Raw genomic sequence first — 55157 nt, forward strand, 5'->3', positions numbered from 1 at the left:
GATCGGGACAACACAACACGAGAGCGGAACGACCGGACGGAATAAGACCGGTCGTTCACAGCGTCCTCGCTGTGTAATTGCCTACCGGGTCAGTGACCCTGCAGGACTTTCAAAGGAACCACCAACCTGCCGAAGCAGGCCGGGGTATCAACATATCTGGCGTTGACTTTTGGCACGCTGTTGAGTTCTCAAGGAACGGACGCTTCCTTTGTACTCACCCGCAGAACACTCTCTGGGGCTTTCCTCCGGGCTTTTCCCTTCGGTCTTGCGTTTCCGACTCTATCAGACTCTTTCGTGTCCGATTCCCGGCCGAAGCGGGATCCTGCATTTTCGCTTTCCAGTTCTTCGCTTTCGCGCTTCCCTTTCCGGCGGTTCCAACCTTACCAGACTCTTTTTCGTTCCGTTTCCGGTCCGAATTTGAATTCCGGTGGCCTTTGGAGTGGCCTTGCCTTTCGGCGTGTCCACTACTTTAGCCGATTTCCTTGGTGACTCATAATCGAGTCGAAGGGATTGAATTACGGCATGCCGAATTCGCACCCGCCAGGGTGATTCGTAGGTAGTGGTTGGCCGCTCCGGGTTGCTCGGGTGCGGTCCGATGGACCGTACCGACAGCAGTACCCGTTTCAAGCGGCTCGGGCTACATTAGGCGGCCCTCCGGGGCGAGTCAAGTTGCGCGGCGGCGTGGCACATGGGCCCGGTACGGGCTCACTGTGGGGTCCCCGTCGATCCAGAAGCGCCAGGGGTGGGTGGCTCCGTCGCCGCCCACTCCGGTACGCGGGCCGTTGCGTACCTGGTGGCGCGGGGGTGGGGTGCCGCGCAGTACGGACAGGTCGGCACCCGGGTGGGCGATGGCGTCGGTGCCGTTCAGGGCCCGGTCGACGTCGAGGGCGGTGGCCAGGCGGGCCGGTCCTTTGGCCAGTTCCTTGTCGTTGCGGGCCGAGTTTCGACGTTCGCGGGTCAGTTCGGCGCCGGCCTGGATCTCACCGGCGCGGAGCAGCACCCCGCTGGCGTGGCCCTCGGGGCCGCACACCAGGTTGAGGCAGTGCCACATGCCGTAGGTGAAATAGACGTACGCGTGGCCGGGCGGCCCGAACATGACGCTGTTGCGTGCGGTGAGGCCCCTGAAGGCGTGCGATCCGGGATCGATCTCGCCGGCGTACGCCTCCACCTCGGTGAGGCGGAGCTCGATGGGCCCGTCGGGCGTGGTGCGCACCAGGGTCCGGCCCAGGAGATCGGGGGCCACCTCCAGCACGGGGCGGTCGAAGAAATCGCGTGTCAGCGGCGTACGGTCCAGGCCCTCGGTCATGGCGGTCGAGGGTACCGGGAACCGACTACGGTCATGGCGCGTATGTAGGGGTCAGGACCAAGGAGGAGTAAACATGGGCTTCAAGCGGCTGCTCGCGAGTCTGGGTGCCGGTGGCGCCTCGGTGGAGACCGAGCTCTCCGAGCTCAATGTCGTACCGGGCGGGGTCGTCCAGGGCGAGGTGCGGATCCAGGGCGGGTCCGTGGATCAGCAGATCGAGGGACTCTCCGTGGGTCTGCAGGCCCGGGTCGAGGTCGAGGGCAACGACACGGAGACCAAGCAGGACATCGAGTTCACCAAGCTGCGTCTCGGCGGCGCGTTCGAGGTGCGGGCCGGTGCCGTGCACGTCGTTCCCTTCGGGCTCGAAATCCCGTGGGAGACGCCGATCACCATGTTCGCCGGTCACCACCTGCACGGCATGAACATAGGAGTGACCACGGAGCTGGAGATCGCGCGGGCGCTGGATTCGGGCGACCTGGACCCGATCAACGTGCACCCGCTGCCCGCGCAGCAGGCCATCCTCGACGCCTTCGGGCAGCTCGGCTTCGGCTTCCGCAGCGCGGACATGGAGCGTGGTCACATCCGCGGTACGCGTCAGCGGCTGCCGTTCTACCAGGAGATCGAGTTCTTCCCGCCGCAGCAGTACCGCGGGCTGAACCAGGTGGAGCTCACGTTCGTCGCGGACGACCGCGAGATGGATGTCGTCCTGGAGATGGACAAGAAGTCGGGGCTCTTCAGCGAGGGCAGCGACTCGTACCGCTCCTTCAAGGTAGGGCTGCACGACTTCCAGGGGACCGACTGGGCGGCGTACCTCAACCAATGGCTGGCCGAGGTCGGCGGTCGGCGCAACTGGCTCTGAGCCGCGTATCGAAAGTGGCGTCGTCCGCCCGAAGGGCGTACCGGGCTCCGCCGGGCGGACGGGACCTTCTATACACGCACTAGGGTCGGCGGAGACCCGCCGACTGCAGTACAGCGATCAGGAGAGGTGCTGACGTGACCGAGCCGAAGAGGGCGCCGCTGCCGCACGACTTCCATCCGGAGGTCCCGTCGTTCACGGTGGTGAGCGAGGATCTCGCCCCCGGTGCCGTGCTGGCGGACGCCCAGGTGTTCGCGGCCGGGAACACCTCGCCGCAGCTGCGGTGGGAAGGTTTTCCGGCGGAGACCAAGAGTTTCGCGGTGACCTGCTTCGACCCCGATGCCCCCACCGGCAGCGGATTCTGGCACTGGGTGGTCTTCGACATTCCCGCGTCGGTCACGGAGCTGCCGTCCGGTGCGGGCAGCGGGACGTTCGGCGGTCTGCCCGCCGGCGCCGTGCAGGCCCGTAACGACTACGGGTCGAAGGAGTTCGGCGGTGCCGCGCCGCCGGCCGGCGAGAACCACCGCTATGTGTTCACCGTGTACGCGGTGGACACCGAGAAGCTGGGCGTCGACAGCGACGCGTCGCCCGCGGTCGTCGGGTTCAATCTGCGGTTCCACACGCTGGGCCGTGCTCAGCTGATCGGTGAGTACACGGGGCCCGCCTAGGATTCCGCCCGCGCCGAGAGTTCGCCCGCTGTTTGCCCTGCCCTGGTCCTGGAGAGACCAGGGCAGGGCATTTTTTATTGCGTTGTCCATCACGGTTCGCCCGGCCAGAGTTGATCCGGGCCTGCCAGGGGGCGGGCGGCACACGGGAGGTGGGCGAGATGCGGGACACGCTGGTACTGAACGCGAGCTTCGAGCCGCTGTCGACGGTGACGCTGAACCGTGCGGTGGTGCTGGTTCTGCAGGACAAGGCCGTCGTCGAGCAGTCGCATCCCGATCTCCGCATGCGTGGTGCCGCCGTGGACATTCCGGTGCCCCGGGTGATCAGGCTCTGCCGGTACGTACGGGTGCCGTTCCGAAGACATGCCCCGTGGTCCCGGAGGGGGGTGCTGATACGGGACCAGCACCGGTGCGCGTACTGCGGGCGGCGGGCGAGCACCGTCGACCATGTCGTACCGCGCGCCCAGGGGGGTCAGGACACCTGGCTCAACACGGTGGCGTCCTGCGCCGAGGACAATCACCGCAAGGCGGCCCGGACGCCGGAGCAGGCGGGGATGCCGCTGCTGCGGCAGCCGTTCGTGCCGTCTCCGGCGCAGGCGATGCTGCTGGCCATGGGGGCCGGTGAGCGGTCGGAGCTGCCGGAGTGGCTGGACCGCGCCGCGGCGTAGGCGGCGTACGCCCGTCGTCGTGGTGGGGCCCGCCTTCGGGGGGAGGCGGGCCTCCTTCCGTCAGCGGAGCAGCAGCTGGACGATGGCGGCCGTGCCGACCACGACGATGAGGGCGCGCAGGACCGTGGGGCTGAGGCGGCGGCCGATCCGGGCGCCGATCTGGCCGCCCAGCGCGGAGCCGACCGCGATGAGCACGACGGCCGTCCAGTCGAAGTCCGCGACGAAGAGAAAGAAGAGCGCGGCGACGCTGTTGACGACGGCGGCCAGGACGTTCTTGACGGCGTTGAGGCGCTGCATGGTGTCGTCGAGCAGCATGCCCATCAGGGAGAGGTAGATGATCCCCTGGGCCGCGGTGAAGTAGCCGCCGTAGACGCTGGCGAGCATCAGTCCGGCGAACAGGAGCGGTCCGCCGTCGGTGCGGGCGTGGGTGCCGCTGTGTTCGCGTCGGCGCTGAACCGCTTTGCTGATGCGTGGTTGCAGGATGACCAGGACGAGGGCCAGCGCCACCAGGACCGGCACAATGGTTTCGAAGGCCGTGGGCGGCAGCGACATCAGGAGGGTGGCGCCGGTGAGGCCGCCGATGAGGGCGCCGGCGGCGAATTTGAGTACGCGGCGGCCCTGTCCTCGGAGTTCCTCGCGGTAGCCGATGGCGCCGCTGACCGAGCCGGGGATCAGGCCCAGGCCGTTGGAGACGGTGGCGGTGACCGGCGGCAGGCCGACCGCGAGCAGCACGGGGAAGGTGATCAGCGTTCCCGAGCCGACAATCGTGTTGATGGCGCCCGCGCTGATGCCCGCGGTGAAGACGGCGAGCATCTCCCAGGTGTTCATGGCGAATCCCCCGTACATGATCGGTGCTTGGTGCACTGATCATGCACGGGGCGTGTACGCGTCATTCGACCGGGGGTTGCTCCCGGCGCTCCTTGCCGGTGTCGAAGCCCGGGGCGCCGTTGCCGAGGTTGCCGAAGGCGCCGCTGAGGCCCTTGAGGGCGTCGCCGATCTCGCTGGGCACGATCCAGAGCTTGTTGGCATCGCCCTCGGCGATCTTCGGGAGCATCTGGAGGTACTGGTACGAGAGGAGCTTCTGGTCGGGGTCACCGGCGTGGATGGACTCGAAGACCGTACGGATGGCCTGGGCCTCGCCCTCGGCGCGCAGCGCGGATGCCTTGGCCTCACCCTCGGCCCGCAGGATCGCGGACTGCTTCTCGCCCTCCGCGGTGAGGATCGCGGACTGGCGCGTTCCTTCGGCCTGGAGGATCGCGGCGCGCTTGTCACGGTCGGCGCGCATCTGCTTCTCCATCGAGTCCTGGATGGAGGTGGGCGGCTCGATCGCCTTGAGCTCGACGCGGTTGACGCGGATGCCCCACTTGCCGGTGGCCTCGTCGAGGACTCCGCGCAGGGCCGCGTTGATCTCCTCGCGGGAGGTCAGGGTCCGCTCCAGGTCCATGCCACCGATGATGTTGCGGAGAGTGGTGACGGTGAGCTGCTCGATCGCCTGGATATAGCTGGCGACCTCGTAGGTCGCGGCCCTCGCGTCGGTCACCTGGTAGTAGATGACGGTGTCGATGTTGACGACCAGGTTGTCCTGGGTGATCACCGGCTGGGGCGGGAACGGCACGACCTGTTCGCGGAGGTCGATGCGGTTGCGGATGGAGTCGATGAATGGAACGACGATGTTCAGGCCTGCGTTGAGCGTGCGGGTGTAGCGGCCGAAACGCTCCACGATGGCGGCGCTGGCCTGCGGGATGACCTGGATCGTCTTGATCAGGGCGATGAAGACGAGCACCACCAGAATGATCAGAACGATGATGATCGGTTGCATCGTGTTCCTCGTTGCCCTTCGGTTGCCGACGGATCGCGATGATCGAGGTCGAAATCGCGGGAGGGACCGGATGTGGTGCCCGGCCCCGATCTCATGATGATCGACATCGAGTCTGACAGAACGTGCGCTGCCTTGTGGGTGGTTCGGTCACATGACGACTGCCGTGGCCCCGTCGATGTCGACGACATCGACCTGTTGGCCGGGTGCGAAGCTCTGGCCCTCGTCGAGCGCGCGGGCGGACCAGATCTCCCCGGCCAGCTTGATCCGGCCGCCGCTGCCGTCGACCTGTTCCAGGACGACGGCCTGACGGCCTTTCAGGGCGTCGATGCCGGTGGTCAGTCGAGGCCGGTCGGAGCGGTGTCTCGCGGCGATCGGACGGACCACGGCGACGAGCGCCACGGAGACCACGGCGAAGACCAGCACCTGGGCCACGATGCCGCCGCCGAGTGCCGCGACCACCGCCGCGGCGATCGCTCCGACGGCGAACATGCCGAATTCGGGCATCGCGGTCAGGACGAGGGGGATGCCCAGTCCCACCGCGCCGATCAGCCACCACACCCACGCGTCGATGTCCACGTGGTCATCGTAGAACCGCGAACGCCCTCGCGGACAGGGCGCAAGCGGTCGACTGCGCCCGCCGGGCCGTCGTGTCCGTCATGTCCGCCGTGCCGTCGTGCGCCTCGCGCCCGTCGCGCCCGTCGTGTCCGTTACGGGGACCGCGCGGGGGCGGGGGCGGGCGCGGGCGCTTCCTACGAGAGCGGCAGTCCGTGGGCCGTGTAGCGGTCGCCGGTGTGCTCGACGACGAGCGGCAGTCCGAAGCAGAGGGAGAGGTTGCGGGAGCTGAGTTCGGTCTCCATGGGGCCCGCGGCGAGCACCTTGCCCTGGCGGATCATCAGGACGTGGGTGAATCCCGGGGCGATCTCCTCGACATGGTGGGTCACCATGATCATGGAGGGGGCGTAGGGGTCGCGGGCCAGCCGGCCGAGGCGGCGGACCAGGTCCTCGCGGCCGCCGAGGTCGAGTCCCGCCGCCGGCTCGTCGAGGAGCAGCAGCTCGGGGTCGGTCATCATGGCGCGCGCGATCAGGGTGCGCTTGCGCTCGCCCTCGGACAGGGTGCCGAACTTGCGGTCGAGGTACTCGGTCATGCCGAGCCGGTCGAGGAAGGCGCGGGCGCGCTCCTCGTCGACGGCCTCGTAGTTCTCGTGCCAGGTGGCGGTCATGCCGTACGCGGCGGTGAGGACCGTCTGCAGCACGGTCTGGCGCCTGGGCAGCTTCTCGGCCATGGCGACGCCCGCGATGCCGATGCGGGGGCGGAGCTCGAAGACGTCGGTGCCGACGCCGCCGAGCTGCTCGCCGAGGACCCGGGCGGTGCCGGTGCTCGGGAAGAGGTAGCTGGACGCGAGGTTGAGGAGGGTGGTCTTGCCGGCGCCGTTCGGGCCGAGGATGACCCAGCGCTCCCCCTCCTTGACCGACCAGGAGACGTCGTCCACCAGAGCGCGTCCGTCGCGGACCACGGATACGTCCACCAGCTCCAGTACATCGCTCATGGCGCGTTGTCTCCCCATGCAGTGTCGAGATCGTCGGTGCCTGTGGGCACAGCCTCCAGGGAAATCTACGCCACCGTACGAGTGCTCCCGGCGCTGGGCCCGCGTGACGACAGGCCCCGGGCGCGTTCCCTAGGCTGTTCCCATGCTTTCGGAACCACGCTCAGGGCTGTTGGCCGCTTGGGGAAACGCGCTTCTGGCGGGACTGGTGTCGCCGGACGAGGCGGCGCTCGCCATTGTCGGGGAGGACGCGGTGCACCGCGTCGAGGGACTGCCGGGCGAGGCGGGGCCGGTCGGGCTCACGCTGGCGCTCGGACGGCTGCGGGGGCTGGGGGTGACGGGTTTCCGGGTGGCGTTGCCCGCTCCGGGGCATCCGCTGGGGCTGAGCGGTCCGCCGGACTTCAACGCGCGGGCGCTGGAGGCCGAGGAGGCGGTGGTGGGCTTCGGCGCCCCGTACGGACTGGTTCCCGAGGTGCGCGAGGTGGGCCCGGACAGGGATCTGCACGTCGAGGTGGTGTGGCGGTGTCTGCCGGTACGGGAGGCTCCGCCGGCCGATGTGCCCTCGCTGAGCGAGGCGGAGCGGGAGCTGGCCGAGGGGTTGCGGGACGCGACGGCGGTGCTGTCGCGGTTGGACGTGGCCGGTTCGGGGCCGGTGGCCGAGGCGGCGGTGGACGCGTACCGGGCGCGGGCGGAGCGGGGGCGCGAGGTGCTGGCCCCGGGGTATCCGCCGCGGGCCGTGCGGGTGCTGGAGCTTGCGCAGCGGGTGGGGCTGCTGATCTCGGTGGCGTACGAGAACGGGCACGGCGGGGCGGTGAGCGCTTCGGAGATCGCGGCCCGGGGCGAGGCGCTGCGGCCGGTGGAGCGGGTGGCCCGGCGGGCTCAGGTGGCCGCGTACAACGCGTATGTGGAGGAGCGCGAGCGGGAACGGTAGGCCGTGGGGCCGCAGGCTCCCAGCAGGTCCGAAGACGGACGGACGGGCGTGGAGCGGTGGCCCAGGTAGTCCAGGTGGCGGGCGGGCTCCCGGCGCCGTCGGAAGGCGGGCACAGGGTGCTGCGGGCTGCGGGCTGCGGGCTGCGGGCTGCGGGCTGCGGGCTGCGGGCTGCGGGCTGCGGGCTGCGGGCTGCGGGCTGCGGGCTGCGGGCTGCGGAGCATCGTGGCCCACGCTGCGACTGGGCACTCGGCGCTGTTCGAAAGCGGACGGACGGGCGGGAAGCGGTGGCCCAGGTGGTCCAGGTGGCGGGCGGGCTCCCGGCGCCGTCGCGGGGTGGACGGGCGTGGTTCGGGCGGACGGCGGGTCGCCGGACGCCCCGGGGGCCGACGGGCGGCTCCACGTCACCGGACGGCGGGTCGCCGGACGCCCCGGCGTCGTCGCGGGTGGACGGGCGTGGTTCGGGGCGGACGGCGGGTCGCCGGACGCCTCGGGGCCAGGCCGCTCCGCGTCGCCGGACGGGGCTCGATGCGCCCGTCCGGCGCGCTGTGACCGTGGAGCCGTCAGCGGGCTACGGGGCCGGTCAGCCGTTCAGGCCGAAGTTGCCGAAGGCCGGGTTGAGCAGGCCGATCACGTTGACCGTGTTGCCGACCACGTTCACCGGGACGTGCACCGGCACCTGGATGGTGTTGCCGCTGACCACACCCGGGGAGTGGGCCGCGGCGCCGTGGGCACCGGCGCCGGCGGCGGAGGCCGCGCCCGCACCGGCGGCGATGATGCCACCGGCGATCATGGTGACGGCAGCGGCCTTCTTCAGGTTCTTCACTTCAGGATCCTCCTAGCGTGGCTGCGGCGAATCCGCCGCAGCACCCTGGAGAACGGCCGCCTCTCGGACAGGTTGCGCCGTCCGGGTGACATACACCCGACAGTATGAATCTCAGTTATGAATTCCGGCCCGGGAGGGCCGGAAGGAGAAGGGGGCGGCGGCGGGGAGAGGCGGGGGCGGCGGAAGGAGAGGGGGACGGGGACGGCGCGAGAAGACGGGGCGGCGGGAGAGAGTTTCCCGCTCGGCCCGCCGTCAGTCCGCCGCCCCGTGCCGGACGGCCCAGAGGGCCGCCTGGGTCCGGTCCGAGAGGTCCAGCTTCATCAGGATGTTCGAGACATGGGTCTTGACGGTCTTCTCGGAGAGGACCAGCGCCCGCGCGATCTCGCGGTTGGAGCGGCCGTCGGCGATCAGGCCCAACACCTCCCGTTCCCGTTCGGTGAGCGTGCTCCCCCGCCCCGTACCGCTGCCGGGGTCCTCCTGGGCGAGCAGGGCCCCCGCGACCTCCGGCTGGAGCAGGACGTGGCCCGCGTACACCGAGCGGATGGCGCCGGCCAGGGCGTCCGGGTCGACGTCCTTGTACACGTAGCCGGAAGCCCCGGCGCGCAGGGCGGGGACCACGGTGCGCTGCTCGGTGAAGCTGGTGACGATGAGGACCTTGGCCGGATTCTCCAGCTCGCGGAGTCTGCGCAGGGCCTCGATGCCGTCGGTGCCGGGCATCTTGATGTCCATCAGCACGACATCGGGGCGGAGCTCCTCGGTCCTGGCCACGCCCTCGGCGCCGTCGGCCGCCTCGCCGACCACTTCTATGTCGTCCTGGATCTCCAGAAACGTACGCAGACCGCGGCGGACCACCTGGTGGTCGTCGACCAGCAGCACCCTGATGGTCTTGTCAGCCACCGGGCACCTCCATCTCGATCGTGGTGCCCTTGCCGGGCGCCGATTCAACGGTGAGCCTGCCGCCCACGCCGCCGGCCCGGTCCCGCATCGACACCAGGCCCAGGTGCCGGCCGGCCTGCCGGGTCGCCGCGGGTTCGAAGCCGCTGCCGTCGTCGGTGATCCGCAGCAGCGTGCCGTTGCCGTGCCGGGCCAGCGTGACGTCGACCCGGTCCGCGCCGGAGTGGCGCAGCGCGTTGTGCAGGGCTTCCTGGGAGACCCGGAGCAGCGCCTCCTCCTGGGCGGCGGGCAGGGCCCGTATGCCCAGGCTCTCGAAGGTGACCCGGGCCGAGTGGGCCCGGTCGAGGACCTGGATCTGGGTACGGAGGGTGGCGACGAGACCGTCCTCGTCGAGCGCCGCGGGGCGCAGCTCGACGACGGCGGCGCGCAGCTCCTCCGCGGCTTCCGCGGCGAGCGCGGCGACCTGCTGGAGCTCGCCCTTGGCGCGGACCGGGTCGCGGTCCACCAGGGCGGTGGCGGCCTGGGCCGTGAGCCGCAGCGAGAAGAGCTTCTGGCTGACCGCGTCGTGCAGCTCGTGGGCGAGCCGGGAGCGCTCCTCGGCGATGGTGAGCTCCCGGCTGCGTTCGTAGAGCCGGGCGTTGGTGAGGGCGATCGCCGCGTGCTGGGCGAGGGTGGACAGCAGTTCCTCGTCCTCGGCGGTGAAGCCGCAGCTGCCCTCGGGCTTGGGGCAGCGCTTGTTGGCGAGGAAGAGCGCGCCGATGATCTCCTCGCCGTCCCTGATGGGCAGGCCCAGGAAGTCGGACATGTCGGGGTGGGCTTCGGGCCAGCCCTCGAAGCGGGGGTCCTTGCGGACGTCGGCGAGGCGCTCGGCCTTCGCCTCGTGGAGCATCGCGGCGAGGATGCCGTGCTGCCGGGGCAGCGGGCCGATGGCCTTCCACTGCTCGTCGCTGACTCCGTCGACGACGAACTGGGCGAAGCCGCCGTGGTCGTCGGGGACACCCAGGGCCGCGTATTCGGCGTCCAGCAGCTCGCGGGCCGAGGCGACGATCGTCTTCAGGACGTCGCGCACTTCGAGGTGCCTGCTCATGGCGAGCAGGGCGGCGCTCACGGCTGCGAGACCCGACGGTGGGCGGTGGCTCATGGCCTCACCGTACCGGCGGGGCTCGAACGCCGTATCGGCCTGTGGACGGCCGCGGATTAGGGCGCGGGGACTAGGACCTGTCTTCGGACTGCCCTAGGACTTCCGGGCCCCGTTCCCCCCGCCCCCCCGGTCCGTACGCCGGAAAGCCGGTCCGGCGGCCGGGGCGCGGGCCGCGAAAGCACCGGAGCCTCACCCTCCGAATTGCTGGAGCAACGGTTGGTCAGGTTGTTACCTGGTCGATGTGAGGCCGGGCATAGGACCCACGTCACTTACGAAGTCCGCTAGTGGATACATAAGCGCCGCATCAGTGGTCATGAGCGCGGCCCGACACGTTCGAGCGGGCCCCCGGTCCACTACCGGGGTTCGTACGTCACACCTTTGCCACCGGATTTTGCTGGCGCTAAGAATTGCACTCGTCCCCGACGGAGATGCGAATACGCCGCTTCCCGTCTTCGTCCTCCGTGAGGACTTCCGCGATTCGAAGAGGTACGTCTGCATGTCCCTGTCCAGCACCTCCGGCCGTCGTCGTCGCCTGAACAAGACCCAGAAGCTCTCCGTCGCGGGTATCTCCGCCATGGCCGTCGCCGCACTCTCGTTCTCGCTCGTCCCCGCCAATGCCGACCCCAAGCCCGAGGCAGCGGCTCCCGCGTCCGCGGCCCCCGCGGTCTTCACGTCGGTCGCCGGTACTCCGCAGGCCAAGGCCGTGCAGGCCAGCATCATCGAGCAGCACTCCACCGCCGAGAAGCTGGTGAAGGCCGCCGACCTCGCCAAGGCCAAGAAGGCCGCCGCCGTGAAGGCTGCGAAGGCCGAGAAGGCCGCGAAGGCCGAGGCGAGGGCGAAGGCCGCAGCCCGGGTGAAGAGCGAGGCCACCGCCGCGAAGCGCACCGAGACGCAGGCCGCCAGCCGCTCCGAGGTCCGCACCCCGGTCTACGCCAACAACCTGGACGGCTGGATCAACCAGGCACTGGACATCATGCGGACCCACGGCATCCCGGGTTCGTACGAGGGTCTGCACCGCAACATCATGCGTGAGTCGACCGGCAACCCGAACGCGGTCAACGGCTGGGACGTCAACGCCCAGAACGGCACCCCGTCCTGCGGCCTGCTCCAGGTCATCCAGCCGACGTTCAACGCGTACCACGTCCCGGGCACCTCGTGGAACATCTACGACCCGGTCGCCAACATCACGGCCGCGGCCAACTACGCGGCCGACAAGTACGGCTCGATGGACAACGTCAACAGCGCGTACTGACCGGCGGCGCGACTCTCCGGAGCGCGTCCGCACACGCCGAAGGGCGGCACCCCGCGCGGGGTGCCGCCCTTCGGCGTCCGGTGCCTGGTGGCCGCGCTACTTGCGCATGACCTCCGGCTCGTGGCGGCGCAGCAGTCGCGCGACCACGAAGCCGCAGGCGATGCCGAGCAGCAGCAGTACGGAGATGTTGATCCCCCACTGACCGGCCGTGTGCTCCCACAGCGGGTCCAGGTCGGTCGGGTTCTTGGGGTCCCACGGCGCCATGAGGTGCGAGAGGTCCAGCGTCGTGCCCGCGCCAGCGATGGCCCAGCGGGACGGCATCAGCCAGGCGAACTGCTCCAGGCCGGGCGATCCGTAGACCTGGAAGAGGATGCCGGTGAAGACGACCTGGACGATCGCGAACATGACCAGCAGCGGCATGGTCTTCTCGGCGGTCTTCACCAGCGAGGAGATGACCAGGCCGAACATCATCGAGGTGAAGCCGAGCACGATGATCGTCAGGCAGATCTCGACGGCCGGCGGCATGATCAGGCCCTCGGCCGGCAGCTCGCGGGTGGCGAAGCCGATGCCGCAGATGATGACGCCCTGGATGGCGGTGATCACGCCGAGGACGATCACCTTGGACATCAGATAGGCGGAGCGGGACAGGCCGGTGGCCCGTTCCCGTTCGTAGATGACGCGCTCCTTGATCAGTTCTCGTACGGAGTTGGCCGCGCCGGAGAAGCACATGCCGACCGCGAGGATCAGCATGATCGTTCCGGCGGCGCTGTTGAACCGGGACGGCGGGTCCGGCGGGGCCAGTCCGAACTTGGCCGGGATGACCACGCTGACGATGCCGAGCACGGCGGGCAGGATCACCATCAGGCCCATGAAGCCCTTGTCGGACGCGATCACCGAGACGTACCGGCGCATCAGCGTCCACAGCTGGGCCGACCAGCTCTGCGGCTTGGGCGGGCGCAGCTGCTGCGGGGGCGGCATGTGCACGGACTGCGCGGCGACGGCGTCGATGTCCGCGGCGTACATCTGGTAGTGCTGCGAACCGCGCCAGCGGCCCGCCCAGTCGTAGTCGCGGTAGCTCTCGAAGGCCGAGAAGACATCGGCCCAGGTGGTGTAGCCGAAGAAGTTGAGCGCTTCCTCCGGCGGGCCGAAGTAGGCGACGGAACCGCCCGGCGCCATGACCAGCAGCTTGTCGCAGATCGCCAGCTCGGCGACGGAGTGCGTGACGACCAGGACGGTGCGCCCGTCGTCGGCCAGCCCGCGCAGCAGCTGCATGACATCGCGGTCCATGCCCGGGTCGAGGCCGGAGGTCGGCTCGTCCAGGAAGATCAGCGACGGCTTGGTGAGCAGCTCCAGGGCGACGGAGACGCGCTTGCGCTGGCCGCCGGAGAGCGAGGTGACCTTCTTGTCCTTGTGGATGTCGAGCTTGAGCTCGGCGAGGACCTCGTGGATCCGGGCCTGGCGCTCGGCCTCGGTGGTGTCCGCGGGGAAGCGGAGCTTGGCCGCGTACTTGAGGGCCTTGGTGACGGTGAGTTCCTTGTGCAGGATGTCGTCCTGCGGGACCAGACCGATGCGCTGGCGCAGCTCGGCGAACTGCTTGTACAGGTTCCGGTTGTCGTAGAGGACATCGCCCTGGTTGGCGGGCCGGTAGCCGGTGAGCGCCTTCAGCAGGGTGGACTTTCCGGATCCCGACGGGCCGATGACCGCGATGAGCGACTTCTCCGGGACGCCGAAGGAGACGTCCTTGAGGATCTGCTTCCCGCCGTCGACGGTCACCGTGAGGTGGCGGGCGGAGAAGGAGACCTCGCCGGTGTCGACGAACTCCTCCAGCCGGTCGCCGACCAGGCGGAAGGTCGAGTGGCCGACGCCGACGATGTCGTTGGGGCCGATGAGCGCGGAGCCGGACTTGGCGAGCGGCTGGCCGTTGACGTACGTGCCGTTGTGGGATCCGAGGTCACGTATCTCGAATCGGCCGTCGGGCGTCGCGTGGAACTCGGCGTGGTGGCGCGAGACCTGGAGGTCGGAGACGACCAGTTCGTTCTCCAGCGCACGACCGATCCGCATGACGCGGTCGAGATCCAGCCGGTGGAACGTGGTCGGGCTGCGGTCGCCGTAGGCCGCCGGGGCCCCCGCGGCCCCGCCGGGCGTCCCCGCCATGCCCTGCTGCTGCGGCACATGGGGCTGCACGGGCTGCTGGGGCGGGCCCTGGGGGGCCTGCTGCTGCCAGCCCTGCTGCGGCTGCTGCGGGACGGGAGCCTGCTGGCCGGGCCAGCCGCCCTGCTGGGGCTGCTGCGCCGGAGCCTGCTGGGGCTGCGGCTGCTGCTGGGCGGGAGCCTGCTGGGCATCCGCGCCGTGTCCGCCGTGCACCTCGGCGCCCGCCGCGGCGGCGGTGAGACTCAGCCGCGGCCCGTCGGTGGCGTTGCCCAGATGGACGACGGTGCCGGGGCCGATCTCCAGCTGCTGGATCCGGCTGCCCTGCACATACGTGCCGTTGGTGCTGCCGTGGTCCTCTATGAACCAGCCACGGCCCGCCCAGCTGATCGTGGCATGCCGCCACGACACCCTGGCGTCGTCGATCGTCAGGTCGCCCTGCGGATCGCGCCCGAGGGTGTACGGCCTGGACGGATCGAGCGTCCAGGTCCTTCCATTCAATTCCAGTACGAGTTCCGGCACTCCGCGCCCCACTAGTTGTCCCCCGTGTCGCCCCCGTCGCAGGGGGCCTAGGGATGCTGAACATCGTGGGGAACTATTCCAGGAGCAGTCCCGGATACGAAAGTCGGGCGGGGCGAAGACCCCACCCGGGCCTGCATCGTTACGGTGCCGACACGAAGTAACGAGGCCGGGGGCGGCAAGCGTGCCGAGTGTGTACGAAGCATCGGTCAACGGCGCATTCCCGGCATCACGGCCCGCCGCCGGCCGTCCGGCGGACACCGGGCGGATCCGGACGCGCGCGGTCCGTCACGGGGCGGACGCTCAGGGCGGGGAGACGGGGCCGACCCGCTGTCCGGTCCTCGGGACGGACCTCCGGCAGCCCGGGAAGGACCGATACGGTGGAAGCACCATGAGCGCATCTCAGCCACCTCGGTCCTCCTCGTCTCCTGAGTCCTCTGAGCCCCCCGAGTCCCGTCGGGGCACCGGCACACCCACCCTTCTCGTGAAGATCTTCGGGAAGGACCGCCCCGGCATCACCGCCGGGCTCTTCGACACCCTCGCCGCCTACTCGGTCGATGTCGTCGACATCGAGCAGGTCGTCACCCGTGGCCGCATCGTCCTGTGCGCGCTGGTCACCGCCCCGACCGCCGACGGCACCACCGAGGGCGATCTGCGGGCGACCGTGCACAGCTGGGCCGAGTCGCTGAAGCTCCAGGCCGAGATCATCTCCGGTACGGGCGACAACCGGCCGCGCGGCGACGGACGTTCCCATGTGACGGTGCTCGGGCACCCGCTGACCGCGGAGTCGACCGCCGCCATAGCGGCCACGATCACCTCCACCGGAGGCAATATCGACCGTATCTTCCGGCTCGCGAAGTACCCGGTCACGGCGGTCGAGTTCGCGGTGTCCGGCACCGGGACCGAACAGCTGCGGACCGCGCTGGCGACGGAGGCCGCCGGCATCGGCGTCGACGTCGCCGTGGTGTCGGCCGGGCTGAGCCGCCGGGCGCAGCGACTGGTCGTCATGGACGTCGACTCCACGCTCATCCAGGACGAGGTCATCGAGCTGTTCGCGGCGCACGCGGGCTGCGAGGACAAGGTCGCCGAGGTGACCGAACAGGCGATGCGCGGCGAGCTCGACTTCGAACAGTCGCTGCACGCGCGGGTGGCGCTGCTGGCCGGGCTCGACGCCTCGGTGGTGGACAAGGTGCGCGCCGAGGTACGGCTGACGCCCGGCGCGCGGACCCTGATCCGTACGCTGAAGCGGCTCGGCTACCAAGTAGGGGTGGTCTCGGGCGGGTTCACCCAGGTCACCGACGATCTGAAGGAACGGCTCGGGCTGGACTTCGCCTCTGCCAACACCTTGGAAGTGGTCGACGGAAAGCTCACGGGGCGGGTCGTCGGCGACATCGTCGACCGGGCCGGCAAGGCCCGGCTGCTGCGCAGCTTCGCCGAGCAGGCCGGGGTGCCGCTGGCGCAGACCGTCGCGATCGGTGACGGCGCCAACGACCTGGACATGCTGAACACCGCCGGGCTCGGGGTGGCCTTCAACGCCAAGCCGGTGGTGCGCGAGGCCGCGCACACCGCGGTGAACGTGCCGTTCCTGGACACCGTGCTGTATCTGCTGGGCATCACGCGCGAGGAGGTCGAGGCCGCCGACGGTCTCGTCGACTGACGCGTTCGCGACACTCGTACGCCACGGCCACGCGTACGCGCGCACGGCGTCCACGCACGCGCGCGCACGGCCAGGCGTACGCACATGACCAGCGCGTACACCCGACATACACATACACATACACATACATACGCATGACGCCTTCGCGCGTACGACGCAGGGCCCCGGTGCGGGATGCACCGGGGCCCTGCGTCGTACGGCGGCGGGATCAGTCGTTGGGCGTCCAGTACTCGACCAGCTTGCCCACTCCGTGCTCCACGCCCTTCCAGGAGCCGGTGAACTCGACGACGGCGAAGGCGGCGGTGGGGAAGCCGCCGCGGTTCATCCGGGCCAGGGCGTCGCCCTCGGCCGAATCCGAGAGTGCGTCGGCGACCGCGTGCATGCCGGGGTTGTGGCCGATGACGAGGAGGTCGCGCACATCGTCGGGGGTCTCGTTGATGAGGGCGATGAGGTCGCCGAGGGACGCCTCGTACAGCCGCTCCTCGTACACGGTCCTCGGGCGGTGCGGCATCTCGTGGACGGCGAGCTTCCATGTCTCGCGCGTCCTGGCCGCGGTGGAGCAGAGGGCCAGATCGAGGTCGATCCCGGAGTCGACGAGTTTGCGGCCTGCGACGGGGGCATCCTTGCGGCCGCGCTCCGCGAGCGGCCGTTCGTGGTCGGAGTCCTGCGACCATTCCGCCTTTGCGTGCCTGAGAAGGACGATCCTGCGAGGTGTATCGACGCTCATACACCTCAGCTTCGCACGAAATGTGCCGTCCGGCGCAGGGTGTTGAAGGGCTTCCACGGGGTGCGCGCGCGACGTCAGCGGGTCACCAGGGCCGCGATTCGCTCAAGCAACCGGTTGACCGCCGGGGCGGTGGTCTCGGCGTGCGCCTCCCCCGATCCCATGATCAGCAGCAGCAGTACGGCGAAGGCGAGCGCGGGCAGCGCGACGGCCCACCACGGCAGCCGGACCTCGACCCTGCCCGTGGCGGCGTGGGTGGTCGGGGTGTGCGTTCGGGCCGGCATGTCCGCCTCCGTGGGTCATCGGTGCTGATACCGAAAACCTACGGATCCGGGACCGCCGGCCCCATCCGGCGACCCACCCAGTTCACCCTGACCCTGGCCCCCTAAGGGATGCGGGGGCTGGCACCACCACCGCCTCCCGGGGCCGGGCGGCTCAGGGTGACGCGATCGAGGCGATCACGGCGACGATCACGGTGATCAGGAGCATCGCGCCGAGGACGACGAGGAGCTTCTTCTGACCGTTCTGGGGGTTCGGGTCGAGCACAGGAGACATGGGCTCAGTCTCGCATCTCAGCATTCGTTCTCGATCGTCTGGTCCCGCCCGGCCAGGAATCCGACCGCCATCTGGGGCACCATGAGGCCCGCCATCAGCGCGATCGGCAGCTCCCAGCCGCCGCTGTGCTGGTAGAGCACACCGATCAGCAGCGGTCCCGGGATCGAGATCAGATAGCCGACGGACTGGGCGAACGCGGACAGCCGGACCACTCCCGCGCCGGTGCGCGACCGCATGCCGATCATGGTGAGGGCGAGCGGGAAGGAGCAGTTCGAGATGCCGAGGAGCAGGGCCCAGGCCCAGGCCCCGCCGGCCGGGGCGAGGTAGAGGCCCGCGTAGCCGATGAGTCCGCAGCTGCCGAGGACGAGGACGATCGGGCCCTGGTTCTTCATCCGGCCGGCGACCCTGGGGATGACGAAGGCGAGCGGTACGCCCATCGCCATGGTGACGGCGAGCAGCACACCCGCCGTACCGGCCGAGACCCCGGCGTCACGGAAGATCTGCGGCATCCACCCCATGGTGATGTACGCGGCGGTGGCCTGGAGGCCGAAGAAGCAGGCGAGCGCCCAGGCGGTGCGGCTGCGGGTGATCCTCAGGGCCGGGGCGCCGACGGGCTGGGCGGCGGGCTGCCCGGGGGTGCCGCTGCGGTCCCGTACCACCGGTATCCAGGGCAGGATCGCGACGGCGGCGAGCACGGCCCAGACGCCGAGCCCCAGCCGCCAGCTGCCGCCCAGCGCGCTGGTCATGGGCACGGTCACCGCGGCGGCGAGCGAGGTGCCGAGGGCCAGGGCCATCGAGTAGAGCCCGGTCATGGAGCCGACCCGGTCCGGGAACCAGCGCTTGACGATGACCGGCATCAGGACGTTGCTGACGGCGATGCCCATGAGGGCGAGGCCACTCGCGGCGACGAAACCGGCCGTCCCGCCGACGAGCGGCCGGATCACCAGACCGGCGGTGATCGCGACCATCCCGGCGCAGACAACCGCGCCCGGACCGAAGCGGCGGGCGAGGCGCGGCGCCATGATGCCGAAGACCGCGAAACAGAGCGGCGGTACGGAGGTGAGGACCCCGGCGACGCTGCCGCTCATGTGCAGCCCGTCCCGCACCTCTTCGAGGAGGGCGCCGAGGCTGGTGATCGCGGGGCGGAGGTTCAGCGCGGTGAGGACCAGTCCGACGGCGACCAGCCGGAGCATCCAGGGAGCGGGTCCGTGGGCGGCCTCGGCGGGCCGTGGGGCCGTGGGTTTCGTGGGGGCCTGCGCCGGGGTGGCGGGGCTCAGGGTCCGGGTCTCGTCATCTGGCATGAGGTCATCATAGAATCATGGGATGATTGATTGTCCAATCCGTCCGGAGCACCTCTGAGACCATGCGCTCCAGGCACGGCGACTCCCCCGTCGCCCCCACCGCCTCCAGCAACCCGACCAAGGAGCACCATGGCGCTGACGTCTCCGCGGCGTTCGGCACTCGCCGACCAGGTGATTGCCCAGCTCAGGAATCAGATCACCTCGGGCGAATGGCCCGTGGGTTCCCGCATTCCCACCGAGCCCGAACTGGTGGAGCAGCTGGGGGTGGCCCGCAACACCGTCCGGGAGGCCGTGCGCGCCCTCGCGCACAACGGCCTGCTGGACATCCGGCAGGGGTCGGGCACCTATGTCGTCGCCACCAGCGAACTGGCCGGGGTGATGCACCGCCGTTTCGCCTCGGCCGATCCGGCCCATGTGGCCGAGCTGCGCTCCACCCTGGAGTCGTCGGCGGCGAGGCTGGCCGCCACCCGGCGTACCGAGCGGGATCTGAAGCAGTTGGACGCGCTCATGGCGCGCAGGGAGGAGACCTGGGCCGCGGGTGACGCCGAGGCGTTCGTCGCGGCGGACGCGACGCTGCATCTGGCGGTGGTGGCCGCCTCGCACAACGAGGTGCTGACCGGTCTCTACGCCGACCTGGGCGATCTGCTGCGCCACTACCTCAGGGGCGACATCGGTCATGAGCTGCGGCCGGAGAACCACATGGACCACGCGGGGCTGGTCGAGGCGATCCGCGCCGGTGACGGGGAAACGGCGGCGGCCGAGGCCGCGGGCCATACGCTGCGCTGTCTGATGGACCGGGTCTGACGGACCGGGTCTGACGGACCGGGTCCTGGGGCTGCCGGCAGGCGGCCTCATCCGTCCGGATGCTGGTCCTGGCCCTGGCGTCGTCCGCCCGGGTGCTGATCCGGCCCTGGGATCGCCCATCCGTTCGGGTGCCGATCCGGCCTTGGATCGTCCGTCCGTCCGGATGCTCGGTGCCTTCCGTCCGGATGCTCGGTGCCTTCCGTCCGGGTGCTCGGCCCTGATCAGGCCGGTCGGTCCGGGACGGCGTCGCGTACCCGGTGCGTGACCCAGACGGTGCCGACTTCCTTCCAGCAGCGGTCGTCGAGCCGGACGGTCCGTCCCGGGCCCACGTCGACCGGGGTGGCGTCGGCGTCGATGTCCCACCAGCGGCGGCATTCGGTGTGCAGCTGTACGCGGTCGGTGGAGGGGTAGGGGTTGTGGCAGTAGACGACGACCCGGGAGCCCCGGACCGACGTACGGCATTCGGCTCCGGCGGGTTCCGGGCTGGGAGCCGCGGGGGCTGGTGCCCCTGCTCCCGCCCGGCCCGCCATGGATATCCCCACCGGGGCGGCGAGTCCGGCGAGAGCTATGGCGGCCGCCAGCAGGGCCCCGGTCCGGCGACGTATGGAGCGCATGGCGACCTCCTCCCGAAGCCCGACCGGAAGTCCGGTTCACCACATTCTGCGGTGGATCGACCGTCTTTACGAGTTGAGCGGGGCGAAGGGGCGCACGCGGACGAGCCGCGTACCACCTCCGGGGAGGCGGTACGCGGCTCGTGGGGGCGGAGCCCGTCGTACGGGGTCAGGCGCCCATCATGTGCACGCCGCCGTCGACGTGGATGATCTCGCCCGTCGTCTTCGGGAAGAAGTCCGAGAGCAGCGCCACGATGGCACGGCCGGCCGGCTCCGGGTCGGACATGTCCCACGCCAGCGGGGAGCGGGTGTTCCACACGTCGGCGAGCTCGCCGAAGCCCGGGATGGACTTGGCGGCCATCGAACCGATCGGTCCGGCGGAGACCAGGTTGCAGCGCAGCCCGTCCTTGCCCAGGTCGCGGGCGAGGTAGCGGGAGGTCGCCTCCAGGGCGGCCTTTGCCGGGCCCATCCAGTCGTACTGCGGCCAGGCGAACTGCGCGTCGAAGGTGAGGCCGACGATCGAGCCGCCCTCGCTCATCAGCGGCTTGCAGGCCATGGCGAGCGACTTCAGCGAGAACGCCGAGACATGCATCGCCGTGGCGACGGACTCGAAGGGGGTGTTGAGGAAGTTGCCGCCGAGGGCGTCCTGCGGCGCGAAGCCGATGGAGTGGACGACGCCGTCGAGCGAACCGATCTCGTCCTTCACCAGACCGGCGAGCCGGTCCAGGTGCTCGGCGTTGGTCACGTCCAGCTCGATGACCTTGGCCGGCGCGGGCAGCTTCTTGGCGATGCGCTCCGTCAGCGTGGGCCGCGGGAAGGCGGTCAGGATGATCTCCGCGCCCTGCTCCTGGGCCACCTTGGCGGTGTGGAACGCGATGGACGACTCCATCAGCACCCCGGTGATGAGGATGCGCTTGCCGTCGAGAATTCCGCTCATGGTGATCAGTGACCCATGCCCAATCCGCCGTCAACGGGGATGACGGCTCCAGTGATGTACGACGCGTCGTCGGAGGCGAGGAAGCGCACCGCGGCGGCGATCTCCTCGGGCTGCGCGTAGCGGCCGAGCGGCACCTGGGACACGATGCCCTTGCGCTGCTCCTCGGTGAGCACCTGCGTCATGTCGGTGTCGACGAAACCGGGCGCGACGACGTTGAAGGTGATGTTGCGGGAGCCGAGCTCACGGGCCAGCGAGCGGGCGAAGCCGACCAGACCCGCCTTGGAGGCCGCGTAGTTGGCCTGCCCGGCCGAACCGAGCAGCCCGACCACGGAGGAGATGAGGACGACGCGGCCCTTCTTGGCGCGCAGCATGCCGCGGTTGGCGCGCTTGACGACGCGGAAGGTGCCGGTGAGGTTGGTGTCGAGCACGGACGTGAAGTCGTCCTCGGACATCCGCATCAGCAACTGGTCCTTGGTGATACCGGCGTTGGCGACCAGCACCTCGACGGGACCGTGCTTCTCCTCGATCTCCTTGTAGGCCTGCTCCACCTGCTCGGCGTCGGTGATGTCGCACCGGACCGCGAGAACACCGGCCTCGGTGAGCGCCGCGGGCGGCTCGCCGGAGCGATGGGTGATCGCGACCTTGTCGCCGTTGTCGGCGAAAGCGCGGGCGATGGCGAGGCCGATGCCCCGGTTTCCTCCGGTGACGAGAACCGAGCGGCTCAACGGATCACCCTTTCCCTAGCGGTCTGGTACATCGAAAACCTATCGGTACCAGGTGCTCCACGAGGAATCGGCCCCTGACAGCGCCTCCCTCCGGGCACTGTGGGGTTCCTACAGTCGGGTGCGCGTCGACCGACCGCCGCCCCGCGGCGCGGGCGTCCGAGCGGATCCGCGCCACGCGCCGTCCGCGGAGGACTCGGCCGGGAAACCTGTGGCCGGTCGCCCCCGGCACACGACATGGTTCACTGCGGACACATGTCGAAAAGACGGAGTACTACATGCCTCATGAGGTAGATCAGTCATTCCTGGACCTGCCCCTGCGGTCCCTCGCCGACGCGGCGCTCGCCCGCGCGCGGGCGCTGGGCGCCACGCATGCCGACTTCCGGCTGGAGCGGGTGCGCAGCGCGTCCTGGCGGCTGCGGGACGCCCGGCCCGCCGGGTCCTCGGACACCACCGATCTCGGCTACGCGGTGCGGGTGGTGCACGGCGGGGCGTGGGGCTTCGCGTCCGGGGTGGACCTGACGATGGGCGCCGCGGCGAAGGTGGCCTCGCAGGCCGTCGCCATGGCGAAGCTGTCGGCCAGGGTGATCGCGGCGGCCGGTTCCGACGAGCGGGTCGAGCTGGCCGAGGAGCCGGTGCACGGCGAGCGGACCTGGGTCTCGGCGTACGACATCGATCCGTTCGGCGTACCGGCCGAGGAGAAGGCGGGGCTGCTCGCCGAGTGGAGCGGCCGGCTCCTCGCCGCCGAGGGCGTCGCGCATGTGGACGCCTCGCTGATGACCGTCCACGAGAACAAGTTCTACGCGGACACGGCCGGGACCGTGACCACCCAGCAGCGTGTGCGGCTGCACCCGCAGTTCACCGCGGTCGCCGTGGACGGGAGCACCGGTGAGTTCGACTCGATGCGGACGATCGCCCCGCCGGCGGGCCGTGGCTGGGAGTACCTGACCGGGACCGGCTGGGACTGGGACGCGGAGCTGGAGAGCATCCCCGGGTTGCTGGCCGAGAAGATGCGGGCGCCGAGCGTCGAGGCGGGGACGTACGACCTGGTCGTCGACCCGTCCAATCTCTGGCTGACCATCCACGAGTCGATCGGCCACGCCACCGAGCTGGACCGGGCGCTGGGCTACGAGGCGGCGTACGCCGGGACGTCGTTCGCCACCTTCGACCAGCTGGGGAAGCTGGCGTACGGCTCCCCCGTGATGAACGTGACCGGGGACCGCACCGCCGAGCACGGGCTCGCGACCGTCGGGTACGACGACGAGGGCGTGCAGGCGCAGTCCTGGGACCTGATCAAGGACGGGACGCTGGTCGGGTACCAGCTGGACCGGCGGATCGCGAAGCTGACGGGGCTGGGCCGTTCCAACGGCTGCGCGTACGCCGACTCGCCGGGCCATGTCCCCGTCCAGCGGATGGCCAATGTGTCACTGCGGCCGGATCCGGGCGGGCTGTCCACGGAGGACCTGATCGGCGGGGTCGAGCGCGGGATCTACGTGGTCGGCGACCGGTCCTGGTCGATCGACATGCAGAGGTACAACTTCCAGTTCACCGGTCAGCGGTTCTTCCGGATCGAGAACGGCAGGCTGGCCGGGCAGCTGCGTGACGTCGCGTACCAGGCGACGACGACGGACTTCTGGGGCTCGATGGAGAAGGTCGGCGGCCCGCAGACCTATGTCCTGGGCGGCGCCTTCAACTGCGGCAAGGCCCAGCCCGGCCAGATCGCGGCCGTCTCGCACGGCTGCCCCTCCGCCCTCTTCCGTGGCGTGAACATCCTCAATACGACGCAGGAGGCCGGACGATGAGCCGGGTCAGCAAGCCGCACGAGATCGTCGAGCGGGCGCTCGAACTGTCCACCGCCGACGGCTGCGTGGTCATCGCCGACGAGGAGTCGTCCGCGAATCTGCGCTGGGCCGGCAACGCGCTCACCACGAACGGGGTGACCCGGGGGCGGACCCTGACCGTCATCGCGACCGTCGACGGTGCGCAGGGCACCGCCTCCGGTGTGGTGTCGCGGTCCGCGGTCACCGCCGACGACCTGGAGCCGCTGGTGAGGGCGGCCGAGGCCGCGGCGCGCGGGGCCGGGCCGGCGGAGGACGCGCAGCCGCTGGTCACCGGGGTGCCCGCGTCGCCCGACTTCACGGACGCACCGGCCGAGACCGACTCGGAGGTGTTCGCCGAATTCGCCCCGGCGCTCGGCGACGCCTTCGCCCGCGCCCGCTCCGGCGGCCGCGAGCTGTACGGCTTCGCCCACCACGAGCTGACCTCGACCTACCTCGGTACGTCGACGGGGCTGCGGCTGCGCCACGACCAGCCGACCGGGAAGCTGGAGCTCAACGCCAAGTCCCCCGACCGCACCCGTTCGTGCTGGGCGGGCCGCGCGACGCGCGACTTCAAGGACGTCGACCCGGTCGGGCTGGACGCGGACCTGGCGCGGCGGCTGCGCTGGGCCGAGCGCCGTATCGAGCTGCCCGCCGGACGGTACGAGACGCTGCTGCCGCCGACCGCCGTCGCCGATCTGCTGATCTACCAGCTGTGGTCGTCGGCCGCGCGGGACGCCGCGGAGGGCCGGACGGTGTTCTCGAAGCCGGGTGGCGGGACCAGGGTGGGCGAGCGGCTCTCCGAGCTGCCGCTGACGCTCCGCAGCGACCCGTACGCACCGGGTCTGGAGTCGGCGCCGTTCGTGATCGCGCACTCCTCGGGGGACAGCGCCTCCGTCTTCGACAACGGTCTGCCGCTGGCGCCGACCGACTGGCTGCGGGAGGGCCGTCTGGAGCATCTGACGACCACCCGGCACTCGGCGGGGCTGACCGGGCAGCCGGTCACGCCGACGATCGACAACCTGGTGCTGGAGGGCGGCGGTGAGCGGTCCCTGGAGGAGATGGTGGCCGCGACGACCGGGCGCGCCCTCCTGCTGACCTGCATGTGGTACATCCGCGAGGTCGATCCGGCCACCCTGCTGCTGACCGGGCTCACCCGTGACGGGGTGTACCTCGTCGAGGACGGCGAGGTCGTCGGCGAGGTGAACAACTTCCGGTTCAACGAGTCGCCGGTGGATCTGCTGTCGCGGGCCTCGGAGGCGGGGCGCACCGAAAGGACGCTGCCGCGCGAGTGGGGCGACTGGTTCACCCGGGCCGCGATGCCCGCGCTGCGCATCCCCGACTTCAACATGAGCTCGGTGAGTCCGGGCGTCTGACCCGCCTAGACTGAGCAGGAAGACCCTCACCCCTACCCGTAACGCATCACGAGGAGCACCGGAACCGTGACGGACATCGTCGACGAGCTGAAGTGGCGTGGGCTGTTCGCCCAGTCCACCGATGAGGACGCACTGCGCAAGGCTCTCGCGGACGGTCCGGTCACCTTCTATTGCGGCTACGACCCCACCGCGGCGAGCCTGCACGTCGGCCATCTGGTGCAGGTGCTCACCATGCGCCGGCTCCAGCGGGCCGGTCTGCGGCCGCTCGCCCTGGTGGGCGGTGCGACGGGTCAGATCGGTGACCCCCGGCCGACCGCGGAGCGCACGCTGAACGATCCGGAGACGGTCGCCGCCTGGGTGTCGCGGCTGCGGTCGCAGATCGAGCCGTTCCTCTCCTTCGAGGGCGAGAACGCGGCGGTCATGGTGAACAACCTGGACTGGACCGCGGGCCTGTCCGCGATCGAGTTCCTCCGGGACATCGGCAAGCACTTCCGCGTCAACAAGATGCTGACCAAGGAGTCCATCGCCCGGCGGCTGGAGTCCGACGAGGGCATCAGCTACACCGAGTTCAGCTACCAGCTGCTCCAGAGCATGGACTTCCTGGAGCTGTACCGGCGCTACGGCTGCACCCTCCAGCAGGGCGGCAGCGACCAGTGGGGCAACCTCACCGCCGGTCTCGACCTGATCCACCGCCTGGAGCCGGGCGCCGAGGTGCACGCGCTGGCGACCCCGCTGATGACGAAGGCGGACGGGACCAAGTTCGGCAAGTCCGAGAGCGGTGCCGTCTGGCTCGACCCGGCGATGACCACGCCGTACGCGTTCTACCAGTTCTGGCTGAACGTGGACGACCGGGACATCTCGCGGTACATGCGCATCCTCAGCTTCCTCAGCCCCGCGGAGCTCGAAGAGCTGGAGAAGGTCACCGAGGAGCGTCCGCAGGCCCGGTCGGCGCAGCGCGCGCTGGCCGAGGAGCTGACGACGCTGGTGCACGGTGCCGATCAGTGCGCCGCGGTCATCGCGGCGTCGAAGGCGCTCTTCGGCCAGGGCGAGCTCGGTGAGCTGGACGAGGCGACGCTGGCCGCCGCGCTCTCCGAGGTGCCGCACGCGCGGGTCGCCGAGCTGGGCCCGCTGGTGGATCTCCTGGTGGAGGTCGGCCTGGCGCCGAGCAAGTCGGGTGCCCGTCGCACGGTGAAGGAGGGCGGTGCGTACGTGAACAACGTCAAGGTCACGGACGGCGAGAGCGCGCCGGCCCGCGAGGAACTGCTGCACGGGCGCTGGCTGGTGCTGCGCCGGGGCAAGAAGAACCTCGCCGCCGTCGAGGTCACCGGCTGATACCGGGCCACGACCGCACACCGCGGGCCGGACACGCATGGCGCGTGTCCGGCCCGCGGTGCGTCCGTCCGCCGGTTCAGGTCCGGTGTTTGGACCCGCGGAAGGAGGCCCACAGCATGTCGCCGACGCCGACGACCACCACCGCACCGATCAGCTGGAGCAGATGGCGGATCCAGTCGATGCCCTTGGTGTCGTTGACCCCGATCCAGGTGGCGACGGCATTGCCGAGGACGCTGCCGATCATGCCGAAGATGATCGTCAGCCAGAGTGGGATGTTCTGTTTGCCGGGCAGGATCGCCTTCGCGATCAGACCGAGCACCAGACCCACGATGATTGCCCACAACCAACCCATGCCGCCTCCTCGTGCGACGCGATGTCGCGCAGTGCGCCCAGTCTCGGCTCCCGCGCCGCGCACCGCATGCCGGAGGGGTCCGTACGTGCGGCACGGATGCCGATATGTACGAACAGGGCGTGCCCCGGTCTCGTGGCCGCCGGGGGGCGGGCGTACCGTGGTTCGCGGTCCGGTCCGGGTGTGTCCGGCGCGGAATGAGGTGCCCCCGCCCCGCCAGGCGCCGGGGGAAGGGTGAGGGAGACGTGATGCGGAAGCAGAGCGGCGGCGAGGTCTTCCGGATCACGGGAGCCCGGCAGGGGCTCGCGGACGATGTGCGCGGCAGGCAGCGGCGCTATGTGATCTCGATGTCGGTGCGGACGGTCTCGGTGGTCCTGGCCGCGGTGCTGTGGAACGTCGAGCGGTACGTCGCGATCGTGGCGCTCGCGCTCGGGGTTCTGCTGCCGTACGTGGCGGTGGTCATCGCCAACGCGGGCCGGGAGAACACCCCTTCGCTCCCTTCCACCTTCGTACCGGCACCGATGCGGCCGGCACTCGGCCCGGCGCCCGTGGCCGGTGCGGCGGAATCGGCTCCGAAGAGCGACGAGGGCCACCGCGGCGGAGGGCCCGTCTGAGCCCGTAGGCCGGGCGGGAGAGCCGAAGCTCAAGAAAACCTCAGATCAATCATGAAGTTACGGTGCACCGCACCCCGGTCTGCGTGACATACTTCGTAGGCGCTCCGCATCCCCCGTCGGAGCGACAGACCGACGCCGGGCAGCTCCCCCCGTGGCTGCCCGGCGTCGCTTTTTCTCCGGCTGGCCGTCCGGACAGGCTCTAGGGTTGAGTCCGTGAACTCCCCTGAAACCGCAGCCGAGAGCGGTGCCGCCACCCCCATCTGTTCCGCCAAGGGCTGCCGGGCCGACGCCGTGTGGGTGCTCGCCTGGAACAATCCGAAGCTGCACACCCCGGAGCGCCGCAAGACCTGGCTGGCCTGCGAGGAGCACCGGGAGCACCTCTCGTCGTTCCTCGGCGTGCGGGGTTTCCTCAAGGACGTCGTGACGCTGGCGGAGTGGGAGTCCGGTGGTGCCGACGGCCCCGGCCGCCCGGACATTCCCTAGGGTGCGGTGTTCCGTCCGGATCGCGCGGGGCGCATGGGGTCCGGTCCGATCGGACGGAATGCCCGGGGACTTCGGTCCGGAGCAGGTCGGAGCAGGCACCGGGCACCGCACGGCCCGGTCTCCGCCCGGCAGACGGCACTTCGAAGACCGGCCCTAGCCTCCGATGGCCGACATCGGCCGGTCGGGCTGGAGGAAGGACGGGTCGTCCAGGCCCGATCCGGCCTTCTTGCCCCACATCGCGCGCGTCCAGATCCGGGCGATCTCCTCGTCCGGGGCGTCCGAGCGCAGGGCGCCGCGCAGATCGGTCTCCTCGCGGGCGAAGAGGCAGGTGCGCACCTGGCCGTCGGCGGTGAGCCTGGTCCGGTCGCAGGCCCGGCAGAACGGGCGGGTGACGGAGGCGATGACGCCGACCCGGTGCGGGCCGCCGTCGACGATCCAGCGCTCGGCCGGGGCGGAGCCGCGCTCGCCGTCGCTCTCCTCGGTGAGGGTGAAGCGGGTGCGCAGCGAGGTGAGGATGTCCTCCGCCGTGATCATGCCGTCGCGCTTCCAGCCGTGCTGGGCGTCCAGCGGCATCTGCTCGATGAAGCGGAGCTCGTATCCCCGCTCCACGGCCCAGGCGAGCAGCTCGGGGGCCTCGTCGTCGTTGAGCCCCGGCATCAGGACGGCGTTGACCTTGACCGGGGTGAGCCCGGCGTCGCGGGCGGCTTCGAGTCCGGCCAGCACGTCGTGGTGGCGGTCGCGGCGGGTGAGGGTCTTGAAGACGTCGGGGCGCAGGGTGTCCAGCGAGACGTTGACCCGGTCGAGACCGGCGGCCTTCAGCGCGGCGGCGGTGCGGCCCAGGCCGATGCCGTTGGTGGTGAGGGACGTCCTGGGGCGTGGTTCGAGGGCCGCGCACCGCTCCACGACGGAGACGAGCCCGGGGCGGAGCAGGGGCTCGCCGCCGGTGAAGCGGACCTCGGTGATGCCGAGCCGGGTGACGGCGATGCGGATCAGCCGGACGATCTCGTCGTCGCTGAGCAGGTCGGGCTTGGCGAGCCATTGCAGGCCCTCTTCGGGCATGCAGTAGGTGCATCGCAGATTGCACCGGTCGGTCAGCGAGACGCGCAGGTCGGTGGCGACCCGGTCGTATGTGTCGATGAGCATGTGCACCCCCTCCCCCAACGGCTTCCCGGGGTGCCGGGTCCGCACTTCCGGCCGGCTCCTCCGGCTGACTCCTCCGAGACTACGCGAGAGCGGTGACATCGGCGGGGCCCGTTTGACACGAGGTGCGGCCCGGCCGTGTCGTAGGACCCTACGACACGGCCGGGGAGCGGGCGGGCCCGTGCGGTCAGTGCGCTCCGATGCCGGTGAGGGACTTGACCTCCAGCTCGGCGTACTTGCCCTTGTCGGGCTCCTCCTTGGAGAGCAGGGAGCCGATCCAGCCGAGCAGGAAGCCCAGCGGGATGGAGATCAGGCCGGGGTTCTCCAGCGGGAACCAGGCGAAGTCGACGCCCTTGAACATCGACGTCTTGGGGTTGCCGGAGACGACCGGGGAGAACAGCACGAGGATCACCGAACTGGCCAGGCCCCCGTAGATCGACCAGAGCGCGCCCCGGGTGGTGAACCGCTTCCAGAACAGGCTGTAGAGGATGGTCGGCAGGTTGGCGGAGGCGGCGACGGCGAAGGCGAGCGCCACCAGCCCGGCGACGTTCATGTCGCGGGCGAAGGCGCCCAGGACGATCGCGACCGCGCCGATGAGGACGGTGGCCCAGCGGGCCGCCCGCATCTCCTCCCTCTCGGTGGCCTTCCCCTTGCGGATGACATTGGCGTAGATGTCGTGCGCGAAGGAGGACGAGGAGGCGAGGGTGAGTCCCGCGACGACGGCGAGGATGGTGGCGAAGGCGACGGCCGAGATCACCGCGAGCAGCACGGCGCCGCCGGTGGAGCCGACCCCGCCGAGGTATTCGGCGAGCTGCGGGGCGGCCGCGTTGCCCGCCGGGTTCTTCGCCTTGATCTCGTCGGGTCCGATGAGGGCGGCGGCGCCGAAGCCGAGGGCGATCGTCATCAGGTAGAAGGCGCCGATGATGCCGATGGCCCAGTTGACCGACTTACGGGCGGCCTTGGCGGTGGGGACCGTGTAGAAGCGGATCAGGATGTGCGGCAGGCCGGCAGTGCCGAGGACCAGGGCGATGCCGAGGGAGAGGAAGTCCAGCTTCGAGGTGCCGGTGGCGCCGTACTTGAGGCCGGGCTCCAGGAACGCCGCGCCGTGGCCGCTCTTCTCGGCGGCCGTGCCCAGCAGGTCGGAGATGTTGAAGTCGAACTTGAGCAGCACCAGGAAGGTCATCAGCAGGGCGCCGGCGATCAGCAGTACGGCCTTGACCATCTGCACCCAGGTGGTGCCCTTCATGCCGCCGATGGTGACGTACACGATCATCAGTACGCCGACCAGGGCGACGATGAGGATCTTGCCCGCGTCGCTGGTGATGCCGAGGAGCAGTGAGACCAGGACGCCCGCGCCCGCCATCTGTGCCAGCAGGTAGAAGATCGAGACGACGATGGTGGAGACCCCGGAGGCGGTACGGACCGGGCGCTGGCGCATCCGGTAGGCGAGGACGTCGCCCATCGTGTAGCGGCCGGAGTTGCGCAGGGGTTCGGCGACCAGCAGCAGGGCCACCAGCCAGGCGACGAGGAAGCCGATGGAGTAGAGGAAGCCGTCGTAGCCGAAGAGGGCGATGGCCCCGGCGATGCCGAGGAACGAGGCGGCGGACATGTAGTCGCCGGAGACGGCCAGTCCGTTCTGGAAGGCGGTGAACTGGCGGCCGCCCGCGTAGAAGTCGGAGGCGCTGCGGGTCTGCCGTCCGGCCCAGACGGTGATGGCGAGGGTCGCGGCGACGAACACGGCGAAGAGCGTGATGATCAGCGGCCGGTGCTCGGTGGTCGAGGAGGCGGCCAGCCGGACGGCGGGATGTGCGTGGTACGCGGCGCTCATGCGTCGGCCTCCATACGGGACTTGATGGCCTCGGCCTTCGGGTCGAGCTTCGCGGCCGCGTGCCGCGAGTAGAGCCAGGCGATGAGGAAGGTGGTGACGAACTGGGCGAGGCCGAACACGAAGGCCACGTTGATGTTGCTGTACACCTTGGTGCCCATGAAGCCGCCCGCGTAGTTGGACAGCAGCACGTAGAGCAGGTACCAGAGGACGAACGCGATGGTCAGCGGGAAGGCGAACGAGCGGTGCGAGCGGCGCAGTTCGCCGAACTCCTCGCTCTCCTGCGTCGCGACGAACGCCTCGGTCGTGGGCTGGGCGGGGCGGGCGTCCGTACTGATCTCGGGCGGCGGCGGTGCATCGGTAGCCACGGAATCTCCTCGCGACGCGGGTGCGGTGGTGTCGGTGACGGTGGGTCTCACCGGGAAGGGGTCGGTGTCGGGGGCCATCGGTGCACTTCCCCCGACAACGGCACGGAGAGCGCGCCCGAGCGGTTCACCACGCTTCCGTACTTCTCCCGTGCGCCGTTTGACCCCCGTCCGGCCGAACCCGGGCCGCCGAAGTCATTGATGGGCGGGGATGATCAGCGATAGCTTCACTGGTCATGTACGCGACCGGGTGCGCCCGCGTCCGGTCGCCCGGCACGGATGATGTGGAGACCCCATGGCTCATCTGGGATCCAGACGGACGCGCGCGCTCACGCTGCCCGTCGGATTGGCCCTCACCGCCTCGCTCGGCTTCCTGCCGACGGGCGCCGCCTCCGCCGCCCCCGTGGACGCCCGCCCCGCGGCGGCGGTGTCGACGGACGGCCCCAAGCTCTCGTACGTGGTCAACACGCGGGGCGGTCACGGGACCGTCAAGCAGGTGCGGAAGGCGATAGCCGAGGCCGGCGGCACGGTGGTGATCGCCTACGAGCAGATAGGCGTCATCGTCGTCCACTCGCAGAACCCGGACTTCGCGAAGACGATCCGCCGGGTCAGGGGGGTGGATTCGGCGGGGGCCACCCGCACCAGTCCCATCGTCCCGCAGGCCACCACGGACACCGGGGTCGAGCAGCCGCTCACCGCCGCGCAGGCCGAGGTAGCGGCGGCGAAGGCGACGGCGGGCCAGGACCCGATGGAGCCCCTTCAGTGGGACCTGCCCGCGATCAAGGCGGACCAGGCGCACAAGAAGACGCTGGGCAGCCGCAACGTCACGGTCGCGGTCATCGACACGGGCGTCGACGACACCCACCCGGACCTGGCGCCGAACTTCGACCGCCGGGCGTCGGCGAACTGCGTCACCGGGGCGCCGGACACGACGGACGGCGCGTGGCGTTCCAAGCCGAACGAGAGCAACCACGGCACCCATGTCGCGGGCACCATCGCCGCCGCGAAGAACGGCATCGGCGTGACGGGCGTCGCGCCGGGCGTCAAGGTCGCGGGGATCAAGGTGGCGAACCCGGACGGGTTCTTCTACACGGAGTCGATCGTCTGCGGCTTCGTCTGGGCCGCCGAGCACGGTGTCGACGTCACCAACAACAGCTACTTCACCGACCCGTGGATGTTCAACTGCAAGAACGACCCCGACCAGGGAGCCCTGGTCGACGCCGTCGCGCGTGCCACCCGGTACGCGGAGCGCAAGGGCACGGTCAACATCGCCTCGTCCGGCAACAGCAGCTTCGATCTCGCCTCCGACGCGATCGAGGACGCGCAGAGCCCGAACGACGGCACGACCGTCACCCGGACGATCGACCCGCACAAGTGCCTGGACATCCCGGTGCAGTTGCCGGGCGTCGTGACGGTCTCCGCGACGGGCGCCAAGGGGCTGAAGGCCTCGTACTCGAACTACGGGAACGGTGTCATCGACGTGGCGGCGCCGGGCGGCGACTCCACGGCCTACCAGACGCCCGCCCCGCCGGCCACCAGCGGCCTGATCCTTTCCACGCTGCCGGACGGCCAGTACGGCTACAAGGCCGGTACGTCGATGGCCTCTCCGCATGTCGCGGGGGTCGCGGCCCTGATCAAGTCGGTCCACCCGCACGCCTCGGCGGCCGCGGTGAAGGCGCTGCTGCTCGCCGAGGCCGACGCCACCGCGTGCGGCGCCCCGTACGACATCGACGGTGACGGCACGATCGACGCCGTCTGCGAGGGCGGCAAGCACCGCAACGGCTTCTACGGTGCCGGTGTGGTGAACGCGCTGAACGCGGTCCGCTGGTAGCGGGAGACGCGGCGCGGCGGGAGGGGCGCGGGTTCCGGACGCCCCTCCCGCTTGGTGGCACGCAGTGCCATAGTGTGCGGATGACTGATGCACGCAGGTCCGGAACCGAACAGGCGTGGGCCGCGCTCGGCGGCGATCCCGCGCTTCTCGCGCTCCTCGGGACGGACGGTCCCGGGGAGCTGCTCCCCGCCCGGCTGCCCGTCATGGAGCTGGCCCGCTCGACCGTCGCGGTCTGTTCGCTGGCCGCGGCCGAGCTGGCCGCGCGCCGCACGGGGCGTCCCGTGCCGCGGGTCCGCGTCGACGAAGGCGCGGTGGCCACGGCCTTCACCAGCGAACGCCATCTGCGGATCGACGGGCGGGCGCCGGCCACCTTCGCCCCGCTGTCGCGGTTCTGGCGCACGGCGGACGGCTGGGTCCGTACGCACGCCAACTACCCGCACCACCGGGCCCGGTTGCTCGCCACGCTGGGGCTGCCCGCGGACACCCCGGACGAGGCCGCCGCGGCGGCGGCCGAAGCCTCGTTCGCCGGGCGCCGGGGCGAGGAGATCGAGCGGACGGTGTACGCGGCGGGCGGGCTGGCGGTGACCGCCCGTACGCCCGGGGAGTGGGCGGCCGATCCACGGGGCGCGGCGGTCGCCGGGACGCCGCTGGTGGCCAGGGAGCGCCTCGACGGCGCGCCGGCCCGGCGGACGGCGCCACTCACCGGTGAACCGCTGCTGCCCGCCGCCGGGGTGCGGGTCCTGGACCTCACCCGGGTGATCGCGGGCCCGGTCGCCACCCGGACGCTCGCGCTGCTCGGCGCGGACGTGCTGAGGATCGACGCCCCTCAGCTCCCGGAGAGCCCGGACGCGCACGCCGACACCGGCTTCGGCAAACGGTCGGTGGACCTGGACCTCGGCAGCCGCTCGGGGGCGGCCGTGTTCGACGGGCTGCTGGCCGAGGCGGACGTGGTCGTCCTCGGCTACCGGCCCGGTGCGGTCGAGCGGCTCGGGCTGACCCCGCGGTCCCTGGCCGCGCGCAGGCCGGGGCTGGTGATCGGGCGGCTCTCGGCCTGGGGGCACGGCCCGTGGGCCGGGCGGCGCGGCTTCGACAGCCTGGTCCAGGTGGCCACCGGCATCGCGTCGGTCGAGGCCGGGGGCGGGCCCGGGGGCCCGCCCGGCGCGCTGCCCGCCCAGGCGCTCGACCACGGCACCGGCTATCTGCTGGCCGCCGCCGTGCTGCGGGCGCTGACCGAGCAGCACGAGGAAGGCGGCTCGCGGCTGGCGACGTTCTCGCTCGCCCGTACCGCCGCCTGGCTGCTCGACGAGCTGCCCGCCCGGGGGGAGACCGGTGCGGCGGCCGGGGGTGCGTACGAGCCGGAGCGGTGGCTCATGGAGACGGACAGCCCGCTGGGGCGGCTGCGGCACGCGGTGCCACCGGTCTCCTTCGAGGGTTCCCCGGCCGGCTGGTCGCGCCCGCCCGGCCCGCTGGGGGCGGACGCGGCGGCGTGGCCGGCGGTCTGACGAGACCGCGCACCCGCCCGGCTCACGGCCCGACGAACCACGCGAACGTGCCGCTCACGGCTCACGGCTTGATGAGCACCTTCAGCGCGGTGCGCTCGTCCATGGCCTTGTATCCGGCCGGGACGTCGTCGAGGCCCACGGTCAGGTCGAAGACGGGCGAGGGGTCGATCGTGCCGGACAGGATGTCGGGCAGCAGCTCCGGGATGTAGGTGCGTACGGGGGCGACGCCCCCGCGCAGGGAGATGTTGCGGTCGAACATGACGCCGAGGTCCAGGCCGGTGCCGCTGCCGTGCGGCACGCCGACGTAGCCGATGGAGCCGCCGTCGCGGGTGATCCCGACGGCGGTGCGCATCGACTGTTCGGTGCCGACGGCCTCGATCACCGCGTGCGCGCCCTCGCCGCCGAGCAGTTCCCGTACGGCGTCGACGGCCGCCTCGCCGCGCTCGGCGACGACGTCCGTGGCGCCGAAGGTGCGGGCGATGTCCGTGCGCGCCCGGTGGCGGCCGAGGGCGATGATCCGCTCGGCGCCGAGCCGCTTGGCGGCCATGACGCCGCACAGTCCGACCGCCCCGTCGCCGACGACGGCGACGGTGGATCCGGGCTTCACGCCCGCGCCGACGGCGGCGTGGTGGCCGGTGCCGAGCACGTCGGACAGGGCGAGGAGCGCGGTGAGCAGGCGGTCGTCGGCGGCCGCGGCGGCGGGGAGCTTGATCAGCGTGCCGTCGGCGAACGGGACGCGTACCGCCTCGCCCTGCCCGCCGTCGGAACCGACCGAGCCCCAGAAGCCGCCCTGCGGGCAGGAGGTCGTCAGCCCCTCGGCGCAGTAGGCGCAGGTGCCGTCGGACCAGACGAAGGGGGCGACGACGAGGTCGCCTACGGCGAAACCGGCCACCTCGGCGCCCGCCTCCTCGACGATCCCGAGGAACTCGTGGCCGATGCGCTGCCCCGGCCTACGGGCGGACTCGCCCCGGTACGCCCACAGGTCGCTGCCGCAGACGCAGGCCCGCAGGACCCGCAGCACCACATCGGTGGGCTGCTGGACGGACGGGTCGGGCACCTCCTGCACGCGTATGTCGTGGGGGGCGTGGATGACGGTGGCGCGCATGCGTAGGGGTCCTTGCCGGTCTCAGCTGCTGATACTCCGCTCACGGTACGCCCCGGGGGCGACACCGGCCCATTTCGGACCCGGTGCGAGGATTCCGACGGTCAGCAGGAACTGCGCCGCGAGGTAGGTGAGCATCACCCAGAAGTCGGGAGCGGGCAGCTGCGGCCAGTCGGCGATGCCGGTGGCGATCAGCGCGTCGGAGAGCAGGAAGAGCGCCCCGCCGGTGGCCGCGTACCGGCCGAGGGTGCCCGCGCGGTACGCCATCGCCGTGAGCAGCAGGCTGTAGCCGGTCATGGGAATCCGCAGCGGCGCGGGCAGACCGGGCCAGAGCAGCGCGACGAAGCAGGTCAGGACGGCGACGTAGCCGAGCCCGGCGGACAGCGAGCCGCGGGCCCGGCCGAAGTGCCGGAGATAGCAGACATGGCCCAGGGCGAAGGAGCCCATCCCGACGAGGAAGGCGGGCTCGGCGTCGGCCAGCAGCAGTGTGTCGCCGCCCCAGCCGAACAGGAGCGCCGCGACCAGCAGCCGGGGCCCGCGCCGGGCGACGGCGTACCCGACCAGCAGCGGCATCAGCAGCGGCTTGGCGACGAGATGAGCGGCCGGGACGTCGGCGAGCACGCCGACGAGGTCGACGGCCGAGGCCACGAGGAAGGCCAGGAACAGCGGGCGTACGAGACGTTCCCGCCGGTCCGGCACGGTGTCCGTGCTCATCCGGTGCGCTCCCGGGCGGGGGTGGCGGTGCGGGCGGCCGTCGCGGCGGGCTGCCAGCCGGGGCCGCGGAAGATCCGCCCGGCCCGCTCGCTCCAGCTGCCCGCCGCCCGTACGTCGCGGGCGATGGCGGCGTACTCATGGGTGGCGACACGGAGCGGGTTGAAGGTGTCGATGTTCTTGGTGAGGCCGAACACGGGCCGCTCGGTCTCGGTGGTGAAGGAGCCGAAGAGCCGGTCCCAGAGGATGAGGATGCCGCCGAAGTTCCGGTCCAGGTAGCCGCCTTGCGAGGCGTGGTGCACCCGGTGGTGGGAGGGCGTGTTCAGGACGTACTCGAAGGGCCTGGGGAGCTTGTCGATGCGCTCGGTGTGCACCCAGAACTGGTAGACGAGGTTCGCCGAGGAGCAGAAGGCGAGGGCCGCCGGATGGACGCCGCACGCGATCATCGGCAGGTAGAACGGCCAGACGGTCAGGGAGGTCCAGGGCTGGCGCAGCGCGGTGGAGAGGTTGAACTTCCGGCTGGAGTGGTGGACCACGTGGCAGGCCCAGAGGATCCGGATGACGTGGTGGCCCCGGTGGGACCAGTAGTAGAAGAAGTCCTGGGCGAGCAGCATCAGCAGGACGGTCCACCACAGGACGGGGACGCGGAGCGGGGTCAGTTCGTAGACCGCGGTGTAGATCGCGACGATGGGCACTTTCCACAGCAGGTCGAAGACCAGGCTGCCCAGTCCCATGCTGATGCTGGTGACGGCGTCCTTCGCCTCGTACCCGGCGGCGTCCTCGTCGGGATGGAAGTGGTGGAGGGCCATTTCCAGAACAGTGAGCAGGACGAAGGCCGGTATGGACCAGAGCACTACATCGGGCAGGTTCGGCGGCATGCCTGCACCGTAGAGCCGCAGGTCGGCCCGGGACCAGACGTTGTTACCAACAAGTATGCGAGACGCGGTGTCAGCAGTCTTTGGTGACTTCTGCCAATGCGGGCGTCGTACGATCCCTGTACTGGAGCTTCCGTGGGGGAGGGACTGCCGTGCAGGGTCTGGAAGTTGCGCTGGTCCGGCTGGCGACGACCGTGATCGGCACGGTGGCCAGATCGCTGGTCACGCCCAGGCCCGGCGCGGGCCTCGTCCCGGACCCGGTGCGGCCCCTCCCCCGCCCGGCCGGGCCCGACCGGCTGGCGCGGGTGCTCGGCGACCGGCTGGAGCGGTCGTACGCCGGGCTGCCGGAGCACGAGCGGCTGGCCGCGGTGGACGCGGTGCGGGACGCCTTCGCGGCGGCGGGCGGGCTGACGGCCGACCGGCTGTTCGCCGCGGGCCTGGACCCGGAACGGCTGGCCGCCGCGCTGCCGCCGCCGGCCGCGGGCCTGTCGGACCGCGCGACGGGGCTCTATCAGGAGCTGCTCGGCCGGTGCTGCGCGCACGTCGTGGAGCAGCTGACCGCCGAGCCGTCCTTCGCGGCGCGCGCGGCGGTGGAGCAGACCCGCGCGGCGGAGCGGACGCGTGAACTGGTGGCGGACGTACGGGACCGGCTCGGCCCGCGCCCGGACGCGGCGGCCCTGGACTTCGAGCGGCGGTACGCGGAGTTCATGGCGGCGACGCACTCCCGGATGGGCCTGTTCGGGCTGACGCTGGGGCGGTCGGCGGGCGAGTGGCCGCTGGACACGGCCTACATCGGCCTGACGGTGAGTGGGAGCGGCCCCCGGGAGCCCGGACTTGAGCACCCGGCCACGGTCACGGTCTCCGTCGAGCAGGCGCTGTCCGGGACGGACCGGTTGCTGCTGCGGGGACCGGCCGGTTCGGGCAAGAGCACGCTGGTGCAGTGGCTCGCGGTGAACGCGGCCCGCCGTACGTTCCCCGCCGGTCTGATGGACTGGAACCGCTGCGTGCCGTTCGTCCTGCGGCTGCGCGCGTTCACCTCGCACGAAACCCTGCCCGCGCCGGAGGAGTTCCTGCGCGCGGCCGGTGTTCCGCTGCACGGCGCGGCGCCGGCCGGGTGGGCGGACGGGCTGCTGGCCTCGGGGCGGGGTCTGGTGCTGGTGGACGGGGTCGACGAGGTCCCGGCGCGGCTGCGCCGGCGTACCGAGAAGTGGCTGAAGGACCTGATCACGGCGTACCCGGACTCCCGGTACGTGGTGACGACCAGGCCGTCCGCCGTTCCGGAGGGCTGGCTGTCCGGCTCCGGTTTCGAGCCGCACTCGTTGCTGGCGATGAACCAGAAGGACATCCGCTCCTTCATCGGGCACTGGCACGGGGCGGCCCGGTCCGAATGCCCCTGCCCCGAGGAACGCGAACGGCTCGACGGGTACGAGGTCTCGCTGCGCCGCGCGGTGGGCACCCGCCGCGACCTGGGACGGCTCGCGACGAACCCGCTGATGTGCGCCCTGCTGTGCGCGCTGAACCGGGACCGGCGCATGCAACTGCCACGCGCCCGCCGGGAGTTGTACGACGCGGCGCTGGACATGCTGCTGGTGCGGCGCGACACGGAGCGCGAGATCGTCGGGGTCGAGGGTGTCGATCTGACGCGGGAGGAGCAGACGGCGCTGCTGCAACGGCTGGCGTACTGGCTGATCCGCAACGGGCAGGTGGAGGCGGACCGCGAGGAGGCCGTCGCGATGGTGGCGCAGTGGCTGCGGGCGATGCCACAGGTGCGGGGCACGGCCGAGCAGGTCTTCTCGCACCTGCTGATCCGCAGCGGACTGCTCCGCGAACCGGCGCCGGGCGCGGTGGACTTCGTGCACCGGACGTTCCAGGACTATCTGGGCGCGAAGGCGGCGGTGGAGGCCCGCGACTTCGGCGTGCTGGTCAAGCACGCGCACGACGACCAGTGGCACGACGTGGTGCAGATGGCGGTGGGGCACGCCCGCGCCGACGAACGGGCCCGGCTGCTGCGGCAGTTGCTGAAGCGCGCGGGCCAGACCCGCAAGCACCGGCATGGGCTGGTGCTGCTCGCGGCGGCGAGCCTGGAACACGCCCCGGAGCTGGACCCGGCGGTACGTGCCGAGGTCCAGCGCCGGACGGCCGAACTGCTGCCGCCACGTACGAAGGCGGAAGCGGAGGCGCTGGCCGGGGTCGGCGAACTGGTGCTGGAACTGCTGCCGGGGCCGAAGGAGGTGGAGGACGAGTACGCGGCGGGGTACGTGGTGATGACGGCCGCGCTGGTGGGCGGTGAGGCGGCGTTCGAGGTGATCAAGGGGTACCGGAACGACGAACGGCGTCGCGTGGCGGTCCAGCTGAATGAGGCGTGGGGCTCGTTCGACACCGATGAGTACGCCCGGGAGGTGCTCGCGGCGCAGACCTGGAACACGATGCACCTGTCCGTGACGAACGACGGTGAGTTGGCCGCTCTGCGGCATGTTCCCGAGACCCGGGCGATTCGTCTGCTCGGCGACCGCTCGGATCTGTCCCCGCTGATCGCACGTCGTGGGACGGCGAAGCTCTTCTTCTTCGACAACTCGACACTGACCGATGTCTCCCCGCTGGCCTCCATGCCGTCACTCACAGACGTGGGGCTCAGCCTGTGCCCCGAGGTCCGCGATCTGAGCCCGCTGTCGGACCTTCCGCTCACCTGGCTGACTCTGAACCGGCTCCATCCCGACCTGCCGGCGGAACACCTGGAGCCGTTCACCGAGGTCCGCCGACTGGCCCTCGGCCACCGCTTCGCCGTCGACAGCATCGGCGAACTGGCGCTGAGCAGCCACCTCACGTCGCTCTCCCTGCTCAAGGAAGCCGGCGAGCTGAGCCTGGAGGGAATCGAGCGGTGGACCGGACTGGAGGAGTGCCGCATCGAGAGCCTGTCGCAGCTCCGGTACATGTGCCGAACACCGTTCTTCCAGCGCCTGCGCCGGCTCACCCTCGACCGACTGCACGGCGCGGACCTGGCCGAGCTCGCCGGTCTGACGGGCCTGCGCACGCTCTCGCTCACCCGCTGCCCCCTGCCGGGCGGGCTGGAGCCACTGCGAGAACTGCCCGCGCTGACAAGGCTTCATCTGCACTTCCGGCCCGGGAACATCCCCTACGACCTGGCCCCGCTGGCCCGTCTCGACAACCTCACGATCCACCTCGGCGGCGAGACACCGGCCACCGGCACCGAGCTCTTCCCGCCCGAGCGCATCGTCCGCCGCCACTAGGGCCTGTCTTCGAACTGCCGCCTGCCGTGGCCGGACGACGGCACCTCGAAGACAGGTCCTAGACCCCCACCGCCCCCAGCAACTCCCCCGCCGCATACGTGACCGCCATCGCCAGCGCTCCCCCGCCCATGTTCCGCAGCACCGCCGGTCCCACCCTCGCCTCGCCCAGCCGGGCGCTCCACCACCCCGTCAGGGCCAGCGCCGCCAGTACGGACAGCACGGTCACCAGGAGCCGCAGCGACGAGGGCGGCAGCACGATCGCCAGCAGCGGCAGCAGCGCCCCCACCGTGAACGCCAGGAAGCTCGCGCCCGCCGCGTGCCACGGGTTCGTCAGGTCGTCCGGGTCGATGCCCAGCTCCACCTCCGCGTGGGCGCGCAGCGCATCGCGTTCGGTGAGCTGGAGGGCGGCCTCGCGGGCGACTTCGTGGCTCAGCCCCTTGCCCTCCAACAGGCCGGTGAGCTCGATGAGTTCCGCTTCCGGGGCCTCCGCCAGCTCCCGTTTCTCCGTCGCGAGGGCGGCCCGCTCCGAATCGCGCTGGGTGGAGACCGAGACGTACTCGCCCGCCGCCATCGACATGGACCCGGCGAGCAGCCCGGCCAGGCCCGCCGTGAGCAGGGTGGCTCGGTCGCCGGTGGCGCCGGCCACGCCGACGACCAGGCCGGCGGTGGAGACCACACCGTCGTTCGCTCCGAGGACCGCGGCGCGCAGCCAGTTCAGCCGTGCGCCGAGTCCGCTGCCATGCGGTTCGTCGTGGGTCCGGGTATCCGTCACCCCGGGATGGTCTCACCCCGTCCGGCGAGCCGACACGTACCGACCCGCCCGACGGGCCGTCAGGGCGGGCGGGTGCCGCCGGAGGGCCGGACGGCCGAGTAGGAGACTGTCAGTCGCGGCCCGTATTCTCTGTGACCATGCTCGACGACCGCCAGACCGCAGCACCGTGGCCGACCGCCTACCCCCAGGGGTACGCGGTCGTCGACGTGGAGACCACCGGACTCGCACGGGACGACCGGATAGTGTCCGCCGCCGTCTACCGCCTGGACGCGCAGGGCAACGTCGAGGACCACTGGTACACCCTCGTCAACCCCGAGCGCGATCCCGGACCGGTCTGGATCCACGGGCTGACCAGCGAGGTGCTGGAGGGTGCCCCGCTCTTCCCGGAGGTCGCCGCCCAGCTCTCCGAACGCCTGGCGGACCGGGTCCTCGTCGCGCACAACGCGGCCTTCGACTGGTCGATGCTGGCCCGGGAGTACGCACGGGCCGCGGTCGTCGCCCCCGTCGAGCAGCGGCTGTGCACCATCGCGCTCTCCAAGGAGCTGCGGCTTCCGCTGCCCAACCACAAGCTGGAGTCGCTGGCCGCGCACTTCGGCGTCGTGCAGCAGCGCGCCCACCACGCCCTGGACGACGCCCGGGTGCTGGCCGAGGCGTTCCGTCCGAGCCTGCACGCGGCGGCGCGCGGCGGAGTGCGGCTGCCGCTGCTGGAATGCCGGCCGCTGACCGAGTGGTCGGACTCCCCGGTCACTCCGCGCATCGGCTACCAGCCCTCGTACGGTCAGAACAGCTGGCGTCCCTCGCGGAAGCGTCCGGCGTGCCCGTATCCGAACCCGGGACGGTACGAGAAGGACAAACCCCTCATGCAGGGCATGCGGGTGGCCTTCTCGGGGGACACCTCCGTCGACCGCGAGCTGCTGGAGGACCGGGCCGTGGAGGCCGGGCTCCACGTGGCGACCAGTGTGTCCCGGCTGACCAGCCTGCTGGTCACCAACGACCCGGACTCGGCGACGTCGAAGACGGTCAAGGCCAAGTCGTTCGGCACACCGATCCTCGACGAGAGCGCCTTCACCCACCTGCTGCGCGACGTGGCGCCCGCGTCCGCCGCGCCGCCCCGGGCGGCCACGCCGTCATCGGAGTGAACCGGCACCGACTCGCCCGCCCGCCGCTCGCCCGCCGCGTCCCGGCGTCCCACCCTGTGGCGCATGGCACGTTGCGAGGTTTGCGGAAACGACTACGGCATGTCCTTCGAGGTGCACGCGCAGGGCGCGATGCACGTCTTCGACTGCTTCTCCTGCGCCATCCACCGCATGGCGCCCATCTGTGAGCACTGCCGGGTCCAGATCATCGGCCAGGGCGTCGAGGTCGACGGGCACTGGTTCTGCGGCGGTCACTGCGCCCGCGCCGAGGGGAAGGTGGGCATCATCGACAGAGTCTGAGCGGTGGCCGCCACGCCTTCTTCCCCCCACCCCTGCGCGATGCGCCCCACGGCACAGTTGTACCGTCGTGGGGTGTACCGCTTCCTGTTGACCCGGCAGTGGCTGATCCTCGCCCTCCTCGCCCTCGTCCTGATTCCCACGATGGTCGAGCTGGGCTTCTGGCAGCTGCACCGGCATGAGCACAAGGTCGCGCAGAACTCCCTGATCTCCCACAACCTCAAGGCGAAGCCGGTTCCGGTCGCCTCGCTCACCGCTCCGGGGCACACCGTCCCGCGCTCCGACTACTGGCGGACGGTGACGGCCACGGGCACGTACGACACCGCGCATCAGGTGGTCGTGCGCCGCAGGACCTCCACCGACGGCCGGATCGGCGTCCACGTACTGGTCCCGTTCGACCTCAAGGGCGGCGGCACGGTCCTGGTCAACCGCGGCTGGGTGCCCTCCGCCGAGAGCCAGCGCGACTTCCCCGACGTTCCGGCCGTGCCCAGGGGCGAAGTGACCCTCACCGGACGGCTCAAGGCCGACGAGACGACGAGCGCCAGCGGCATCAAGGACATCTCGGACCTTCCGGACCGCCAGGTGATGCTGATCAACAGCGCGCAGGAGGCCGAGCGGCTCTCCCGGCCGGTGCTCGGCGGCTACATCGAGCAGACCGCGCCGGAGCCCTTCGGTGACTCCCCGGAACTGATCGAGGCCCCGGACGACAGCTCGATCGGTCCGCACATGGCGTACGCGGTCCAGTGGTGGCTCTTCGCCGCGGGGGTCCCGGTGGGGTACGTGGTGCTGGCCCGCAGGGAGAAGCGCGACCGGGTGGCCGCCGCGGCCGAGGCCGCCGCCGGGGAGCGGCAGCCCTCCGAGCCGGAGAAGCCGGAGGCACCGGAGGCACCGGAGGCACCGGAGAAGCCTGAGACACCGGAGAAGCCTGAACCCGCCACGGCCTGACGCCGCGTCCGCCGGATGCGGGCGGGTGCGTTCCGGCGGGTGACCCCCGCCGCACGGGATTGCTTAACGAGGCGCAGGTTCGGGAACACGCCACAACGTGACCCCACGCATCGAGGACTACGCCCTCATCGGCGATCTCCAGACGGCCGCCCTGGTCGGCAGAAACGGTTCTGTCGACTGGCTCTGCCTGCCCCGCTTCGACTCGGGCGCCTGCTTCGCCGCCCTGCTCGGCGACGAGGACAACGGCCACTGGCGGATCGCCCCGAAAGGCGCGGAGAACTGCGCCCGACGCGGCTACGCGGGTGAGTCCCTCGTCCTGGAGACGTTCTGGGAGACCCGTACCGGCACGGTCAAGGTCACCGACTTCATGCCGCAGCGCGACCGGGAACCCGATGTCATGCGGATCGTCGAGGGTGTCAGCGGCACCGTCGAGATGAGCTCCGTGATCCGGCTGCGCTTCGACTTCGGTTCGGTGGTGCCGTGGGTGCGCCGCTCACGGGGGCACCGGGTGGCGGTCGCGGGGCCGGACTCGGCCTGGCTGCGCAGCGAGCCGCCGGTCAAGACCTGGGGCCAGCAGTTCTCCACCTGTTCGTCCTTCACCGTCTCCGAGGGCGAGAAGGTGGCGTTCGTCCTGACCTGGCATCCCTCGCACTCGCCCCGCCCCGATCTGGTCGACCCGTACGAGGCGCTGGAGAGCACCCTGTCCGACTGGGCCCGGTGGTCGGCGCGGTGCAAGTACCGGGGCCCCTACCGGGAGGCGGTGATCCGTTCGCTGATCACGCTCAAGGCGCTGACCTTCGGCCCGACCGGCGGCATCGTGGCGGCGCCCACCACCTCGCTGCCCGAGGAGATCGGCGGCGTACGGAACTGGGACTACCGCTTCTGCTGGCTGCGGGACTCCACGCTGACCCTCGGCGCCCTGATCTCGGCCGGCTATCTGGAGGAGGCCGCCGCCTGGCGGGACTGGCTGCTGCGGGCGGTCGCCGGGGACCCCGCCGACCTCCAGATCATGTACGGCCTCGCGGGCGAACGCAGGCTGCCCGAGGCGGAGCTGCCGTGGCTGCGCGGCTACGAGAACTCCGCCCCGGTCCGGATCGGCAACGCCGCGGTCCGTCAGCGCCAGCTCGACGTCTACGGCGAGGTCATCGACTCGCTGCGGCTCGCCCGTGAGGCGGGTCTTGACGACAAGCCGCACGCGTGGAACCTCCAGCTCAGCCTGCTGGGCTTCCTGGAGTCCACCTGGCGCGAGCCGGACGAGGGGCTGTGGGAGATCCGCGGCCAGCGCCGTCACTTCGTGCACTCCAAGGTGATGGCCTGGGTCGCCGCCGACCGCGCCGTACGCACCCTGGAGAACAACCCCGCGCTGGCCGGTGACGCCGACCGGTGGCGGGCGATGCGCGACGCCGTGCACCGGGAGGTGTGCGAGAAGGGGTACGACCCGGAGCGGAACACCTTCACACAGTCCTACGGCTCCCGGAACCTGGACGCCGCGACGCTGCTGATCGCCCGGACGGGATTCCTGCCGCCGGACGATCCCCGGGTGGTCGGAACGGTCGACGCGGTCCGGGCCGAGCTGGGCAGGGACTGCCTGGTGCGCCGCTACAGCACGGACGGTTCCTCGATCGACGGGCTGCCGGGCAGCGAAGGGGCCTTTCTGGCGTGCTCGTTCTGGCTGGCCGACGCCCTGATCCTGACCGGGCGTGCCGACGAGGCCCGCGATCTCTTCGAACGTCTCCTGAAGCTCTGCAACGACGTGGGGCTGCTCGCGGAGGAGTACGACACCGTCGGCCGCCGTCAGCTGGGCAACTTCCCCCAGGCGTTCAGCCACATCGGTCTCGTGGGCACCGCCATGGCACTGGCCGGGGAGGACACGATGGAACCCGACGCGGCAGGATAGGGCCATGGATCTTGGACTGAAGGACCGTGTGTACATCGTCACCGGAGCGACCCGGGGGCTGGGCAACGCCACGGCGCGGGTGCTCGCCGCCGACGGCGCGCGGGTGATCGTCACCGGCCGGGACGGACAGCGCGCCGAGGCGGCCGCCGCGGAACTGGGGCCGGACGCGGTCGGCCTCGCCGCCGACAACGCCGACCCCGAGTCGGCGCAGCGCCTGGTGGACACGGCGCACGAGCGGTTCGGCCGGCTCGACGGCATTCTCATCAGCGTCGGCGGTCCGGCTCCCGGTTTCGTCGCCGACAACACCGACGAGCAGTGGCAGTCGGCCTTCGAGTCGGTGTTCCTGGGCGCGGTGCGTCTCGCCAGGGCGGCGGCGGCCGTGCTGGGCGAGGGCGGTGTCATCGGTTTCGTGCTCTCCGGCTCCGTGTACGAGCCGATCGCCGGGCTGACCATCTCGAACGGCCTCCGTCCCGGCCTGGCCGGTTTCGCCAAGTCCCTGGCCGACGAGCTCGGTCCCCGCGGCATCCGGGTGGTGGGCGTGCTGCCGGCCCGGATCGACACGGACCGGGCGCGGGAGCTGGACGCCCGTACCGGGGACGCGGAAGCCTCCCGGGCGGCCCACGAGGCGCTGATCCCGCTGCGGCGCTACGGCACGCCGGAGGAGTTCGGCCGGGCGGCGGCGTTCCTGCTCTCGCCCGCGGCCTCGTATCTGACGGGCATCATGCTCCCGGTCGACGGCGGCTCCCGGCACGGTTTCTGAACGGGGCCGCCCCGCACGAGGGCGGCTCCCGGCACGGACCTCGGACGGGGCCCGGCCCGGTCCCGGCGCTGGTCCCGGGCCGGGCCCCGTCCGCCGGTTCCGTCCCAAGGCCCTACGCGCCCCGCACGGCGGCCGGGAGAGCCATGGGCGCCGTGGGAGCGCGAGCGGAGCCATGGCCACTGTGCGAACCCCGGGAGCCGGGGGCACCGTGGGAGCTGTGCGAGCCCCGGGAGCCGGGAGCACCGTGGGGCTGTGCAAACCCCGGGAGCCGGGGCACCGTAGGGGCCGTGCGAACCCCGGGAGCCGGGGCACCGTAGGGCTGTGCGAACCCCGGAAGCCGGGGCACCGTAGGGGCCGTGCGAGCCCCGGGAGCCGTGAGGGACCCGGCGACGGACCGTTCTCAGCTCACCCGCTCCGCGCGGTGCCTGACCGCCCGCAGCCGTACCTCGGCCGGCAGCTCGGCCAGCCCCGCCGATTCCCGTGCGTGGGCCAGGGCCTCGCCGGTGAGGCGGCCGAGCGCCTCGTCCGGCGCCGCGTGCGGCTCCATCAGCAGACGGATCCTCGCCCGCGGCGAGCTGCGCCGGCCGGTCAGCGCGACCTGGGCGCGGGCCACCCCGTCCAGCGCCCCCGCCTCCTCGGCGAGCGCCCCTTCCAGGGCCCGGCCCCGCAGCAGCGCCCCCTCGCCGTCACCGCTGTCCACCAGCACCTCGGCGAGGCGGGCGCGGCGCAGCTGGGCCAGCAGCCACCACAGGGCGAGGACGACCACGACGGCGAGGACGGCGATGACGGTCGGCCACCACCAGCCCTGGTCGCGCCAGCGGTCCCGGTCGGCCCGGCTGATGAGCACATCACCCTTGCCGTACCAGGGCCACCAGGACGGCACGGTCAGACCGAGCCCGGCGGCGAGCACCGCGCCGCCCCCACAGATCAGCACCAGCCCGGCGAGGCCGAGCAGCACCCGGTTGACGGTCCTGAGCAACGGGCTCACCCCTTCTTCGCGGGCCTGCGGACGTGCACGGACAGGCTCGGCGGCCGGGCGAGCCCCAGCTCCCTGATACCGGTCCCGAGCACGGTGTCCAGATCGGCCCGTACGTCGTCGAGTTCACGGAAGTGCGACACGGCGTGCACCACCGCCTGGCCCCGGCCCATCCGGACCCGTACCGACTGCACTCCGGACACCTCGACGGCCCGGTCGCGCAGGACCAGTGCCGCCGCGGACCGGTCGAGGGCGGCCCGTACGCCGGGCAGGTCCCGGCGCATCGGCAGCAGGGCGCGGAGTCCGGGGGTGAGGGCGAGCACGAGCAGCCACAGGCCGATCAGCACGGCGGCCGCGGCGGCGCCGAGCAGCCAGGGGCTGTCCAGCGGGCGGCGGGCCAGTTCGTCGGCCAGCGAGCGGCGCCACCACATCGCGGGCCGGTCGGCCCGCACCGACGCCACGTCGTAGAGCAGCAGCCCGCCGGCGCCGAGGACCACGAGCGCGAGGACCGCCGCGGGGACGCGCCGGGCCGACCAGAAGCGGCCCGCCCTGCCGCCGTCCGCCCGCCGCGCGGGCACCGGGTCGTAGGCGGCGGAGGAGCCGGACTGGTCGAGTTCGACGACGTCGCCCCGCCCGGCCTGCTCGACGGGGCGGGCGGCGGGCGGCCCTCCCGTGCGGTGCTCCGGTCCCTGGGGTTCGGTCATCGGATCCTCCCCTGTGCCGCGATGCTCGCGTCCGTGGGATGCAGGCGCTCGACCTGTACGGCCACCTCGGGCACCTCCATTCCCGCCAACGCTTTTACCCGCTCGGCGACACGCCGACGCACCCCGCCGCACCGCCGGCCGATGTCGCACGGGTATCCGAGCTCCAGGCTCACCCGCACCCGGGCGGTGCCCCGGTGCACCGTGACGGTGGCGCGCGGCGCGGCGCCCGCCGACGGCGGCTCGTCGACCGCCTCCTTCGCCGCCTGCGCGGCGATCTTCGCGACCACCCGGTCGGCGATCCGGGTCTCCCCGCGCTCGCCCGCGGCGATCCGGCCGTTCGCCCCCGACAACGCCGTCACCGCCGTCGGTCGCCGCGCTCGCGACTCCGGAAGAAGTCGCCGGGCTCCAGGTCGCCCTCCACGAAGCGACCGACGACGAAGCCGATCGCCCCCAGGGCGGCCACCAGCAGAAAGGCCCCGAAGCCGCCGAAGTATCCGGCGAATCCGAGCGCCATGCCGGCCACCATGCCGGCCACAGCCATGCTCATCGTGCGCTCCTCAACTGCCTAGCGGACTGCCTCGCGTCCAAGGACTACTGGAGGCGCGGCTCGGGCTGCTCCTCGTCGTCGGCCTCGTCGGGCAGCTTCACATCGCTCACCGCGATGTTGACCTCGACGACTTCCAGTCCGGTCATCCGCTCCACCGCGGCGATCACGTTCTCCCGTACGTCGCGGGCGACATCGCCGATCGCGACGCCGTAGTCGACGACGATCTCCAGGTCGAGCGCGGTCTGGGACTCCCCGACCTCCGCCTTGACCCCGCGCGTGACGGACTTGCCGCCGCCCGGCACCTTGTCGCGCACCGCTCCGAAGGTGCGCGACAGGCCGCTGCCCATCGCGTGGACACCGACCACGTCGCGGGCCGCCATACCCGCGATCTTCTCGACCACGCCGTCGGCGATGGTCGTACGGCCTCGGTCGGCGGGGGCGCCTCCGCCGCGCTTGATGAGCGGACCGGACTCCTGGTCGGGGCTCTCGGGCCGGTTCCGCTGTGTGATGTCGGTCATCGCCATGTTTCCCTTCGGGGCAGGGGGACCTGGGGCCTCTCGCCCCGGGTCGTGCCGTGCCGGCCCGAGTCCGATGAAAAGCCCTCTTTGCTCACATTAGGTGTGCTTGCCCCGTCTCGCGCCGTGGATGCGGCAGGCTGGGGAAATGACGACGGCTGACGGCCCGCGAGGGGCCGACGGATGGACGGCGGCGGTACGGCAGCGGCTCGGCCTCGGGCGGCTGCTCCCGCTGGGCGGCCCGGCGGACGGGGCCTGGATCGCGGAGCGGGCCGCGGTGGCGGTGCTGCGCGGGGCGATGGCGCGCGGGCCGGGACCCGCTCCGGTGCTCGGGAAGCTGAGGATCTCGGTGGCCGACCCGGGCGGGGCGCCGGATCCGGAGGTGCCGCCGCCGCCGAGTGCGCTGCCGCCCGGACCGCTGCGGATCGAGGCGTCCATGGCGGCCCTGTCCGGCGGGCCGCTGCCCCTGGCGGCCGAGGCGCTGCGTTCGGCGCTGCTGACGGCGGCCGCGCGGCGGCTCGGTCTGGTGGTGGAGGCGGTGGACGTCCGGGTGACGGAACTGCTGGACACACCGCCCGAACGACCGGCTCCGGCTCCGGCCCCGGCGGAGGTACTCGCGGCAGCGGCGGAGGGGGCCGCGGGGACCGCGGCGGCGGGTGTTCCGGGCGTGGTGACGCTGACCCGGACGCTGGGTCACGCGGTGCACACCGGCCCGGACCATGTACGGGTCGAGCTGGCGACGGACGCGGGTCACCGGGCGCTCGACGTGGCGCGGGCGGTGCGGAGCGCCGTGGCGGCCGCGGTGGAGGGGCGCCCCTCGGTGGCGGTGCTGGTCACCGGGGTGGTGGAGCGGGACTGAGCGCGGCGGGACCGGCCGGGTCCGCCCGTACCGCGTCCCTCGGTGGCGGTGCTGGTCCGGGTGGTGGAGCGGGACTGAGCGCGCGGTGGGACCGGCCGGATCCCCTCCGTACCACCTCCCTCGGTGGCGGTGCTGGTCACCGGGGTGATGGAGCGGGACCGAGCATGCTGCGGGTCCGGCCGGATCCCCTCCGTACCGCCTCCCTCGGTGGCGGTGCTGGTCACCGGGGTGATGGAGCGGGACCGAGCATGCGGCGGGTCCGCCCGTACCGTCTCTCCGTGCGGGCGGGCCCGGCTCGGCCCGCCCGCCGGGCGGTCAGTCGGTGATGCCCGCCAGATCGCGCAGTCGGCGGCCCTGCGCGGCGCGTTCGGCGACGCGCTGCTCCTCGTAGCCACGGGAGACGGCACCGCTCAGCAGCGCCTTGGTCTCCACGACGGCGTCGCGCGGGGCGGCCAGCAGCGCTCCGGCCAGATCCCGGGCCGCGGCGTCCAGCTCACCGGCGGGGACCACGAGATTGGCCAGACCGGTGCGCTCGGCCTCCTCGGCGTGGACGAAGCGGCCGGTCGCGCAGACTTCGAGCGCGCGGGCGTACCCCACCAGGTTCACCAGGGGGTGCGTGCCGGTGAGGTCGGGCACCAGACCGAGGCTGGTCTCGCGCATGGCGAACTGCACGTCCTCGGCGACGATCCGCAGATCACAGGCGAGGGCGAGCTGGAAACCGGCACCGATGGCATGCCCCTGGACCGCCGCGATCGACACGATGTCGGTGCGGCGCCACCAGGTGAACGCCTCCTGGTACTCGGCGATGGTCGCGTCGAGCTCGGCCTCCGGGCCGCGCGCCATGTCGAGGAAGGACGGCTCGCCGTCGAACCCCTCGGGGGTGAACGCCTGCCGGTCGAGCCCCGCGGAGAAGGACTTGCCCTCGCCTCGGAGCACGACGACCCGCACACTGCCGGGCAGCGCCCGTCCGGCCGCCGTCAACGCCCGCCACAGAGCGGGGGACTGAGCGTTGCGCTTGGCCGGATTGGTGAGGGTCACCGTGGCGACCGCGTCGTCGACGGTGAGTCGTACGTCGTCCTTGTCGAGCAATGGGTCGAGCGAGGTCATGGGGCGCCTCCGGATCGGTTCAGTCAGCACGCACAGCTAAGTGACTGAACAGTAACCACCCGGTCGGCATCACTGCCGGCCGGGTGGCCACCGTCGGAACCGATGAGCCCCGGGCCGGGCCGGACGACGCGCCCAGGAGCCGTCAGGCCGTGGTGGCCTTCTTGCCCCGTGTCGCTCCGCCGCGTCCCCGCAGCGTCACTCCGGACTCACTGAGCATCCGGTGGACGAATCCGTAGGAGCGGCCGGTCTCTTCGGCCAACGCCCGGATGCTCGCACCGGAGTCGTACTTCTTCTTCAGGTCTGCCGCGAGCTTGTCACGCGCGGCGCCGGTAACCCGGCTGCCCTTCTTCAGAGTCTCGGCCACCCGTGCCTCCTCATGGGAAGTGCGCTCTGGACTCTCATGATCACCCCTCGGCGCCTTCCTGGCCACCCATTCGGCAAGGTCCGTGCAACCCGGTTCCCCGCCGGAGAAGGGGGACACACGACCGGAATCCCGCATTCCGTTGGGCTGTGGCGGCCGGTGGGACAGGGCCCCGGACGAAGCGGCAGGTCAGGGCCGTACGGGGGGCGGACCCCCCGTACGGGTGCGCCCGGCAGGGATCTGCCGGGCGCTGTGCGGGAGGTACGAGAGGCACTCACACAGATGATGGATCACGCGTAGGCCGAATGATCCAGACGGAGTGGATCAGACGGACAGCAGGGCCGGATCAGGCCAGTGCGACCAGGTCCTGGTAGTCCGCGCCCCACAGGTCCTCGACCCCGTCGGGCAGCAGGATGATGCGCTCGGGCTGGAGGGCCTCGACCGCTCCCTCGTCGTGCGTGACGAGGACGACGGCGCCCTTGTACGTGCGCAGCGCGCCCAGGATCTCCTCGCGGCTGGCCGGGTCGAGGTTGTTGGTCGGCTCGTCCAGGAGCAGCACGTTGGCGGAGGAGACCACGAGGGTGGCCAGGGCGAGACGGGTCTTCTCACCGCCGGAGAGGACACCGGCGGGCTTGTCGACGTCGTCGCCGGAGAAGAGGAAGGAGCCCAGCGTCTTGCGGACCTCGACGAGGTCGAGGTCGGGTGCGGCGGAGCGCATGTTCTCCAGGACGGAGCGGTCCGGGTCGAGGGTCTCGTGCTCCTGGGCGTAGTAGCCGAGCTTGAGGCCGTGGCCCTCGATGACCTCGCCGGTGTCGGGCTTCTCGGCGCCGCCGAGGAGCCTGAGCAGCGTGGTCTTGCCCGCGCCGTTGAGGCCGAGGATGACGACGCGGGAGCCCTTGTCGATGGCGAGGTCCACATCGGTGAAGATTTCGAGCGAGCCGTACGACTTGGACAGGCCCTCCGCCATCAGGGGGGTCTTGCCGCAGGGCGCGGGCTCGGGGAAGCGGAGCTTGGCGACCTTGTCGGAGACCCGGACGGCCTCCAGGCCGGAGAGCAGCCGCTCGGCGCGCTTGGCCATGTTCTGTGCGGCGACGGTCTTGGTGGCCTTGGCGCGCATCTTGTCGGCCTGCGAGTTGAGGGCCGCGGCCTTCTTCTCGGCGTTCTGCCGCTCGCGCTTGCGGCGCTTCTCGTCGGCCTCGCGCTGCTGCTGGTAGAGCTTCCAGCCCATGTTGTAGATGTCGATCTGAGAGCGGTTGGCGTCGAGGTAGAAGACCTTGTTGACGACCGTCTCGACGAGGTCGGCATCGTGGGAGATGACGATGAAGCCGCCGCGGTAGGTCTTCAGGTAGTCGCGCAGCCAGACGATCGAGTCGGCGTCGAGGTGGTTGGTCGGCTCGTCGAGCAGCAGGATGTCGGCGTCCGAGAAGAGGATCCGGGCCAGCTCGATGCGGCGGCGCTGACCGCCGGAGAGCGTGTGGAGGGGCTGGCCGAGCACCCGGTCGGGCAGGCTGAGCGCGGCGGCGATGGTGGCGGCCTCGGCCTCGGCGGCGTATCCGCCCTTGGTGAGGAACTCCGTCTCCAGGCGCTCGTACTTCTTCATCGCCTTCTCGCGGGTGGCGCCCTTGCCGTTCGCCATCCGCTCCTCGTTCTCCCGCATCCTGCGCAGGATGTCGTCGAGGCCGCGGGCGGAGAGGATGCGGTCGCGGGCCAGCACGTCGAGGTCGCCGGTGCGGGGGTCCTGTGGGAGGTAGCCCACCTCGCCGGAGCGGGTGATGGTGCCGCCGACGGGGTTGCCCTCGCCCGCCAGGCACTTGGTGAGCGTGGTCTTGCCCGCTCCGTTGCGGCCGACGAGGCCGATGCGGTCGCCCTTGGCGATGCGGAAGGAGGCGGACTCGATGAGGATGCGGGCGCCGGCACGCAGCTCGATGCCGGATGCGGTGATCACGGAAAAACTCCAGGGCGGTATGGACGGCTGACGGGACGAGGGCGGAGGTGTCTCGACGCCGCTAATGCACAAGGAGAATTGCCATGCGGGCCATTCTACTGGCGGTGTCCAACTGCTTTTCCGCGTGCGTCCCCGGCACCGGCCGGGGTGGTCGCCCGGCGTCGCCACCCCACTCCCCCGCGCGACAAAGAGGGCACCGGTGAGTGAACTGCCCGATACTCGGCGCAGGCGGTGGGGCCGGAACGAAGGGTGGTGCCATGCAGTTCGACGACGACGCCGATCTGGACACGTCCGAGGTCCAGGACGTGCGCGGCAGCCGGATCCCGGGTGGCAGGGCGACCGTGGGCGGCGGCATCATCGGCATCATCGCGCTGGTCCTGGGGCTGTTCCTCGGTGTCGGCCCCGATCAGCTCGGTCTCTCGTCCGGCGGCCCGGACACCTCGCCGACCGCGTCGACGGCGGCCCAGGTGGAACGGACCTGCCGGACCGGGCGGGACGCGAACACCAGGGACGACTGCCGGATCGTGGCGGTGGTCAACAGCGTCCAGGACTACTGGTCGCAGGAGTTCCGGCGGCGCCGGGCCACGTACACGCCCGCGCGCACGGTCCTGTTCAGCGACCGGGTCGGCACCGCGTGCGGCTCCGCCACCTCGGCGGTCGGGCCGTTCTACTGTCCGGGCGACCGGCAGGTCTACCTGGACCTGGGGTTCTTCGACGAGCTGCGGACGAAGTTCGGCTCCAGCGGCGGACCGTTCGCGCAGGCCTATGTCGTCGCCCATGAGTACGGGCACCACGTGCAGGACCTGATGGGGACGCTGGGCCGGTCCCAGGACGGCCGGACCGGCGCGAACAGCAACGCGGTCCGGGTCGAGCTCCAGGCGGACTGCTACGCCGGGGTCTGGGCGCACCACGCGACGACCACGCCCGACGGATCGACCGGGCGGCCGCTGGTCACCTCGCTGACCCCGGCGGACATCCGGGACGGGCTCGACGCGGCGGCCGCGGTCGGTGACGACCGGATCCAGGAGAAGTTCCAGGGCCGGGTCACGCCGGAGTCCTGGACGCACGGCTCGGCCGCACAGCGCAGCCAGTGGTTCACCACCGGCTACCGCGGCGGCGACCTGGCCGACTGCAACACCTTCCGCTGAGCCCCGGCGCCGCGCCGGGCCGGGCCGTTGTCGGTGGCCGATGGAAGACTGAGAGGCAGATCACAGAAGCGGGTCACGGAGCACGAGGAGAGGTGAGCGCCATGGCAGGCGCACCGGAGGGCGTTCCGACGGTCTACCCGACGATTCTGTACGACGACGCGAGAGCCGCGATCAGGACGCTGACGGAGGGCCTCGGCTTCACCGAGGAAGCGGTGTACGAGGGCGAGGGCGGCCAGGTGCTCCATGCCGAGCTCTCCTGCGGCAACGGCAGGGTGATGCTGGGCTCCAGGGGCCGCGCGGGCGTCTTCGCCGAGGCGATGCGGGGCGCGGGGCCCGCCGGGATCTACGTCGTGGTCGACGAGGTCGACGCGCACCATGCCAGGGCCGTGGAGCACGGGGTGGAGATCCTGATGCCGCCCACCGACCAGGACTACGGCTCGCGCGACTACATGGCGCGGGACGCCGAGGGCAATGTGTGGAGCTTCGGCACGTACGCGCCGGGGTCGGCGGGCTGACGGCCGGACGGGCCCGGTCCCGGGCCCGTCCGGCGCGGGGTGTCAGGCGCCGCCGGTGTGCACCTGGAACGCGGCCCGGCGCACCGCCTTGGCCAGCGCGGGGTCGGGGTGCGCGGCGGCCAGGGCCACCAGCACCTGGACGGTGCGCGGGTGGCCGACGGCCCGTACCTCGTCCAGCAGGGCCGGCACCGTGCCCTGGACGGCCGAGTCGAGATGGCGGACCAGCAGC

Annotated in this window: 56 protein-coding genes (1 of these 56 running past the window's edge); 23 read left to right on the forward strand and 33 right to left on the reverse strand. The window is 71.4% G+C overall.

Going from position 1 to position 55157, the window contains the following annotated elements:
- Window positions 1–664 precede the first annotated feature (664 nt).
- The gene (locus tag ACFVFH_RS00005) at window positions 665–1306 is read right to left on the reverse strand and encodes a DNA-3-methyladenine glycosylase (RefSeq protein ID WP_383761106.1); all 642 of its coding nucleotides are present in this window, start codon (window positions 1304–1306) and stop codon (window positions 665–667) included.
- A gap of 73 nt (window positions 1307–1379) precedes the next feature.
- Between ACFVFH_RS00005 and ACFVFH_RS00010 the strand changes: the two genes are divergently transcribed.
- The 3 genes from ACFVFH_RS00010 to ACFVFH_RS00020 all read left to right on the forward strand — a co-directional run bounded on the left by ACFVFH_RS00010 (window position 1380) and on the right by ACFVFH_RS00020 (window position 3492).
- Window positions 1380–2162: a sporulation protein gene (locus ACFVFH_RS00010; protein WP_383761109.1), complete on the forward strand. Its 783-nt coding sequence runs from the start codon at window positions 1380–1382 to the stop codon at window positions 2160–2162.
- 134 nt (window positions 2163–2296) lie between these two features.
- A complete protein-coding gene (locus ACFVFH_RS00015; RefSeq protein ID WP_383761112.1) occupies window positions 2297–2827 on the forward strand; it encodes a YbhB/YbcL family Raf kinase inhibitor-like protein in 531 nt (176 codons plus the stop codon).
- A 158-nt stretch (window positions 2828–2985) separates the two neighbouring features.
- Window positions 2986–3492 (forward strand): HNH endonuclease, encoded by a 507-nt coding sequence (locus ACFVFH_RS00020; RefSeq protein ID WP_383761115.1) that lies wholly within the window; start codon window positions 2986–2988, stop codon window positions 3490–3492.
- Window positions 3493–3552: 60 nt separating this feature from the next.
- Here the strand turns inward: ACFVFH_RS00020 and ACFVFH_RS00025 are convergent, their stop codons facing one another.
- The 4 genes from ACFVFH_RS00025 to ACFVFH_RS00040 all read right to left on the reverse strand — a co-directional run bounded on the left by ACFVFH_RS00025 (window position 3553) and on the right by ACFVFH_RS00040 (window position 6858).
- Window positions 3553–4320, reverse strand: coding sequence for a sulfite exporter TauE/SafE family protein (locus ACFVFH_RS00025; RefSeq protein ID WP_383761117.1), 768 nt, complete (start codon window positions 4318–4320; stop codon window positions 3553–3555).
- A 61-nt stretch (window positions 4321–4381) separates the two neighbouring features.
- Window positions 4382–5311 (reverse strand): SPFH domain-containing protein, encoded by a 930-nt coding sequence (locus ACFVFH_RS00030; protein ID WP_072482952.1) that lies wholly within the window; start codon window positions 5309–5311, stop codon window positions 4382–4384.
- A 147-nt stretch (window positions 5312–5458) separates the two neighbouring features.
- On the reverse strand, window positions 5459–5887 hold the full coding sequence (locus ACFVFH_RS00035; protein WP_383761120.1) for an NfeD family protein: 429 nt from the start codon (window positions 5885–5887) through the stop codon (window positions 5459–5461).
- Window positions 5888–6060: 173 nt separating this feature from the next.
- Window positions 6061–6858 (reverse strand): ABC transporter ATP-binding protein, encoded by a 798-nt coding sequence (locus ACFVFH_RS00040; RefSeq protein ID WP_383761123.1) that lies wholly within the window; start codon window positions 6856–6858, stop codon window positions 6061–6063.
- Window positions 6859–7000: 142 nt separating this feature from the next.
- Here ACFVFH_RS00040 and ACFVFH_RS00045 point away from each other — a divergent pair, with 142 nt between their 5' ends.
- The gene (locus tag ACFVFH_RS00045; RefSeq protein WP_383761125.1) at window positions 7001–7786 is read left to right on the forward strand and encodes a hypothetical protein; all 786 of its coding nucleotides are present in this window, start codon (window positions 7001–7003) and stop codon (window positions 7784–7786) included.
- Between the two features lie 580 nt (window positions 7787–8366).
- On the opposite strand, the gene ACFVFH_RS00050 is transcribed toward ACFVFH_RS00045, so the two are convergent.
- The 3 genes from ACFVFH_RS00050 to ACFVFH_RS00060 form a co-directional block, all read right to left on the reverse strand.
- Window positions 8367–8609: a chaplin family protein gene (locus tag ACFVFH_RS00050; RefSeq protein WP_383761127.1), complete on the reverse strand. Its 243-nt coding sequence runs from the start codon at window positions 8607–8609 to the stop codon at window positions 8367–8369.
- A gap of 252 nt (window positions 8610–8861) precedes the next feature.
- A complete protein-coding gene (locus ACFVFH_RS00055; RefSeq protein ID WP_383761131.1) occupies window positions 8862–9506 on the reverse strand; it encodes a response regulator in 645 nt (214 codons plus the stop codon).
- Window positions 9499–10644, reverse strand: a complete 1146-nt coding sequence (locus ACFVFH_RS00060) for a GAF domain-containing sensor histidine kinase (RefSeq protein ID WP_383761134.1) — start codon at window positions 10642–10644, stop codon at window positions 9499–9501. The genes ACFVFH_RS00055 and ACFVFH_RS00060 overlap by 8 nt, the downstream gene beginning before the upstream one ends.
- A 496-nt stretch (window positions 10645–11140) precedes the next feature.
- On the opposite strand from ACFVFH_RS00060, the gene ACFVFH_RS00065 reads away from it, so the two are divergent.
- On the forward strand, window positions 11141–11896 hold the full coding sequence (locus ACFVFH_RS00065; protein ID WP_383761137.1) for a transglycosylase SLT domain-containing protein: 756 nt from the start codon (window positions 11141–11143) through the stop codon (window positions 11894–11896).
- A gap of 96 nt (window positions 11897–11992) precedes the next feature.
- Here ACFVFH_RS00065 and ACFVFH_RS00070 read toward each other — a convergent pair whose 3' ends face one another.
- Window positions 11993–14578, reverse strand: coding sequence for an FHA domain-containing protein (locus tag ACFVFH_RS00070; protein WP_383761140.1), 2586 nt, complete (start codon window positions 14576–14578; stop codon window positions 11993–11995).
- A 376-nt stretch (window positions 14579–14954) separates the two neighbouring features.
- Between ACFVFH_RS00070 and serB the strand changes: the two genes are divergently transcribed.
- The gene (gene serB / locus ACFVFH_RS00075; protein WP_383761142.1) at window positions 14955–16220 is read left to right on the forward strand and encodes a phosphoserine phosphatase SerB; all 1266 of its coding nucleotides are present in this window, start codon (window positions 14955–14957) and stop codon (window positions 16218–16220) included.
- Between the two features lie 208 nt (window positions 16221–16428).
- Here the strand turns inward: serB and ACFVFH_RS00080 are convergent, their stop codons facing one another.
- The 4 genes from ACFVFH_RS00080 to ACFVFH_RS00095 form a co-directional block, all read right to left on the reverse strand.
- Window positions 16429–16947, reverse strand: coding sequence for a SixA phosphatase family protein (locus tag ACFVFH_RS00080; RefSeq protein WP_383761145.1), 519 nt, complete (start codon window positions 16945–16947; stop codon window positions 16429–16431).
- Window positions 16948–17021: 74 nt separating this feature from the next.
- Window positions 17022–17228, reverse strand: a complete 207-nt coding sequence (locus tag ACFVFH_RS00085; RefSeq protein ID WP_383761148.1) for a hypothetical protein — start codon at window positions 17226–17228, stop codon at window positions 17022–17024.
- A 151-nt stretch (window positions 17229–17379) separates the two neighbouring features.
- Window positions 17380–17490 (reverse strand): SGM_5486 family transporter-associated protein, encoded by a 111-nt coding sequence (locus ACFVFH_RS00090; RefSeq protein ID WP_093539771.1) that lies wholly within the window; start codon window positions 17488–17490, stop codon window positions 17380–17382.
- Between the two features lie 26 nt (window positions 17491–17516).
- Window positions 17517–18800 (reverse strand): CynX/NimT family MFS transporter, encoded by a 1284-nt coding sequence (locus ACFVFH_RS00095; protein ID WP_383761150.1) that lies wholly within the window; start codon window positions 18798–18800, stop codon window positions 17517–17519.
- Between the two features lie 129 nt (window positions 18801–18929).
- Here ACFVFH_RS00095 and ACFVFH_RS00100 point away from each other — a divergent pair, with 129 nt between their 5' ends.
- A complete protein-coding gene (locus ACFVFH_RS00100) occupies window positions 18930–19604 on the forward strand; it encodes a FadR/GntR family transcriptional regulator (RefSeq protein ID WP_383761152.1) in 675 nt (224 codons plus the stop codon).
- A gap of 221 nt (window positions 19605–19825) precedes the next feature.
- Here ACFVFH_RS00100 and ACFVFH_RS00105 read toward each other — a convergent pair whose 3' ends face one another.
- The 3 genes from ACFVFH_RS00105 to fabG all read right to left on the reverse strand — a co-directional run bounded on the left by ACFVFH_RS00105 (window position 19826) and on the right by fabG (window position 21877).
- Window positions 19826–20218, reverse strand: a complete 393-nt coding sequence (locus ACFVFH_RS00105; RefSeq protein ID WP_383761155.1) for a hypothetical protein — start codon at window positions 20216–20218, stop codon at window positions 19826–19828.
- Between the two features lie 166 nt (window positions 20219–20384).
- Window positions 20385–21152 (reverse strand): enoyl-ACP reductase FabI, encoded by a 768-nt coding sequence (gene fabI / locus ACFVFH_RS00110; protein ID WP_383761158.1) that lies wholly within the window; start codon window positions 21150–21152, stop codon window positions 20385–20387.
- 5 nt (window positions 21153–21157) lie between these two features.
- Window positions 21158–21877: a 3-oxoacyl-[acyl-carrier-protein] reductase gene (gene fabG, locus ACFVFH_RS00115; RefSeq protein WP_383761160.1), complete on the reverse strand. Its 720-nt coding sequence runs from the start codon at window positions 21875–21877 to the stop codon at window positions 21158–21160.
- A 275-nt stretch (window positions 21878–22152) separates the two neighbouring features.
- On the opposite strand from fabG, the gene ACFVFH_RS00120 reads away from it, so the two are divergent.
- From ACFVFH_RS00120 to tyrS, 3 genes are all read left to right on the forward strand, one after another.
- A complete protein-coding gene (locus ACFVFH_RS00120; protein WP_383761162.1) occupies window positions 22153–23676 on the forward strand; it encodes a TldD/PmbA family protein in 1524 nt (507 codons plus the stop codon).
- Entirely contained in the window at window positions 23673–25067 is a 1395-nt protein-coding gene (locus ACFVFH_RS00125; RefSeq protein WP_383761165.1) for a metallopeptidase TldD-related protein, read from the forward strand. Before ACFVFH_RS00120 ends, ACFVFH_RS00125 begins: the two co-directional genes overlap by 4 nt.
- 66 nt (window positions 25068–25133) lie before the next feature.
- Window positions 25134–26399: a tyrosine--tRNA ligase gene (gene tyrS / locus ACFVFH_RS00130; protein WP_383761167.1), complete on the forward strand. Its 1266-nt coding sequence runs from the start codon at window positions 25134–25136 to the stop codon at window positions 26397–26399.
- 76 nt (window positions 26400–26475) lie between these two features.
- Here the strand turns inward: tyrS and ACFVFH_RS00135 are convergent, their stop codons facing one another.
- Entirely contained in the window at window positions 26476–26751 is a 276-nt protein-coding gene (locus ACFVFH_RS00135; protein WP_383761170.1) for a GlsB/YeaQ/YmgE family stress response membrane protein, read from the reverse strand.
- A gap of 245 nt (window positions 26752–26996) precedes the next feature.
- Here ACFVFH_RS00135 and ACFVFH_RS00140 point away from each other — a divergent pair, with 245 nt between their 5' ends.
- Both ACFVFH_RS00140 and ACFVFH_RS00145 read left to right on the forward strand, forming a co-directional pair.
- Complete coding sequence (locus tag ACFVFH_RS00140) at window positions 26997–27362, forward strand: DUF3099 domain-containing protein (RefSeq protein ID WP_383761173.1); 366 nt, start codon at window positions 26997–26999, stop codon at window positions 27360–27362.
- A gap of 213 nt (window positions 27363–27575) precedes the next feature.
- A complete protein-coding gene (locus ACFVFH_RS00145) occupies window positions 27576–27845 on the forward strand; it encodes a hypothetical protein (protein WP_383761175.1) in 270 nt (89 codons plus the stop codon).
- Between the two features lie 153 nt (window positions 27846–27998).
- On the opposite strand, the gene moaA is transcribed toward ACFVFH_RS00145, so the two are convergent.
- The 3 genes from moaA to ACFVFH_RS00160 form a co-directional block, all read right to left on the reverse strand.
- On the reverse strand, window positions 27999–28988 hold the full coding sequence (gene moaA, locus ACFVFH_RS00150; RefSeq protein WP_383761178.1) for a GTP 3',8-cyclase MoaA: 990 nt from the start codon (window positions 28986–28988) through the stop codon (window positions 27999–28001).
- Between the two features lie 184 nt (window positions 28989–29172).
- Entirely contained in the window at window positions 29173–30813 is a 1641-nt protein-coding gene (locus tag ACFVFH_RS00155) for a cation acetate symporter (protein WP_383761181.1), read from the reverse strand.
- Window positions 30810–31178 carry a DUF485 domain-containing protein gene (locus ACFVFH_RS00160; RefSeq protein ID WP_383761184.1) on the reverse strand — a complete coding sequence of 123 codons (369 nt, stop codon included), beginning with the start codon at window positions 31176–31178 and terminating at the stop codon, window positions 30810–30812. Before ACFVFH_RS00160 ends, ACFVFH_RS00155 begins: the two co-directional genes overlap by 4 nt.
- Before the next feature lie 292 nt (window positions 31179–31470).
- Here ACFVFH_RS00160 and ACFVFH_RS00165 point away from each other — a divergent pair, with 292 nt between their 5' ends.
- Both ACFVFH_RS00165 and ACFVFH_RS00170 read left to right on the forward strand, forming a co-directional pair.
- Complete coding sequence (locus ACFVFH_RS00165; RefSeq protein ID WP_383761187.1) at window positions 31471–33006, forward strand: S8 family serine peptidase; 1536 nt, start codon at window positions 31471–31473, stop codon at window positions 33004–33006.
- Between the two features lie 80 nt (window positions 33007–33086).
- On the forward strand, window positions 33087–34508 hold the full coding sequence (locus ACFVFH_RS00170; protein WP_383761190.1) for a CoA transferase: 1422 nt from the start codon (window positions 33087–33089) through the stop codon (window positions 34506–34508).
- 61 nt (window positions 34509–34569) lie between these two features.
- Here ACFVFH_RS00170 and ACFVFH_RS00175 read toward each other — a convergent pair whose 3' ends face one another.
- The 3 genes from ACFVFH_RS00175 to ACFVFH_RS00185 are packed head-to-tail and all read right to left on the reverse strand — an operon-like array spanning window position 34570 to window position 37199.
- Window positions 34570–35613 carry a zinc-dependent alcohol dehydrogenase family protein gene (locus ACFVFH_RS00175; RefSeq protein WP_383761193.1) on the reverse strand — a complete coding sequence of 348 codons (1044 nt, stop codon included), beginning with the start codon at window positions 35611–35613 and terminating at the stop codon, window positions 34570–34572.
- Between the two features lie 21 nt (window positions 35614–35634).
- The gene (locus ACFVFH_RS00180) at window positions 35635–36324 is read right to left on the reverse strand and encodes a lysoplasmalogenase (RefSeq protein ID WP_383761196.1); all 690 of its coding nucleotides are present in this window, start codon (window positions 36322–36324) and stop codon (window positions 35635–35637) included.
- Window positions 36321–37199, reverse strand: coding sequence for a sterol desaturase family protein (locus ACFVFH_RS00185; protein WP_383761199.1), 879 nt, complete (start codon window positions 37197–37199; stop codon window positions 36321–36323). The genes ACFVFH_RS00180 and ACFVFH_RS00185 overlap by 4 nt, the downstream gene beginning before the upstream one ends.
- 149 nt (window positions 37200–37348) lie before the next feature.
- Between ACFVFH_RS00185 and ACFVFH_RS00190 the strand changes: the two genes are divergently transcribed.
- Window positions 37349–40444, forward strand: a complete 3096-nt coding sequence (locus ACFVFH_RS00190) for an NACHT domain-containing protein (RefSeq protein WP_383761201.1) — start codon at window positions 37349–37351, stop codon at window positions 40442–40444.
- 58 nt (window positions 40445–40502) lie between these two features.
- Here ACFVFH_RS00190 and ACFVFH_RS00195 read toward each other — a convergent pair whose 3' ends face one another.
- A complete protein-coding gene (locus tag ACFVFH_RS00195; RefSeq protein ID WP_383761204.1) occupies window positions 40503–41216 on the reverse strand; it encodes a VIT family protein in 714 nt (237 codons plus the stop codon).
- A gap of 131 nt (window positions 41217–41347) precedes the next feature.
- Here ACFVFH_RS00195 and ACFVFH_RS00200 point away from each other — a divergent pair, with 131 nt between their 5' ends.
- From ACFVFH_RS00200 to ACFVFH_RS00220, 5 genes are all read left to right on the forward strand, one after another.
- Window positions 41348–42355: a DEDDh family exonuclease gene (locus ACFVFH_RS00200; protein WP_383761207.1), complete on the forward strand. Its 1008-nt coding sequence runs from the start codon at window positions 41348–41350 to the stop codon at window positions 42353–42355.
- A gap of 63 nt (window positions 42356–42418) precedes the next feature.
- Window positions 42419–42652 carry a hypothetical protein gene (locus tag ACFVFH_RS00205; RefSeq protein WP_383761210.1) on the forward strand — a complete coding sequence of 78 codons (234 nt, stop codon included), beginning with the start codon at window positions 42419–42421 and terminating at the stop codon, window positions 42650–42652.
- Between the two features lie 72 nt (window positions 42653–42724).
- Complete coding sequence (locus ACFVFH_RS00210) at window positions 42725–43594, forward strand: SURF1 family protein (protein ID WP_383761213.1); 870 nt, start codon at window positions 42725–42727, stop codon at window positions 43592–43594.
- 97 nt (window positions 43595–43691) lie between these two features.
- Complete coding sequence (locus tag ACFVFH_RS00215; RefSeq protein WP_383761216.1) at window positions 43692–45491, forward strand: glycoside hydrolase family 15 protein; 1800 nt, start codon at window positions 43692–43694, stop codon at window positions 45489–45491.
- A 4-nt stretch (window positions 45492–45495) separates the two neighbouring features.
- Window positions 45496–46251 (forward strand): SDR family oxidoreductase, encoded by a 756-nt coding sequence (locus ACFVFH_RS00220; protein WP_383761218.1) that lies wholly within the window; start codon window positions 45496–45498, stop codon window positions 46249–46251.
- A gap of 400 nt (window positions 46252–46651) precedes the next feature.
- Here the strand turns inward: ACFVFH_RS00220 and amaP are convergent, their stop codons facing one another.
- From amaP to ACFVFH_RS00245, 5 genes are read right to left on the reverse strand one after another with little or no spacing between them, the layout of a single operon-like run.
- Entirely contained in the window at window positions 46652–47230 is a 579-nt protein-coding gene (amaP, locus tag ACFVFH_RS00225) for an alkaline shock response membrane anchor protein AmaP (protein ID WP_383763460.1), read from the reverse strand.
- A gap of 5 nt (window positions 47231–47235) precedes the next feature.
- On the reverse strand, window positions 47236–47931 hold the full coding sequence (locus ACFVFH_RS00230; protein WP_383761221.1) for a DUF6286 domain-containing protein: 696 nt from the start codon (window positions 47929–47931) through the stop codon (window positions 47236–47238).
- Window positions 47928–48290 (reverse strand): hypothetical protein, encoded by a 363-nt coding sequence (locus ACFVFH_RS00235; RefSeq protein ID WP_383761224.1) that lies wholly within the window; start codon window positions 48288–48290, stop codon window positions 47928–47930. The genes ACFVFH_RS00230 and ACFVFH_RS00235 overlap by 4 nt, the downstream gene beginning before the upstream one ends.
- Entirely contained in the window at window positions 48287–48478 is a 192-nt protein-coding gene (locus tag ACFVFH_RS00240; RefSeq protein WP_383761227.1) for a hypothetical protein, read from the reverse strand. The genes ACFVFH_RS00235 and ACFVFH_RS00240 overlap by 4 nt, the downstream gene beginning before the upstream one ends.
- 44 nt (window positions 48479–48522) lie before the next feature.
- The gene (locus ACFVFH_RS00245) at window positions 48523–48996 is read right to left on the reverse strand and encodes an Asp23/Gls24 family envelope stress response protein (RefSeq protein ID WP_383761229.1); all 474 of its coding nucleotides are present in this window, start codon (window positions 48994–48996) and stop codon (window positions 48523–48525) included.
- Window positions 48997–49141: 145 nt separating this feature from the next.
- Here ACFVFH_RS00245 and ACFVFH_RS00250 point away from each other — a divergent pair, with 145 nt between their 5' ends.
- On the forward strand, window positions 49142–49852 hold the full coding sequence (locus ACFVFH_RS00250; protein WP_383761232.1) for a hypothetical protein: 711 nt from the start codon (window positions 49142–49144) through the stop codon (window positions 49850–49852).
- A 315-nt stretch (window positions 49853–50167) separates the two neighbouring features.
- On the opposite strand, the gene ACFVFH_RS00255 is transcribed toward ACFVFH_RS00250, so the two are convergent.
- The 3 genes from ACFVFH_RS00255 to ACFVFH_RS00265 all read right to left on the reverse strand — a co-directional run bounded on the left by ACFVFH_RS00255 (window position 50168) and on the right by ACFVFH_RS00265 (window position 53265).
- Window positions 50168–50959: an enoyl-CoA hydratase/isomerase family protein gene (locus tag ACFVFH_RS00255; protein ID WP_383761236.1), complete on the reverse strand. Its 792-nt coding sequence runs from the start codon at window positions 50957–50959 to the stop codon at window positions 50168–50170.
- A gap of 142 nt (window positions 50960–51101) precedes the next feature.
- Window positions 51102–51323: a helix-turn-helix domain-containing protein gene (locus ACFVFH_RS00260; protein WP_010987827.1), complete on the reverse strand. Its 222-nt coding sequence runs from the start codon at window positions 51321–51323 to the stop codon at window positions 51102–51104.
- A 343-nt stretch (window positions 51324–51666) separates the two neighbouring features.
- On the reverse strand, window positions 51667–53265 hold the full coding sequence (locus tag ACFVFH_RS00265; protein WP_383761239.1) for an ABC-F family ATP-binding cassette domain-containing protein: 1599 nt from the start codon (window positions 53263–53265) through the stop codon (window positions 51667–51669).
- 257 nt (window positions 53266–53522) lie between these two features.
- Between ACFVFH_RS00265 and ACFVFH_RS00270 the strand changes: the two genes are divergently transcribed.
- Both ACFVFH_RS00270 and ACFVFH_RS00275 read left to right on the forward strand, forming a co-directional pair.
- On the forward strand, window positions 53523–54413 hold the full coding sequence (locus ACFVFH_RS00270) for a neutral zinc metallopeptidase (protein WP_383761242.1): 891 nt from the start codon (window positions 53523–53525) through the stop codon (window positions 54411–54413).
- A 101-nt stretch (window positions 54414–54514) separates the two neighbouring features.
- Entirely contained in the window at window positions 54515–54928 is a 414-nt protein-coding gene (locus tag ACFVFH_RS00275; RefSeq protein ID WP_383761245.1) for a VOC family protein, read from the forward strand.
- A 42-nt stretch (window positions 54929–54970) separates the two neighbouring features.
- On the opposite strand, the gene ACFVFH_RS00280 is transcribed toward ACFVFH_RS00275, so the two are convergent.
- Window positions 54971–55157 carry the 3' portion of a hypothetical protein gene (locus ACFVFH_RS00280; RefSeq protein WP_383763463.1) on the reverse strand. It continues 1109 nt past the right edge of the window, so only the last 187 of its 1296 coding nucleotides appear in the window; its start codon lies beyond the right edge, outside the window; its stop codon occupies window positions 54971–54973.

The sequence above is a fragment of the Streptomyces sp. NPDC057697 genome (genome assembly GCF_042799335.1).
GTDB lineage: Bacteria > Actinomycetota > Actinomycetes > Streptomycetales > Streptomycetaceae > Streptomyces.

What these genes read in the sequence shown, in the direction of transcription:
- ACFVFH_RS00180 (WP_383761196.1), bottom strand. Translation starts at nt 36,324, where the DNA reads ATGAGCACGGACACCGTGCCGGACCGGCGGGAACGTCTCGTACGCCCG.
- ACFVFH_RS00240 (WP_383761227.1), bottom strand. Translation starts at nt 48,478, where the DNA reads ATGAGCATGGCTGTGGCCGGCATGGTGGCCGGCATGGCGCTCGGATTC.
- ACFVFH_RS00270 (WP_383761242.1), top strand. Translation starts at nt 53,523, where the DNA reads ATGCAGTTCGACGACGACGCCGATCTGGACACGTCCGAGGTCCAGGAC.
- ACFVFH_RS00250 (WP_383761232.1), top strand. Translation starts at nt 49,142, where the DNA reads ATGACGACGGCTGACGGCCCGCGAGGGGCCGACGGATGGACGGCGGCG.
- ACFVFH_RS00020 (WP_383761115.1), top strand. Translation starts at nt 2,986, where the DNA reads ATGCGGGACACGCTGGTACTGAACGCGAGCTTCGAGCCGCTGTCGACG.
- ACFVFH_RS00045 (WP_383761125.1), top strand. Translation starts at nt 7,001, where the DNA reads ATGCTTTCGGAACCACGCTCAGGGCTGTTGGCCGCTTGGGGAAACGCG.
- ACFVFH_RS00185 (WP_383761199.1), bottom strand. Translation starts at nt 37,199, where the DNA reads ATGCCGCCGAACCTGCCCGATGTAGTGCTCTGGTCCATACCGGCCTTC.
- ACFVFH_RS00175 (WP_383761193.1), bottom strand. Translation starts at nt 35,613, where the DNA reads ATGCGCGCCACCGTCATCCACGCCCCCCACGACATACGCGTGCAGGAG.
- ACFVFH_RS00220 (WP_383761218.1), top strand. Translation starts at nt 45,496, where the DNA reads ATGGATCTTGGACTGAAGGACCGTGTGTACATCGTCACCGGAGCGACC.
- ACFVFH_RS00060 (WP_383761134.1), bottom strand. Translation starts at nt 10,644, where the DNA reads ATGAGCCACCGCCCACCGTCGGGTCTCGCAGCCGTGAGCGCCGCCCTG.
- ACFVFH_RS00275 (WP_383761245.1), top strand. Translation starts at nt 54,515, where the DNA reads ATGGCAGGCGCACCGGAGGGCGTTCCGACGGTCTACCCGACGATTCTG.
- ACFVFH_RS00120 (WP_383761162.1), top strand. Translation starts at nt 22,153, where the DNA reads ATGCCTCATGAGGTAGATCAGTCATTCCTGGACCTGCCCCTGCGGTCC.
- ACFVFH_RS00255 (WP_383761236.1), bottom strand. Translation starts at nt 50,959, where the DNA reads ATGACCTCGCTCGACCCATTGCTCGACAAGGACGACGTACGACTCACC.
- moaA (WP_383761178.1), bottom strand. Translation starts at nt 28,988, where the DNA reads ATGCTCATCGACACATACGACCGGGTCGCCACCGACCTGCGCGTCTCG.
- serB (WP_383761142.1), top strand. Translation starts at nt 14,955, where the DNA reads ATGAGCGCATCTCAGCCACCTCGGTCCTCCTCGTCTCCTGAGTCCTCT.
- ACFVFH_RS00005 (WP_383761106.1), bottom strand. Translation starts at nt 1,306, where the DNA reads ATGACCGAGGGCCTGGACCGTACGCCGCTGACACGCGATTTCTTCGAC.
- ACFVFH_RS00095 (WP_383761150.1), bottom strand. Translation starts at nt 18,800, where the DNA reads ATGCCAGATGACGAGACCCGGACCCTGAGCCCCGCCACCCCGGCGCAG.
- ACFVFH_RS00165 (WP_383761187.1), top strand. Translation starts at nt 31,471, where the DNA reads ATGGCTCATCTGGGATCCAGACGGACGCGCGCGCTCACGCTGCCCGTC.
- ACFVFH_RS00065 (WP_383761137.1), top strand. Translation starts at nt 11,141, where the DNA reads ATGTCCCTGTCCAGCACCTCCGGCCGTCGTCGTCGCCTGAACAAGACC.
- ACFVFH_RS00135 (WP_383761170.1), bottom strand. Translation starts at nt 26,751, where the DNA reads ATGGGTTGGTTGTGGGCAATCATCGTGGGTCTGGTGCTCGGTCTGATC.
- ACFVFH_RS00080 (WP_383761145.1), bottom strand. Translation starts at nt 16,947, where the DNA reads ATGAGCGTCGATACACCTCGCAGGATCGTCCTTCTCAGGCACGCAAAG.
- ACFVFH_RS00085 (WP_383761148.1), bottom strand. Translation starts at nt 17,228, where the DNA reads ATGCCGGCCCGAACGCACACCCCGACCACCCACGCCGCCACGGGCAGG.
- ACFVFH_RS00245 (WP_383761229.1), bottom strand. Translation starts at nt 48,996, where the DNA reads ATGACCGACATCACACAGCGGAACCGGCCCGAGAGCCCCGACCAGGAG.
- ACFVFH_RS00140 (WP_383761173.1), top strand. Translation starts at nt 26,997, where the DNA reads ATGCGGAAGCAGAGCGGCGGCGAGGTCTTCCGGATCACGGGAGCCCGG.
- ACFVFH_RS00025 (WP_383761117.1), bottom strand. Translation starts at nt 4,320, where the DNA reads ATGAACACCTGGGAGATGCTCGCCGTCTTCACCGCGGGCATCAGCGCG.
- fabI (WP_383761158.1), bottom strand. Translation starts at nt 21,152, where the DNA reads ATGAGCGGAATTCTCGACGGCAAGCGCATCCTCATCACCGGGGTGCTG.
- ACFVFH_RS00205 (WP_383761210.1), top strand. Translation starts at nt 42,419, where the DNA reads ATGGCACGTTGCGAGGTTTGCGGAAACGACTACGGCATGTCCTTCGAG.
- ACFVFH_RS00170 (WP_383761190.1), top strand. Translation starts at nt 33,087, where the DNA reads ATGACTGATGCACGCAGGTCCGGAACCGAACAGGCGTGGGCCGCGCTC.
- ACFVFH_RS00100 (WP_383761152.1), top strand. Translation starts at nt 18,930, where the DNA reads ATGGCGCTGACGTCTCCGCGGCGTTCGGCACTCGCCGACCAGGTGATT.
- ACFVFH_RS00030 (WP_072482952.1), bottom strand. Translation starts at nt 5,311, where the DNA reads ATGCAACCGATCATCATCGTTCTGATCATTCTGGTGGTGCTCGTCTTC.
- ACFVFH_RS00125 (WP_383761165.1), top strand. Translation starts at nt 23,673, where the DNA reads ATGAGCCGGGTCAGCAAGCCGCACGAGATCGTCGAGCGGGCGCTCGAA.
- ACFVFH_RS00155 (WP_383761181.1), bottom strand. Translation starts at nt 30,813, where the DNA reads ATGAGCGCCGCGTACCACGCACATCCCGCCGTCCGGCTGGCCGCCTCC.
- ACFVFH_RS00010 (WP_383761109.1), top strand. Translation starts at nt 1,380, where the DNA reads ATGGGCTTCAAGCGGCTGCTCGCGAGTCTGGGTGCCGGTGGCGCCTCG.
- ACFVFH_RS00105 (WP_383761155.1), bottom strand. Translation starts at nt 20,218, where the DNA reads ATGCGCTCCATACGTCGCCGGACCGGGGCCCTGCTGGCGGCCGCCATA.
- ACFVFH_RS00230 (WP_383761221.1), bottom strand. Translation starts at nt 47,931, where the DNA reads ATGACCGAACCCCAGGGACCGGAGCACCGCACGGGAGGGCCGCCCGCC.
- ACFVFH_RS00040 (WP_383761123.1), bottom strand. Translation starts at nt 6,858, where the DNA reads ATGAGCGATGTACTGGAGCTGGTGGACGTATCCGTGGTCCGCGACGGA.